Annotated in this window: 52 protein-coding genes and 1 pseudogene (1 of these 53 running past the window's edge); 27 read left to right on the forward strand and 26 right to left on the reverse strand. The window is 55.9% G+C overall.

Annotated features, from left to right (window positions below):
* Positions 1 to 260 precede the first annotated feature (260 nt).
* Positions 261 to 1844, reverse strand: a complete 1584-nt coding sequence (locus ACSVHP_RS08630) for a phosphoethanolamine transferase (RefSeq protein WP_447551658.1) — start codon at positions 1842 to 1844, stop codon at positions 261 to 263.
* A 279-nt stretch (positions 1845 to 2123) separates the two neighbouring features.
* Positions 2124 to 2252, reverse strand: coding sequence for a manganase accumulation protein MntS (mntS, locus tag ACSVHP_RS08635; protein WP_234674222.1), 129 nt, complete (start codon positions 2250 to 2252; stop codon positions 2124 to 2126).
* 183 nt (positions 2253 to 2435) lie between these two features.
* Here mntS and mntR point away from each other — a divergent pair, with 183 nt between their 5' ends.
* From mntR to ACSVHP_RS08680, 9 genes are all read left to right on the forward strand, one after another.
* A complete protein-coding gene (gene mntR / locus ACSVHP_RS08640; protein WP_234674223.1) occupies positions 2436 to 2909 on the forward strand; it encodes a manganese-binding transcriptional regulator MntR in 474 nt (157 codons plus the stop codon).
* Positions 2906 to 4015 carry an anion transporter gene (locus tag ACSVHP_RS08645; RefSeq protein ID WP_234674224.1) on the forward strand — a complete coding sequence of 370 codons (1110 nt, stop codon included), beginning with the start codon at positions 2906 to 2908 and terminating at the stop codon, positions 4013 to 4015. Before mntR ends, ACSVHP_RS08645 begins: the two co-directional genes overlap by 4 nt.
* A gap of 100 nt (positions 4016 to 4115) precedes the next feature.
* Positions 4116 to 5210, forward strand: a complete 1095-nt coding sequence (locus ACSVHP_RS08650; protein WP_234674225.1) for an HlyD family secretion protein — start codon at positions 4116 to 4118, stop codon at positions 5208 to 5210.
* Positions 5207 to 6778 carry a DHA2 family efflux MFS transporter permease subunit gene (locus ACSVHP_RS08655; RefSeq protein WP_447551659.1) on the forward strand — a complete coding sequence of 524 codons (1572 nt, stop codon included), beginning with the start codon at positions 5207 to 5209 and terminating at the stop codon, positions 6776 to 6778. Before ACSVHP_RS08650 ends, ACSVHP_RS08655 begins: the two co-directional genes overlap by 4 nt.
* Complete coding sequence (locus ACSVHP_RS08660; protein ID WP_447551660.1) at positions 6778 to 8301, forward strand: efflux transporter outer membrane subunit; 1524 nt, start codon at positions 6778 to 6780, stop codon at positions 8299 to 8301. Before ACSVHP_RS08655 ends, ACSVHP_RS08660 begins: the two co-directional genes overlap by 1 nt.
* A gap of 106 nt (positions 8302 to 8407) precedes the next feature.
* Positions 8408 to 9445, forward strand: a complete 1038-nt coding sequence (locus ACSVHP_RS08665; protein ID WP_447551661.1) for an aldo/keto reductase — start codon at positions 8408 to 8410, stop codon at positions 9443 to 9445.
* 163 nt (positions 9446 to 9608) lie between these two features.
* Positions 9609 to 10985: a glycoside hydrolase family 1 protein gene (locus tag ACSVHP_RS08670; protein WP_447551662.1), complete on the forward strand. Its 1377-nt coding sequence runs from the start codon at positions 9609 to 9611 to the stop codon at positions 10983 to 10985.
* A gap of 50 nt (positions 10986 to 11035) precedes the next feature.
* A complete protein-coding gene (locus ACSVHP_RS08675; protein ID WP_234674230.1) occupies positions 11036 to 12358 on the forward strand; it encodes a PTS sugar transporter subunit IIC in 1323 nt (440 codons plus the stop codon).
* A 15-nt stretch (positions 12359 to 12373) separates the two neighbouring features.
* Positions 12374 to 13090, forward strand: coding sequence for a GntR family transcriptional regulator (locus ACSVHP_RS08680; protein WP_447551663.1), 717 nt, complete (start codon positions 12374 to 12376; stop codon positions 13088 to 13090).
* On the opposite strand, the gene ACSVHP_RS08685 is transcribed toward ACSVHP_RS08680, so the two are convergent.
* The gene (locus tag ACSVHP_RS08685; protein WP_447551664.1) at positions 13091 to 13900 is read right to left on the reverse strand and encodes a glycosyltransferase; all 810 of its coding nucleotides are present in this window, start codon (positions 13898 to 13900) and stop codon (positions 13091 to 13093) included.
* Positions 13901 to 14143: 243 nt separating this feature from the next.
* On the reverse strand, positions 14144 to 15064 hold the full coding sequence (ldtB, locus tag ACSVHP_RS08690) for a L,D-transpeptidase (protein ID WP_234674231.1): 921 nt from the start codon (positions 15062 to 15064) through the stop codon (positions 14144 to 14146).
* Positions 15065 to 15286: 222 nt separating this feature from the next.
* Between ldtB and ACSVHP_RS08695 the strand changes: the two genes are divergently transcribed.
* Positions 15287 to 16882, forward strand: a complete 1596-nt coding sequence (locus tag ACSVHP_RS08695; protein WP_447551665.1) for an ABC-F family ATPase — start codon at positions 15287 to 15289, stop codon at positions 16880 to 16882.
* 90 nt (positions 16883 to 16972) lie between these two features.
* Here ACSVHP_RS08695 and ACSVHP_RS08700 read toward each other — a convergent pair whose 3' ends face one another.
* Together ACSVHP_RS08700 and ACSVHP_RS08705 are read right to left on the reverse strand one after the other, a co-directional pair.
* Positions 16973 to 19336 (reverse strand): TIM-barrel domain-containing protein, encoded by a 2364-nt coding sequence (locus ACSVHP_RS08700; protein ID WP_447551666.1) that lies wholly within the window; start codon positions 19334 to 19336, stop codon positions 16973 to 16975.
* A gap of 17 nt (positions 19337 to 19353) precedes the next feature.
* Complete coding sequence (locus ACSVHP_RS08705) at positions 19354 to 20655, reverse strand: MFS transporter (RefSeq protein ID WP_234674234.1); 1302 nt, start codon at positions 20653 to 20655, stop codon at positions 19354 to 19356.
* 289 nt (positions 20656 to 20944) lie between these two features.
* Here ACSVHP_RS08705 and ACSVHP_RS08710 point away from each other — a divergent pair, with 289 nt between their 5' ends.
* On the forward strand, positions 20945 to 22018 hold the full coding sequence (locus tag ACSVHP_RS08710) for a LacI family DNA-binding transcriptional regulator (protein ID WP_447551667.1): 1074 nt from the start codon (positions 20945 to 20947) through the stop codon (positions 22016 to 22018).
* On the opposite strand, the gene ACSVHP_RS08715 is transcribed toward ACSVHP_RS08710, so the two are convergent.
* From ACSVHP_RS08715 to ACSVHP_RS08730, 4 genes are all read right to left on the reverse strand, one after another.
* Entirely contained in the window at positions 22015 to 23277 is a 1263-nt protein-coding gene (locus ACSVHP_RS08715; protein ID WP_447551668.1) for a DUF1479 domain-containing protein, read from the reverse strand. The two genes, ACSVHP_RS08710 and ACSVHP_RS08715, sit on opposite strands and share 4 nt — an antisense overlap.
* A gap of 146 nt (positions 23278 to 23423) precedes the next feature.
* Positions 23424 to 24239, reverse strand: a complete 816-nt coding sequence (locus ACSVHP_RS08720) for a Cof-type HAD-IIB family hydrolase (protein ID WP_447551669.1) — start codon at positions 24237 to 24239, stop codon at positions 23424 to 23426.
* A gap of 217 nt (positions 24240 to 24456) precedes the next feature.
* Positions 24457 to 26889: a formate C-acetyltransferase/glycerol dehydratase family glycyl radical enzyme gene (locus tag ACSVHP_RS08725; RefSeq protein ID WP_447551670.1), complete on the reverse strand. Its 2433-nt coding sequence runs from the start codon at positions 26887 to 26889 to the stop codon at positions 24457 to 24459.
* A gap of 4 nt (positions 26890 to 26893) precedes the next feature.
* Positions 26894 to 27793, reverse strand: coding sequence for a glycyl-radical enzyme activating protein (locus tag ACSVHP_RS08730; RefSeq protein WP_417315021.1), 900 nt, complete (start codon positions 27791 to 27793; stop codon positions 26894 to 26896).
* A 127-nt stretch (positions 27794 to 27920) separates the two neighbouring features.
* Here ACSVHP_RS08730 and fsa point away from each other — a divergent pair, with 127 nt between their 5' ends.
* Positions 27921 to 28583, forward strand: coding sequence for a fructose-6-phosphate aldolase (gene fsa / locus ACSVHP_RS08735; protein ID WP_447551671.1), 663 nt, complete (start codon positions 27921 to 27923; stop codon positions 28581 to 28583).
* A gap of 102 nt (positions 28584 to 28685) precedes the next feature.
* Here fsa and moeB read toward each other — a convergent pair whose 3' ends face one another.
* Together moeB and moeA are read right to left on the reverse strand one after the other, a co-directional pair.
* The gene (moeB, locus tag ACSVHP_RS08740) at positions 28686 to 29438 is read right to left on the reverse strand and encodes a molybdopterin-synthase adenylyltransferase MoeB (RefSeq protein WP_447551672.1); all 753 of its coding nucleotides are present in this window, start codon (positions 29436 to 29438) and stop codon (positions 28686 to 28688) included.
* Between the two features lie 2 nt (positions 29439 to 29440).
* The gene (moeA, locus tag ACSVHP_RS08745) at positions 29441 to 30673 is read right to left on the reverse strand and encodes a molybdopterin molybdotransferase MoeA (RefSeq protein WP_447551673.1); all 1233 of its coding nucleotides are present in this window, start codon (positions 30671 to 30673) and stop codon (positions 29441 to 29443) included.
* Between the two features lie 188 nt (positions 30674 to 30861).
* Here moeA and iaaA point away from each other — a divergent pair, with 188 nt between their 5' ends.
* From iaaA to gsiD, 5 genes are read left to right on the forward strand one after another with little or no spacing between them, the layout of a single operon-like run.
* Positions 30862 to 31800 carry a beta-aspartyl-peptidase gene (iaaA, locus tag ACSVHP_RS08750; RefSeq protein WP_447551674.1) on the forward strand — a complete coding sequence of 313 codons (939 nt, stop codon included), beginning with the start codon at positions 30862 to 30864 and terminating at the stop codon, positions 31798 to 31800.
* Positions 31801 to 31811: 11 nt separating this feature from the next.
* Positions 31812 to 33683, forward strand: coding sequence for a glutathione ABC transporter ATP-binding protein GsiA (gene gsiA, locus ACSVHP_RS08755; protein WP_447551675.1), 1872 nt, complete (start codon positions 31812 to 31814; stop codon positions 33681 to 33683).
* A gap of 23 nt (positions 33684 to 33706) precedes the next feature.
* Positions 33707 to 35245: a glutathione ABC transporter substrate-binding protein GsiB gene (gene gsiB / locus ACSVHP_RS08760; protein WP_447551676.1), complete on the forward strand. Its 1539-nt coding sequence runs from the start codon at positions 33707 to 33709 to the stop codon at positions 35243 to 35245.
* A gap of 48 nt (positions 35246 to 35293) precedes the next feature.
* Positions 35294 to 36214 carry a glutathione ABC transporter permease GsiC gene (gsiC, locus tag ACSVHP_RS08765; protein WP_234674246.1) on the forward strand — a complete coding sequence of 307 codons (921 nt, stop codon included), beginning with the start codon at positions 35294 to 35296 and terminating at the stop codon, positions 36212 to 36214.
* 1 nt (position 36215) lies between these two features.
* On the forward strand, positions 36216 to 37127 hold the full coding sequence (gene gsiD / locus ACSVHP_RS08770) for a glutathione ABC transporter permease GsiD (RefSeq protein WP_234674247.1): 912 nt from the start codon (positions 36216 to 36218) through the stop codon (positions 37125 to 37127).
* Between the two features lie 63 nt (positions 37128 to 37190).
* Here gsiD and rimO read toward each other — a convergent pair whose 3' ends face one another.
* Entirely contained in the window at positions 37191 to 38516 is a 1326-nt protein-coding gene (gene rimO / locus ACSVHP_RS08775) for a 30S ribosomal protein S12 methylthiotransferase RimO (protein WP_368541457.1), read from the reverse strand.
* A 216-nt stretch (positions 38517 to 38732) separates the two neighbouring features.
* Between rimO and bssR the strand changes: the two genes are divergently transcribed.
* Together bssR and ACSVHP_RS08785 are read left to right on the forward strand one after the other, a co-directional pair.
* A complete protein-coding gene (bssR, locus tag ACSVHP_RS08780) occupies positions 38733 to 39116 on the forward strand; it encodes a biofilm formation regulator BssR (protein ID WP_234674249.1) in 384 nt (127 codons plus the stop codon).
* Between the two features lie 106 nt (positions 39117 to 39222).
* Complete coding sequence (locus ACSVHP_RS08785; RefSeq protein ID WP_447551677.1) at positions 39223 to 40341, forward strand: PQQ-dependent sugar dehydrogenase; 1119 nt, start codon at positions 39223 to 39225, stop codon at positions 40339 to 40341.
* Here ACSVHP_RS08785 and ACSVHP_RS08790 read toward each other — a convergent pair whose 3' ends face one another.
* Positions 40342 to 40968: a glutathione S-transferase family protein gene (locus ACSVHP_RS08790; RefSeq protein ID WP_447551678.1), complete on the reverse strand. Its 627-nt coding sequence runs from the start codon at positions 40966 to 40968 to the stop codon at positions 40342 to 40344.
* A 257-nt stretch (positions 40969 to 41225) separates the two neighbouring features.
* Between ACSVHP_RS08790 and dacC the strand changes: the two genes are divergently transcribed.
* The gene (gene dacC / locus ACSVHP_RS08795; protein WP_417313644.1) at positions 41226 to 42431 is read left to right on the forward strand and encodes a serine-type D-Ala-D-Ala carboxypeptidase; all 1206 of its coding nucleotides are present in this window, start codon (positions 41226 to 41228) and stop codon (positions 42429 to 42431) included.
* A gap of 67 nt (positions 42432 to 42498) precedes the next feature.
* Here dacC and deoR read toward each other — a convergent pair whose 3' ends face one another.
* The 3 genes from deoR to ACSVHP_RS08810 form a co-directional block, all read right to left on the reverse strand.
* Positions 42499 to 43257, reverse strand: coding sequence for a DNA-binding transcriptional repressor DeoR (deoR, locus tag ACSVHP_RS08800; RefSeq protein ID WP_234674253.1), 759 nt, complete (start codon positions 43255 to 43257; stop codon positions 42499 to 42501).
* 69 nt (positions 43258 to 43326) lie between these two features.
* Positions 43327 to 43935, reverse strand: coding sequence for an undecaprenyl-diphosphate phosphatase (gene ybjG / locus ACSVHP_RS08805; RefSeq protein ID WP_417313642.1), 609 nt, complete (start codon positions 43933 to 43935; stop codon positions 43327 to 43329).
* A 7-nt stretch (positions 43936 to 43942) separates the two neighbouring features.
* Positions 43943 to 44671 (reverse strand): phosphatase PAP2 family protein, encoded by a 729-nt coding sequence (locus tag ACSVHP_RS08810; RefSeq protein WP_447551679.1) that lies wholly within the window; start codon positions 44669 to 44671, stop codon positions 43943 to 43945.
* A gap of 167 nt (positions 44672 to 44838) precedes the next feature.
* On the opposite strand from ACSVHP_RS08810, the gene ACSVHP_RS08815 reads away from it, so the two are divergent.
* Complete coding sequence (locus ACSVHP_RS08815) at positions 44839 to 46071, forward strand: MdfA family multidrug efflux MFS transporter (RefSeq protein WP_447551680.1); 1233 nt, start codon at positions 44839 to 44841, stop codon at positions 46069 to 46071.
* Positions 46072 to 46500: 429 nt separating this feature from the next.
* On the opposite strand, the gene ACSVHP_RS08820 is transcribed toward ACSVHP_RS08815, so the two are convergent.
* Together ACSVHP_RS08820 and ACSVHP_RS08825 are read right to left on the reverse strand one after the other, a co-directional pair.
* Positions 46501 to 47313, reverse strand: coding sequence for a Cof-type HAD-IIB family hydrolase (locus ACSVHP_RS08820; protein ID WP_447551681.1), 813 nt, complete (start codon positions 47311 to 47313; stop codon positions 46501 to 46503).
* Entirely contained in the window at positions 47303 to 48517 is a 1215-nt protein-coding gene (locus tag ACSVHP_RS08825; protein WP_447551682.1) for an MFS transporter, read from the reverse strand. The genes ACSVHP_RS08820 and ACSVHP_RS08825 overlap by 11 nt, the downstream gene beginning before the upstream one ends.
* A gap of 82 nt (positions 48518 to 48599) precedes the next feature.
* On the opposite strand from ACSVHP_RS08825, the gene ACSVHP_RS08830 reads away from it, so the two are divergent.
* Positions 48600 to 49151, forward strand: a complete 552-nt coding sequence (locus ACSVHP_RS08830) for a TetR/AcrR family transcriptional regulator (RefSeq protein WP_447551683.1) — start codon at positions 48600 to 48602, stop codon at positions 49149 to 49151.
* 269 nt (positions 49152 to 49420) lie between these two features.
* On the opposite strand, the gene ACSVHP_RS08835 is transcribed toward ACSVHP_RS08830, so the two are convergent.
* From ACSVHP_RS08835 to ACSVHP_RS08860, 6 genes are all read right to left on the reverse strand, one after another.
* Positions 49421 to 51097: a DUF4041 domain-containing protein gene (locus ACSVHP_RS08835; RefSeq protein WP_447551684.1), complete on the reverse strand. Its 1677-nt coding sequence runs from the start codon at positions 51095 to 51097 to the stop codon at positions 49421 to 49423.
* A 530-nt stretch (positions 51098 to 51627) separates the two neighbouring features.
* Positions 51628 to 51897 (reverse strand): hypothetical protein, encoded by a 270-nt coding sequence (locus tag ACSVHP_RS08840; RefSeq protein WP_447551685.1) that lies wholly within the window; start codon positions 51895 to 51897, stop codon positions 51628 to 51630.
* A gap of 50 nt (positions 51898 to 51947) precedes the next feature.
* Entirely contained in the window at positions 51948 to 52994 is a 1047-nt protein-coding gene (locus ACSVHP_RS08845; protein WP_447551686.1) for a phage integrase, read from the reverse strand.
* Positions 52995 to 53077: 83 nt separating this feature from the next.
* On the reverse strand, positions 53078 to 53713 hold the full coding sequence (locus tag ACSVHP_RS08850) for a HEPN domain-containing protein (protein ID WP_447551687.1): 636 nt from the start codon (positions 53711 to 53713) through the stop codon (positions 53078 to 53080).
* On the reverse strand, positions 53694 to 54848 hold the full coding sequence (locus ACSVHP_RS08855) for a DUF262 domain-containing protein (protein WP_447551688.1): 1155 nt from the start codon (positions 54846 to 54848) through the stop codon (positions 53694 to 53696). The genes ACSVHP_RS08850 and ACSVHP_RS08855 overlap by 20 nt, the downstream gene beginning before the upstream one ends.
* 8 nt (positions 54849 to 54856) lie before the next feature.
* Complete coding sequence (locus ACSVHP_RS08860; protein WP_447551689.1) at positions 54857 to 55510, reverse strand: phage repressor protein CI; 654 nt, start codon at positions 55508 to 55510, stop codon at positions 54857 to 54859.
* Positions 55511 to 55569: 59 nt separating this feature from the next.
* Between ACSVHP_RS08860 and ACSVHP_RS08865 the strand changes: the two genes are divergently transcribed.
* From ACSVHP_RS08865 to ACSVHP_RS08875, 3 genes and pseudogenes are all read left to right on the forward strand, one after another.
* On the forward strand, positions 55570 to 55773 hold the full coding sequence (locus tag ACSVHP_RS08865; protein WP_045355697.1) for a hypothetical protein: 204 nt from the start codon (positions 55570 to 55572) through the stop codon (positions 55771 to 55773).
* 65 nt (positions 55774 to 55838) lie between these two features.
* Positions 55839 to 56348, forward strand: coding sequence for a phage regulatory CII family protein (locus tag ACSVHP_RS08870; RefSeq protein ID WP_447551690.1), 510 nt, complete (start codon positions 55839 to 55841; stop codon positions 56346 to 56348).
* Between the two features lie 7 nt (positions 56349 to 56355).
* Positions 56356 to 56541 (forward strand): annotated as a pseudogene (locus tag ACSVHP_RS08875) (phage filamentation protein Fil family protein); the annotation flags it as partial.
* Between the two features lie 196 nt (positions 56542 to 56737).
* On the opposite strand, the gene ACSVHP_RS08880 reads toward ACSVHP_RS08875, so the two are convergent.
* A complete protein-coding gene (locus ACSVHP_RS08880; protein WP_393947977.1) occupies positions 56738 to 56986 on the reverse strand; it encodes a hypothetical protein in 249 nt (82 codons plus the stop codon).
* 78 nt (positions 56987 to 57064) lie between these two features.
* Here ACSVHP_RS08880 and ACSVHP_RS08885 point away from each other — a divergent pair, with 78 nt between their 5' ends.
* A complete protein-coding gene (locus tag ACSVHP_RS08885) occupies positions 57065 to 57406 on the forward strand; it encodes a DUF5347 domain-containing protein (protein ID WP_447551691.1) in 342 nt (113 codons plus the stop codon).
* Positions 57407 to 57472: 66 nt separating this feature from the next.
* A protein-coding gene (locus ACSVHP_RS08890; RefSeq protein WP_447551692.1) for a DUF2732 family protein crosses the window boundary here: on the forward strand, positions 57473 to 57671 show its 5' portion. Its footprint extends 35 nt past the window's final position; 199 of the gene's 234 nt are visible here — the first part of the coding sequence; it begins with the start codon at positions 57473 to 57475; its stop codon lies beyond the right edge, outside the window.

Below are 57671 nucleotides of genomic sequence, written 5' to 3' on the forward strand. Positions count from 1 at the left end.
AAGGAATAAGCTGAGGGAATCGCGAAGCGACGATTTTCTTGCCGGGAGCCCGGGTCGCCAGGGGGGCGGCGGCGAGCCCCCATGGCACGTTCACAAGTGTTGTGGTGACAGAGAAGCAGAGAACGTAAAGTGAACGTAATGACCACCTGAGCCGTATGTTTCCCCTCACCCTAACCCTCTCCCCAAAGGGGCGAGGGAATGATACCGCGCTCAAATTTTATCTGGGGAGCCCTCACCTCGTGGGTGAGGGCAACAGGCCGCTACTTACTCTTAATATCAAACACATCCGTCCCCAGATGGTTATAGTCCACTTTCTGCAACTTAAAGTTGGTGATATACACCGGCGGTCCCTTCTTGCCTGAGATAAACGGATAATCATTCTTTATCTCTTTGGCCGCGATCCCGGTCCACTGGGAGAAGAACTTCAGGAAGTCATTCGCCGAACGGCGCGCTTTCACGATCCGATGCGTTTTGTCATCGCTCGACAGCACCATAAAGGGCACCTGGAAGTTCTGCTGGAACTTGTCATCGTGCGCCAGATACTGCACCTCTTTCCCGCGCTCTTTAAAGGCTAAACCGTGGTCGGAGAAATAGACCATCGAGAAGCTATCCCCGGTGTTGCGCAGCTGGGTATAAAGCTTGCTCAGCAGATCGTCCGTTTGCGTCATGGTGTAGAGATAGCACGAGGTCTCCTTCGACTGCACAAACTCGGCGTACTTGCCGCCGGTCCTGTCACAAGCCTGCGGGTGCGACCCCATCAGATGCAGCACAATCAGCTGCGGCTGGGTGCGCTGAGTCGCAAAGACCTGGGCGGTCATCTTTAGCAGGGCGTCGTCTTTGGTGTTTTTATCGGCTTCAAAGTCACCGTTTTTGAGAAAATGCTCTTCGTCAGCGCGCTTAGCGATACTGGCGATGGCGGTATCGTACTCGCCAATCTGCCCCTGGTTGGAGAACCACCAGGTCTGGAATCCGGCGCGGTTTGCCAGCGTCACAAAGTTATCCTGATACAGCGGCTTGCCGTCTTCCACGCGGTTTAAGGTCAGGCCGAGGGATTTTTGCGTCGAGCCGCTGGCGGCGATGTAATCGGTAAACAGGGTGCCGTTGACCGAGCTGGCGAACGGGGTGTTGTTCCAGTGGCCGCCAAACGCGCCCAGCGCATCGCGACGCGCGCTTTCGCCAATCACCACCACGTAGGTGTGATACTTCGGCTTAACGGCGAGCACGTTCCAGGTGTCTTTCATGTTCGACAGCTCAGCCATGCGCGTCTGCTCGTCCACCACTTCCTGGTTGTTCACTATTACGTCTTTCACGAAGCGGAATACCGGATAGCCCGTGTCTTTCAGCTTAAACACGCCGCCCCAGGCCAGGTTTTGCACCGGCGCGACAAAAAAGGTCGCCACGCTAAACGCCAGGCACAGGCTTTCGATTTTACCCCAGGCTTTTTTCTCCTCGGGTTTGCGGCGCACGGCAATTACGCCCAGCGCAAAGATGAAAAGCCCGACCACGTAGTTGTACCACGGGAAAATGGTGAGGATCTCCGTGGACTCCTCCATGTTGGTGGAGTGCAGCGCCAGCAGGGTATTGAAGTTCGGCGAGCCGTAGGCCTGGCCAAACGGGAAATAGAACGCCGCGATCAGCGAACACACGCCCACCAGCGTTTTCTGCGCCAGCGGCGCGCTTCGCCACAGCAAATGCAGGATGCAGGTGAAGGCGACGGCATATAGAAGGCTAAACGGATAGCCCAGCGCGAAGTTAATCAGCAGCGATTGCAGAAAGTAGAATCCCGTCCACGGGCTTAAGGCCCGGCTGCGGGTAATAAGTGTTTCTTTCAGGGTTACGTTCATAAATCACTATCATGAAAACGCCATGTGCTCACCCTGGCGTCGAGGGTCAAAGCCTGCCTGACAGTGCGTGGAGAGGGAATGTGGGTCCGCTTCAGCGAGCCGCAAATGGTGCAGGGCTGCAAGAAGATAGAGCGAGCGCGTAATAAGGTCAACAGTTGCTAAAGGTATGTTTTGCGAGGGGGACTGCAAATCCGCAAAAAAGATCGGGAATTAGGCGGCCGGAGGCCATTTAATCGGGGGATTGTGACAAGAAAATGAAGCGGCGTACCGCACGCCGCTTTAGTGGGAAGGTTTGTCGTCCTGGTGCGGTTTGTTGTTAAACATATCGCACAGCATATTCAACAACATCAACCGTACTTTGAAGGGAGAATGGCTAAACACGTTCATACACCTCTTGAATTCGTTCATATGACCTCCTGATTTAAGATCCCTTCGATCCGTGAAGGGTGACTGCATTACATACAGATATAGCACAGGCTATATTACATAGCTACGGCTATTTCGTTAATTTTTTGTGCTTGTAGAGCTATGGTTTACAATGTGCGCTCTTGTCACGAGGCGCTGGAAGCGTCACCCCATTGAGGACACACAATGAACCGTCGCGCAGGTAAGCCAACAATAAAAAAAACGACGCAACTGGTTAATGTTGAAGAGCATGTTGAAGGGTTTCGTCAGGTTCGCGAGGCGCATCGGCGTGAATTAATTGATGACTACGTTGAGCTGATTTCGGATCTGATCCGCGAGGTGGGCGAGGCGCGTCAGGTGGACATGGCCGCGCGGCTGGGCGTTTCTCAGCCAACTGTCGCCAAAATGTTAAAACGTCTGGCGTCCGTCGGCCTGATCGAAATGATCCCCTGGCGCGGCGTATTTTTAACGCCAGAGGGGGAAAAGCTGGCGCACGCGAGCCGCGAACGCCACCAGATAGTCGAAAACTTTTTGTTGGTATTAGGCGTGAGTGAGGACATCGCGCGCCGTGATGCCGAAGGCATGGAACATCACGTCAGCGAAGAAACGCTGGCGAAGTTCCACGAGTTCACCCTGAAATACGGTCCTTCTGCTGAATGAACATTCCCGGCTTGCAGGCGCTGAAACGCGATCGCTTCTTTCATCTTTTACTCATTATCGGCGTTGGGCTAAGCCTGTTTGTGCCGTTCGCGCCGCGCACCTGGCCTGCGGCGATCGACTGGCGCACCATTATTACCCTGAGCGGCCTGATGATGCTCACCAAAGGGGTTGAGCTGAGCGGCTATTTTGATGTGCTGGGGCGCAAAATGGTGCGCCGCTTTGCCACCGAGCGCAGGCTGGCGCTGTTTATGGTTTTCTCCGCCGCCGTGCTCTCCACGTTTCTGACCAACGATGTGGCGCTGTTTATCGTCGTGCCGCTGACCCTGACGCTGCGCCGACTTTGTGAAATCCCGGTCACGCGCCTGATCATCTTTGAAGCGCTGGCGGTGAACGCCGGTTCTCTTCTGACCCCCATCGGCAACCCGCAAAACATCCTTCTGTGGGGGCGCTCCGGGCTGTCGTTCGCGGCCTTCACCTGGCAAATGGCGCCGCTGGCGCTGGTGATGATGCTGTCGCTGCTGGCGGTGTGCTGGTTTGCCTTCCCGGATAAAAAACTGCAATACCACAGCGGCGCCACCGGCCCGGAGTGGCAACCGCGTCTGGTCTGGAGCTGCCTCGCGCTCTACATCGTTTTCCTGACGGCGCTGGAGATGAAGCAGGAGCTCATCGGCGTGGCGCTGGTCGCCTGCGGCTTTTTATTCCTCGCCCGGCGCGTTCTGGTCAGCGTTGACTGGACGCTGCTGCTGGTGTTCATGGCGATGTTTATCGACGTGCATCTGCTTATTCAGCTGCCGGTGCTGCAAAACGTGCTTCACAGCGTCAGCGGCCTGTCGCAGGCGGGACTATGGCTCACGGCGATTGGGCTGTCGCAGTTTATCAGCAACGTGCCGTCCACGATTTTACTCCTCAACTACGTGCCGCCATCGGCGCTGCTGGCCTGGGCGGTCAACGTCGGCGGTTTTGGCCTGCTTCCCGGCTCGCTTGCCAACCTGATAGCCCTGCGAATGGCAAACGATCGCCGCATCTGGTGGCGCTTCCACCTCTGGTCTGTACCGATGCTTGTTTGGGCCGCCGCCGTCGGATTCGGACTATTCCTTCTCATATAGTGCGTTATTTGTCAGTTTATCCTGGCAAATGTATAGCAACGTCCTAGCTTTAGTGAACGGCATAGTGTGATGCCGCTCACTGACAGGACCGTTGCTGAACATGGCTGAAGATCAAAACCCGCCTGCTGACGAGCAGGAACAAAACAATAACGAGCGTAAACGCCCGGGCAAAAAACCGCTCATCATCCTCGGTGTCGTGGTGGTGGTGATGGTTATTGTGGCGCTGGTGTGGTGGTTCTTGACCCGCAATGAAGAGACCACCGACGACGCCTTCACCGATGGCGATGTAGTGACGATAGCCCCCAAAGCGGCGGGTTACGTCACCGAGCTTAAAGTGCGCGATAACCAGCGGGTGAAGAAGGGCGACCTGCTGGTGGTGATCGATCCGCGAGATAACACCGCCCAGCGCGATCAGGCCCAGGCACAGCTTGGGCTGGCGATTGCGCAGCTCCATCAGGCGCAGGCGCAGCTGGCGCTCTCGAAGGTGCAGTATCCCGCCCAGCGCGACGAAGCCAAAGCCCAGGTGCTGAAAGCGCAGGCGGACATGGCGAACGCGCAGGCCGAGTACCGCCGCCAGCGCGGCGTCGATCCGCGCGCCACTACCCAACAGAACATTGACTCTGCCAATGCCCAGCTGCGAAGCGCGCAGGCCGGGCTGGCAAGCGCGCAGGCGCAGCTCGAAGTGGCGGAGCAGGTTCAGCTGCAAATCCGCCAGCAGGAAACGAACGTGGAAGCGCGTGAACGTCAGGTCGATCAGGCCAAAGCGCAGCTGGAAACGGCAAACCTTAATCTCTCCTATACCGAAGTTCGCGCCCCGTTTGACGGCTTTGTCACTAAGCGTAACGTCCAGACGGGCACGCTGGTGCAGGCAGGCACCGCGCTGTTCTCGCTGGTCTCGCCCAACATCTGGGTGGTTGCCAACTTCAAAGAGTCGCAGCTTGAGCGCATGAAGCCCGGCAATAAAGTCACGGTATCGGTCGATGCCTGGCCGGACATGGAGCTGGAAGGCCACATCGACAGCATCCAGCAGGGCAGCGGCTCGCGCTTCTCCGCGTTCCCGTCGGAAAACGCCACCGGTAACTTCGTGAAAATCGTGCAGCGCGTGCCGGTGAAGATTGTCATCGACAAAGGGCTGGATCCGAACAAACCGCTGCCGCTGGGGCTGTCGGTTGAACCGAAGGTCACGCTGGAATGACGGATCACAGCCAGGATAACTGGAAACCGGCCAGCAACCCGTGGGCGGTGGCGATTGTCGTGACGCTGGCGGTGTTCATGGAGATCCTCGACACCACCATCGTCAACGTCGCGCTGCCGCACGTGGCCGGGTCGCTCTCGGCCAGCTATGACGAATCCACCTGGGTGTTAACCAGCTACCTGGTGGCAAACGGCATCGTGCTGCCGATTTCGGCCTTTCTGAGCCGGCTGTTTGGCCGCAAGCAGTTCTTCCTGATCTGCATCGTGATGTTCACCATCTGTTCGTTCCTGTGCGGCATCGCCACCGAGCTGTGGCAGATCATCTTGTTCCGCATCATGCAGGGCTTCTTCGGCGGCGGTTTGCAGCCGACGCAGCAGTCGGTGCTGCTCGATTACTTTAAGCCGGAGGATCGGGGCAAAGCCTTTGGCCTGTCGTCGATCGCGATTATCGTTGCCCCCGTGCTGGGGCCGACACTTGGCGGGTGGATCACCGATAACTACTCCTGGCGCTGGGTGTTCTTTATCAACATTCCGGTGGGGATCGTGACGGTGCTGGCGATTTACCAGCTGCTGGAAGATCCGCCGTGGGAGAGCAAATCGAAAGATAAACTCTCGGTTGACTGGACCGGGATCGGCCTGATCGCGCTGGGGCTGGGCTGCCTTCAGGTGATGCTCGACCGGGGCGAAGACGAAGACTGGTTTAATTCGAACTTTACCCGCACCTTCGCGGTATTAACGCTGATCGGGATTATTGGCGCGATTTACTGGCTGCTGTACGCCAAAAAACCGGTGGTCGATCTGCACTGCATGAAGGACCGAAACTTTGCGGTTTCCAGCCTGCTGATGGCGGGGATGGCAATGATCCTGTACGGCAGCTCGGTGGTGATCCCGCAGCTGGCGCAGCAGGATTTAGGCTATACCGCGACCTGGTCCGGGATGGTGCTCTCGCCCGGCGCGGTGCTGATTGTCCTGACCATCCCGCTGGTGCTGAAGCTGATGCCGGTGGTGCAGACGCGCTGGATCATCGCCTTTGGCTTTACCTGTCTGGCGGTGTCGTTCTTCTGGTCCCGCAACCTGACGCCGGATATCGATTTTGAAACCCTGGTGCTATTCCGCAGCGCCCAGTCGATTGGCCTCGGGTTCCTGTTTGTGCCGCTCACCACCATCGCTTTTATTTCGATCCCGCGAAGGCTGAATGCCGATGCGGCAGCGCTGTTCACCATGTTCCGCAACGTGGCGGGGTCGATTGGGATTTCGCTCTCGACGGCGGCCATTACCGAACGCTCTCAGGCGCATAGCGCGCATCTGGCCTATCACGCCACGCCGTTTAACGAGCAGTTCCAGCAGGCGATACGCGAAAGCGCCCAGGCTATCCAGAACTTCACCACGCAGGTGGGCGATCCCACCGGCATTGCCACCGGGCGCATGTACCAGACCATGATCGAGCAGTCGCGTTTTCTGGCCTACATCGACGTCTTCACCCTGTTGAGCGCGGTGGCCTTTTTACTGATCCCGTTTTGTTTGTTGCTCTCGCCGGTTAAGAGCGAGGGGAGTGCAGGAGCACACTGATGATACACAGACGTTTACACCCTCTGATGATAATGATGCTGCTGGTGGGCTGCGCCGTGGGGCCGGATTACCAGCAGCCTGCGCCGCAAACGCCCACCCAGTGGAACGATAAAGGCGATAGCGCGGTGAAATCGCAAACCACCTCCGCCGCCACTAACCCGCGCTGGTGGAAAACCTTCGGTTCGCCGCAGCTCGACAGCCTGGTAGAGCGCGCCATCGCCGGGAACTTATCCCTGCAACAAACGGTGCTGCGCATCGCCGGGGCGCGTGAACAGATCAACCAGGCGGGCGGGGCGTTTTTCCCGTCGGTGAATGGAAACGTGCAGGCCACGCGCCAGCAGCTTGGGCTGGAAGGGGAGCTGAAATCCCACGGCGTGTATGACCAGCTCGATAACGTCGACCCGGAACTTAAAGGGGCGTTAGGGCCATTGACGCAGCCGATCAATCTGTATCAGGGCAGCTTTGATGCCCAGTGGGAGCTCGACCTGTGGGGCAAGGTGCGCCGTCAGGTGGAGGCCGCCGAAGCCCAGCAGCGAGCGGCCATTGAGCAGCGCAACGACGCGCTGGTGTCCCTTGAGGCCGAAGTGGCGCGCGCGTGGCTCCAGCTGCGCGGTGCCCAGAGCATTATCGCCACCCTGAATACCCAGATTGAGAGCGCGCAGCAGACGCTGGAGCTAACGCAAAGCCGCCAGCGCGGCGGGCTTTCGCCGCAGCTCGACGTCGAAAACGCGCGCGCCCAGCTGGGTAATCTTGAAGCGCAGCTGCCGCAGTATCAGGCGCAGGAGAGACAGGCGATGAACGGGCTGGCGATCCTGCTCGGCAAACCGCCGGGCGCGCTGGACGCCGAGCTACAGTCCGCGCAGCCAATGCCCGCGCTGCCGAATATCGTGCAGACGGGGATCCCTTCTACCCTGGCGCGCCGCCGTCCTGACGTGCGTGAAGCGGAGGCAAATCTCCACGCCGCGACGGCGCAGATCGGTGTGTCGGTGGCGCAGCTGTTCCCGAGCGTTACCCTGTCCGGCCAGTTCGGCCTGCGCAACAGCGATACCAACTGGCTGACCGACTGGAGCAGCCACTTCTACAGCTTTGGCCCGCAGGTCTCTATTCCCATCTTCCAGGGCGGTCGCCTGGTGTCGAGCGTGAAGGTGGCGCGCGCGCAGCAGGGGGCGGCGGTGCTGGACTACCGTCAGACCGTGCTGACCGCGCTCGGGGATGTGGAAAACGCGCTGGTGAGCTATCGCACCGATCAGCAGCGTGAAGCGGGTCTGGCGAAGACCATCGACGCGCTGCAAAACGCCTTCGACCTGGCGAGCGACAGCTACCGGCAGGGGATCGCAACCTTTATCGACGTGCTGGACGCCCAGCGGCAGCTGGCGCAGGCCCAGCAGCAGCGCGCTCAGGCGCAGGTGCAGAGCGCAATCGACCTTGTGGCGCTCTACAAGGCGCTTGGCGGCGGCTGGGAGCCGTATCAGCAGGTGCAGCTTCCGGATTACAGCGTCTTTGGCGACGCCCCGCGCGGATAACATTCAGAGGATTGGGCAAGAAACGGACAGGAACGCCACATTCGCGATAGCTATGGGGCGGGTATAACTGTCGGGTACCCATCTCACGACATGCGAGGAAAGTGTTATGCGTTATCAAAAACTGGGCAATACCGGTCTGTTTGTTTCTGAACTGTGCCTCGGCACCATGACCTTTGGCGGAGAAGGCGGCATGTGGGGCAAAATTGGTCAGCTGCGACAGAGCGAATCCGAGCAGCTGGTAGGCCGCGCGCTCGACGCTGGGATCAACTTTATCGATACGGCGGACGTTTACTCGGAAGGGCGCTCGGAAGAGATCCTGGGGCAGGCGCTGAAAAACCTGAAGGTGCCGCGCGAAAACGTCGTCGTGGCCACTAAAGTGTTCGGCGAAACCGGCACCGCCGGGGTGAACTCGCGCGGCAGCTCGCGCTATCACATCGTCAGCAGCGTGAAGGAGAGCCTGCGCCGTTTGCAGCTCGACCATATCGATCTCTATCAGCTCCACGGGTTTGATCCCGCCACGCCGATTGAAGAAACGCTGTACGCGCTGGATAACCTGGTGCAGCACGGCCACGTGCGCTATATCGGCGTGTCGAACTGGGCGGCCTGGCAAATCATGAAGGCGTTGGGCATGTCCGAGCGGCTCGGGCTGGCGCGTTTTGCCTCGTTACAGGCTTACTACACCATCGCCGGGCGCGATCTGGAGCGCGAGCTGGTGCCGATGATGCAGAGCGAAGGCGTCGGCCTGATGGTCTGGAGCCCGCTGGCGGGCGGCCTGCTCAGCGGAAAATATGGCCGCGACGGGCAGGGCGAGGCGGGCAGCCGCCGTCTGGAATTTGACTTCCCGCCGTTAGAAAAAGAGCGCGCGTTCGACTGCGTGGACGTGATGCGCACGATAGCCGAGAGCAAAGGCGCGTCGGTGGCGCAGATCGCGCTGGCGTGGCTGCTGCATCAAAAAGCGGTGACCAGCGTGATCATCGGCGCTAAGCGCGTGGATCAGCTGGACGACAACATCGCCGCCACCGGTATTCGCCTGAGCGAAGATGAGCTTAAACGGCTGGACGCGGTCAGCGCGCTGCCGCGAGAATATCCGGGCTGGATGCTGGAACGTCAGGGCGAATATCGCCGCAATCAGCTCGCACAGTAATACCCTCTCTTCCCCCGGTAACAATCCGCTTACCGGGGCGACCTCCCCTGGTCATTAATTCAACCCATCTCACAAAAACAGATCCTTTCCTTTGATTGAATTTTCAACTTCGCCTATATGACTAGTCATGAAATTTAAATGACTAGTCATATAGGGAGAGGCCATGAAGCAACAACTGCCAGCCAACTTTTTATGGGGAAACTCCGTTTCCAGTATGCAGACTGAAGGCGCGTGGAACGAGGGCGGAAAAGGGATGTCGGTGTACGACATTCGCGAAGCCGGAGAACATGCCTCAGACTGGAGAGTTGCCACCGACTCGTATCACCGCTACCGGGAAGACTTTGATTTAATGCAGGATCTGGGCATGAACTGCTACCGCTTTCAGATCTCCTGGAGCCGCGTTTGCCCGCTGGGCGACGGCGAATTCAACGAAGAGGGCATCGCCTTCTACGACCGCTTTATCGACGACCTGATTGCCCGCGGTATCGAGCCGATGGTCTGTCTCTACCACTTCGACATGCCGCTGGCGCTGGCGCAGGAGTACAACGGCTTTAACGATCGCCGGGTGATGGACGCCTTTATCCGCTACGGCAAAAAGATGATCGACCGCTTCGGCGATCGCGTGAAGTACTGGTTAACCTTCAACGAGCAGAACATCTTCCACATGCCGGAGGCGTTTCGCATCTCCGGCTACATGAAAGGGGAGAAGACCCTGCGCGAGCTGTATGAGCTTCAGCACCATTCGATGGTGGCGCATATGGCCCTGACGGAATACCTGCACCAGACCAAACCGGGCCAGCTGATGGGCGGGATGCTGGCGCACCAGCTTATCTATCCTGCCACCTGCAAGCCGCGGGATATCTTCTGCGCCCAGCAGTACGACGAATTCCTCAATCAGAACCTGCTGCGCGTCTTCGCCGGACAGGGCTATAGCCCGGCGGTGATGGCGGTGGTGGAGCAGGAGGGCTTCGGCGATATCTACCGTCCGGAAGATTTAGCCCTGCTGGCGCGCACCAAAAATGACTATATGGCGTTTAGCTATTACGCCAGTAAAACGCTGGACAGCGATGCGATCCCGGACGGGACGCCGGTGAACTATTACCTGCTGCACGGTGAGAAAAACAACCCGCACCTGAAGGCGACCGAGTGGAACTGGCAGATCGACCCGCTCGGTTTTCGCACCATCATCACCCGCTATTACAACGACTGGCGTCTGCCGGTCTTCCCGATTGAAAACGGTATCGGGGTGATCGAATCCTGGGACGGGGTCAACCCGATTGAGGACACCTACCGCATCGACTATCACCGGGCGCATATCGAAGCCATGAAGGCGGCGATGTTCGAAGACGGGGCCGAGGTGATCGGCTATCTCGGCTGGGGGCTGATCGACATTCTTAGCTCCCAGGGCGATATGCGTAAGCGCTACGGCGTGGTGTACGTGAACCGTGAAAACCACGATCTGCGTGACCTGAAGCGCGTGCCGAAAAAGAGCTATGCGTGGTTGAAACAGGTAATCCATACCAACGGACGCGAGATGTAAGTTGTACGCTGCCGGGCCGTTTTTGTGACTGATGAATGGGAATATCCGCTATGTCTGAAGCAAAAATTACACCGAATATGCAGTCCTTAGTTGACCGATTTGTTGATTTTTCAGCGCGCCTGGCAAACCAGGTACACCTTCGCTCGCTGCGTGACGCCTTCGCCACGGTGATGCCCATCTTTATCCTCGCCGGATTAGCGGTGCTGGTGAACAACGTGGTCTTTCCGTGGATTTTTCACGGCGACACGCTGGCGCAGTTCAAGGTCTGGGGCGAGGCGATCGTCAACGGCACGCTGAATATCGCCGCGCTGCTGCTGGCCCCGATGATCGCCTGGTCGCTGGCGCGCAACAAAGAGTTCGACAACCCGGTTTCGGCAGTGGTCATCGCCGTCAGCAGCTTCATTATTATGATGCCGATGCGCCTGCAACTTACCCCCGTCGGCAGTGATACCACGGTGAACGTGACGCAGGTGCTGACCTTCACCAACATCGGCTCGACCGGGATTTTCGCGGGCGTGCTGATTGGCCTGCTCTCGACGGAAATTTTTATCGCTATCTCGCGCCTGAAGGTGCTGAAAATCTCGCTGGGGGAAAACGTGCCCCCGGCGGTGAGTCAGTCCTTCACCGCGCTGATACCGACCATCCTCACGCTTTCGCTTTTCGCCGTGCTGGCGGCGGTGCTCTCTGTCGTGCTGCACACGGATCTGATCCATCTCATCACGACCTTTATTCAGCAACCGCTGCGGCTGATAAACACCAGCCTGCCGGGGACGATTTTCATCTATAGCTTCGGGAATTTCCTGTTTACGCTGGGGATCCACCAGTCGGTGGTGAACAGCGTGGTGCTGGAACCTTTCCTGCTGATCAACACTAATGAGAACATGCTGGCCTTTGCCAACGGTCAGCCGATCCCGCATATCATCAACAATATCTTCGTCCCGACCTTCGGCATGGTGGGCGGCACGGGCAGCACCATTTCGCTGCTTATCGCCATCTTTATCTTCTCCCGGCAGCAGTCGGCGAAGCAGGTGGCGCGGCTCTCGCTGGCGCCCGGTTTATTCAATATCAACGAGCCGGTGATTTTTGGCCTGCCGATTGTTTTCAACCTGCCGCTGATGATCCCGTTTGTCCTGTTGCCCGCAATCGGTATTTACTTTGCCTGGCTCTGTACTACGCTCGGATTAATGTCGCGCTGCGTGGTGATGATCCCGTGGACGACGCCGCCCATTCTCAGCGCCTGGCTCGCCACCGCCGGGGACTGGCGGGCGGTGGTGGTGCAGTTGGCAATCATCATATTTGGTGTATTCTTCTACCTGCCTTTCCTCAAGATTGCCGAGCGAGTGGCCTTGAGAAATAGCGGGACAGAACATTAACGAAAGGACAGGACGATGGCGGCGAAGTACATCACCATAGCGCGTGAAATTAAGAAGCGCATTATCAGCCAGCAGTATGCCGCCAATGAACCGCTGCCGGATCAGTTTGCGCTGGCGGCGGAGTTCAATTCCAGCCGCATGACCATCCAGCAGGCGATGCGCCAGCTGATTGTCGAAGGGCTGGTCTACACCCGCCAGGGGCAGGGAACCTTTATTCGCAAAAACTTCCTGCAACTTTCCCAGTGGGATCTGTCCGGCAGCGACTACTTCGGCGCCACCAAAACCTGGGAACATATGGGAACCGTGAGCAGCCAGGTGGTCCATTTCGAACTGCGCTTTCCGACTGAAAAAGAGCAGGCGTCGCTGATGATTAACAGCGATGCGCCGGTGTATGACTTTATCCGCCTGCGGCTGCTCAACGGTGAACCCATGTCGCTGGACTCCACCGTCATGCCGCTCAATCTGGTGCCCGGCCTCAATAAAAGCCATCTCGCCAGCTCGGTGTTTCGCTACGTGCAGGAGACGCTGGGGCTAAAAATTATGGGATCGTACCGCGTCGTGCGCGCGCTAAAACCGAACGCGCTGGATATGCAGCATCTGGTGTGCGAACAAACCGATCCGGTACTGGAGGTAGAGCAGGTGATTTATCTGGAGGATGGCACACCGCTGGAGTATGCCCACTGCCATTATCGGTACGACCACGGGGGGATCGTGATCGTTAATAATGGTTAATCAGGCGCAGGACTCGAAGTAGCTGTCGGTATCTTTAATATAAAGATCGTTCTGGCAAAGATAGGAGATTTGGCCCGGTTTGAACGTAAAGCGAATCTTCTGGAAAAGCGAACGCTTAATTTTGCTGGTATTTGCACGGGACAGGCCGTAGTCATGGATGATTTCATGAACATGACGAATGCTCTGCGCGGAAACATAGACCGGCGTCTTGGTCAACTGGATAAGCTTGCTGATCCAGATATCGTCCGCGCGTGGACAAACCTTAAGAAAGTCCTCATTTGCGTGGAAATATTCCGGGATCATACTTTTTTTCAGCACCACGCCACCCAGTCCGGTGATGATATAGTCCTGCTCGATCACTTTGGGTACGGTAATTAACGGGAAGTTACGATAGGTATCCAGAATATCTTTTTTCTTCTTTACCGTTTTACGCACGCGGGCAGCAACGACATATTCTTGATTATGTCGGTAAAAATCAGCCAGCAGCGTTTCCGCCCAGACTTCGTTATAAATGGCATCATCGTCGGCGTAAATCAGAATATCGTCTTTGGTTGCCACTTGGAGTGCCGGGAATAACTTACGATAAGGGCCTGTATTTTTTACCCATTTAAAGACGAGGTTGGTGCCGGTACGACGGATCTTATCCGCCCACTCTGGCTCCTCAGTGATGCCTTCGTCACTGAGATAAGCATCTCTGGAAACCCAGACAACAATCTGGTCGACTTTAGTACTCTGATTCGCAAGGGACCACACTGTTTGCGAACAGAGATAAAGGCGCGATTTTGTCGTGGTTAAGTTAATACTGATCATCGTAACTAAGCGGGCTCCAGGAAGAATTTACAACCCTACAAAATGCAGAAAAAACTGATTTTATAAGTTGGCGCATCATAGCACTTACATGAAAAGAAGTAACCCCGAAGGTTTAACAGAAAATGGCGGTAATGGGAGATATAGCAATTATTGTCTTCTGGATGTATCAGGAATGTGGCGTAGCGCAAATAAAAAACCCCGACAATGTGCGGGGTTTTTCAGATTATTACCGGGTAGGGCGTTTTAGTTCAAACGCACCGGCATACCGGAACGGTTTTGAATCGCCTGATCCACAACGGTGGTTTCCACGTCAGCCTGAGAGGTGACAGCCTGCACTGCGCTGTTCAGGGTGATTGGCACGATTTCGTTGTTGTTAATCTGGTCTTCGCTGGTGGACAGCGGGTTATGCACTTCGATGTAACGGCTGCCGTCCGGTTCGGAGGTCGCTTTTACTGGCTCATTGATGAACTGTACGCGGGTGCCTACTGGAACATTCTCGAACAGGAACTTGATATCGTCGTTACGCAGACGCACGCAGCCGTGGCTTACGCGCAGGCCGATACCGAAGTTCGCGTTGGTGCCGTGAATGGCATACAGACGGCCAATATACAGCGCGTACAGGCCCATTGGGTTATCCGGGCCAGCAGGAACAACGGCTGGCAGCGGTTCGCCTGCGGCGATGTACTCTGCGTGCATCTTCGCGGTTGGGGTCCAGGTTGGGCCTGCTTTCTTACGCTCAACTTTGGTGGTCCAGTTCAGCGGGGTGTCTTTACCCAGCTGGCCGATACCGATTGGCAGCACGATCACGGTGTTGGTGCCTTTCGGATAGTAGTACAGACGCATTTCGGCGCTGTTGATTACGATACCTTCATGTACGGTATCCGGCAGGATCAGCTGCTGAGGAATGTTGAGCACGGTACCGGCTTTTGGCAGGTACGGGTCAACGCCCGGGTTCGCTTCCAGCATGTTAGACAGGCCGAGCTGGTATTGTGCAGCAAAGTATTCCAGCGGTTGGGTGTTACCTTCCTGGATAGTGACAACCTGATTCTGACCTACCAGACGGCTTCCGTCAGTCGGCAGAGGATAAGTCACCGCAGAGGCGGTTTTGCAAAAACCTACTACGGCAAACGCCGCCGCAAAAAGCGTTGTTAATTTCATGTTCATGTTATGCGAGGTATCTGAGCCACTCTGGCGATTAGTTGATAAGTCTGAATCTGTGATGGGAGCGCATTATATGTGCATTCCCTCCCACAGGGAATTCAGATGTGTACGAAATCACACTTTTTTCAATTTTGTTAAAGTTTAGTGGAAAGCCGCAACACGGGATCTCAATTCGGAATTGTGGCATAATGCCGCGTTTATCACACTTTTCGCAGGAATCTCCCCGTGTTAGTTACCAGCAACGTCACTATGCAGTTTGGCAGTAAGCCGCTGTTCGAAAATATTTCCGTCAAATTTGGCGGCGGCAACCGTTACGGCCTGATTGGTGCCAACGGTAGCGGTAAATCCACTTTTATGAAAATCCTCGGCGGTGACTTAGAGCCGACGCTTGGCAACGTATCGCTCGATCCTAACGAGCGTATCGGTAAGCTGCGTCAGGATCAGTTTGCCTTCGAAGAGTTCACCGTGCTCGACACCGTGATCATGGGGCACGGCGAGCTGTGGGAAGTGAAGCAGGAGCGCGATCGGATTTACGCGCTGGCCGAAATGAGCGAAGAAGACGGCTACAAAGTAGCGGATCTGGAAACGCAGTACGGCGAGATGGACGGTTATTCCGCCGAAGCGCGCGCGGGCGAACTGCTCCTCGGCGTGGGCATTCCGGTTGAACAGCATTACGGCCCGATGAGCGAAGTCGCGCCAGGCTGGAAGCTGCGTGTGCTGCTGGCACAGGCGCTGTTCTCCAACCCTGACATCCTGCTGCTCGATGAACCGACGAACAACCTGGACATCGACACCATTCGCTGGCTGGAGCAGACGCTGAACGATCGCGACAGCACCATGATCATCATCTCGCACGACCGTCACTTCCTGAATATGGTCTGTACCCACATGGCGGATCTGGACTACGGCGAGCTGCGCGTCTACCCGGGCAACTACGACGAATACATGACCGCCGCCACCCAGGCGCGCGAACGTCTGCTGGCCGACAACGCCAAGAAAAAGGCGCAGATTGCCGACCTGCAATCCTTCGTGAGCCGCTTTAGCGCCAACGCCTCTAAATCCCGTCAGGCAACCTCGCGCGCCCGTCAGATTGATAAAATCAAACTCGACGAAGTGAAAGCGTCCAGCCGTCAGAACCCGTTCATCCGCTTTGAGCAGGATAAGAAACTGTTCCGTAACGCGCTGGAAGTCGAAGCCCTTTCCAAAGGCTTTGAAAACGGTCCGCTGTTTAAAAACTTCAACCTGCTGCTGGAAGTGGGCGAGAAGATTGCCATCCTCGGCGCGAACGGCGTGGGTAAATCCACGATGCTGAAAACGCTGGTGGGCGAACTTCAGCCGGACAACGGCACCGTGAAGTGGTCTGAAAACGCGCAGATTGGCTATTACGCGCAGGACCACGAGTATGAGTTCGAAAACGACCTGACCGTGTTCGACTGGATGAGCCAGTGGAAGCAAGAGGGCGACGACGAGCAGGCGGTGCGCAGCATTCTGGGGCGTCTGCTGTTCAGCCAGGACGACATCAAAAAGCCTGCGAAGGTGCTCTCCGGTGGTGAGAAGGGCCGCATGCTGTTCGGCAAGCTGATGATGGAAAAACCAAACATTCTGGTGATGGACGAACCAACCAACCACCTGGATATGGAATCCATCGAATCGCTGAACATGGCGCTGGAGATGTATCAGGGCACCCTGATCTTCGTGTCCCACGACCGTGAATTTGTCAGCTCGCTGGCGACCCGCGTGATCGAAATTACGCCAGAGCGCCTGGTGGACTTCACGGGTAATTATGAAGACTACCTGCGCAGCAAAGGTATCGACGGCTGAAAAAAGCCGGGTGGCGGCTTCGCCTTACCCGGCCTACGTTCTATCCCCTCTCCCCGTGGGAGAGGGTTAGGGTGAGGGCATCAGGCCGCACTACACCACCCACTCTCTCCCCTCAACCCCATTCACCCGCAGCTTACGTTTTTCCCCCGCCGGTAACGACACATTCAGCGCTTTCCACGCCGGACGGTAATCCCCGCGCGCATTCACCGTCAGGTCAATGACCGAACCGCTGCACGCCATCTCCCACGCTACCCACAGCGCGTTGCCGTTCTGGTAGCCCCAGCTTTCACCGTCATCTTCAAACAGCAGGCCGGAAGTTGTCCCTGTGCCTTTCAGCGGGAACAGCTTCAGCTCGCGGGTATCGTCTTTCTCAGCGGAAACGTGCGTAATACGCTCGCTGAGCGGCAGACCCGCCCCGGCGCGCACCAGCAGCGGCAGTTTTTCCAGCGGCGCGTCGCGCACGATCCACTGCCCGCCCGCAAACCACTCGTGGGTATAAAAATCGTACCAGCCGGTTTCGTTATCCGGCAGCCAGAGGCGGCGCTCGCGCTGTCCGGCCTCCACCACGCTTGCCACCAGCAGGTCGCGCCCCAGCAGGAACTCATCGCACTCTTCAAACGTCTGCACGTCGTGCTCGTGATCGAGGAAGGTCGGGCGCAGCATCGGCTCGTCGTCGGCGTGCGCCTGCCAGAGCAGGGTGTAGAGATAGGGCAGCAGACGATAGCGCAGCTCAATCGCACCGCGAATGGCGGGGGTGACGCCCGGATACATCCACGGCTCGTTGACCGTGTGGTCATCGTTCCACGAGTGAATGGTAAAGCGCGGATGCATCACGCCGTTTTGCACCCAGCGCACGAACAGCTCGGCGTCGGGCTTATCGCCGGAGAAACCGCCGACGTCGTGACCCACGTTAAACAGCCCGGACAAACTCATGCCCAGCCCCATGCGGGTGTTATAGCGCAGCGTTTCCCAGCTGGTGCGGTTGTCGCCGCTCCAGGTCTGCACGTAGCGCTGCATCCCGGCGCAGCCGGAACGGGAGATCAGATACGGGCGCTTTTCCGGGGCAAAGCGCTGCTGCGCTTCCAGCGAGGCGCGCATCATCAGCAGCGGCATCACCGGACGGATGTGCTTGATGGCGATCTCTTTGCCGAAGCCGTGACAGCGGGCTTCACCGTCCCACACTTCGAACTCGTTATTGTCGTTCCAGGTGGAGTCAATCCCCATCTCCAGCAGCTGCGTGGTCACGCCGTTCTGCCACCACTGCACGGTCTGCGGGTTGGTAAAGTCGAGATGGGAACCTTCATCGTCCCAGAAGCTTGAACGTTCCGGCGCATCGGTTTCTGAATCCCGGATGAACAGGCCGCGCTCCGCCACCTCGTTATAGCGCGGGTGATCCTGCAACAGGCACGGCTTAATGTTCGCCGCAAGCTTCAGCCCCGCGTCGTGGAACGCCTGGGTCATTACCTTTGGCTGCGGCACTTTGTCGTAGTTCCAGTTGAAGACGTAGCGCTTGCCGTCAATCGAGGTGTAGCCGGAAGAGAGCTGGAACGAGTCGCACGGAATCGCGTGTTCTTCACACAGGCGGATAAAGTTCATCAGCTGATTTTGCGCGTCCGGCGCGTCGGTGTAGTGCATGGTCGAGCCGCTGTAGCCCAGGCTCCATTTTGGCCCGAACAGCGTCTTCCCGGTCAGGCGCACAAAGGCTTTGGTGACGTCCAGCACCCGTTTGCCGGTAAAAATGTAGTAATCGATATCGCCCGCTTCCGCCTGCCAGCGGCGGTAGGCCGTGTGGTAGTTGTCTATCTCGTTGCCCAGATCCAGCCAGCAGCTGCTCAGGTTGTCGTAAAACAGGCCGTAGCTCACGTCGTCGCGGCGGGCGAGGGTGAACGGAATGTGCTTGTACAGCGGATCGGTGCTGGCGGCGTTATACCCCATCGCGTCGAGGTTACGCATTTCGAAGCGCTTACCGTTGCGCTGCAAATCGCCCGCTTTTTCGCCAAGACCATAGAAACGCTCGTCCTTGCGGCGGCTCAGGTAGTGCGCTACCCCGTCGCCGTGGGCGTTCAGCAGATAGGCGCTGGTCGGGCGGTCGTTGACCAGCGGCTGCCACTCGCCCGCGTCGTTGCGGTAGTCCCACTCCAGCCACAGCGGCTGATGCACGGTCACGCGCAGCCGTTCAGTCGCCACGGTGACGGTGTCGTCCTGCTGCGTCAGCGTCCACGCCGGGCAGGTAAAACCGCTTAAATCGTCACGACGGCGACCTTCCCACGGCACGTCTTGTTCCGGGGCGATGCTCCAGGTGCGGTCGAGCGCCAGCTCGCCTTTGCGTTTAATCAGCACGCGGAACAGGTTCTCTTCCAGCACATACAGGCACAGGCGGTGCTGTTTATCGATCATCAGTTCCAGATGGTTCGCCGACTGCGTTTCTACGGTCCAGTTTTTCAGGGTTTTCATATGCAATACATCCACTATCAGGCGCGCGTGGCGCGACGTTCAGCAATAAATGCTACCAGGAAGACAGCGCCAATCAGGTCAAAGAAGCCCATGGCGATAAAGAGCGGGTTAAAGCCGATTTTGTCGGCGGTCACGCCGATTAACAGCGAGAACAGGAAGCTGGCGATCCACGCCGCCGAGCCGCGCATCCCGTTGACGGTGGCCATCTGGCCTTTGTCGAAGGACTCCACCACCAGGGCGCTCAACATGCAGGAAATGATCTGGTGCCCGAAGCCGCCGATGGAGATCAGCACGATGGTGATGTACGGGTCGCGGGTGATGGCGACGATGCCCAGGGAGATCATCAGGAACGCGCCGGTCACCGAGCTTGCCACCACCGAGTTCACGCGGGAGCAGCCGAACAGGCGGGTATACAGGCGGGTAAGATAGCCGCTTGCCACGCTGCCGAGGTCGGCGGCCAGGAACGGCAGCCAGGCGAACATCGCAATTTGCTTCAGATCCATGCCGTGCTCTTTGGCGAGATACAGCGGCACCCAGAAGCTCAGCACCGCCCAGGCCGGTTCCGCCATAAAGGCCGGGATGGCGATACCGTAAAAGCGTTTGTTTTTGGATACGGTTTTCAGCGCGGTCAGGAAGGGCAGCTTCACCGCAGGCGGCTCGTTGTCCTGCTTGATAAACGCCAGCTCGTCTTTGCCCAGGTTCGGGTGCTGTTCGGGGTTATGGTAGAACGCCCACCAGAGGAGCACCCACAGCAGCGCCAGCACGCCGGTGAACATAAACGCACCCTGCCAGCCAAAGGACGCGTGAGCAAAATAGATGATGGGCGGCGCCAGCATCGCGCCCACCGAAAAGCCCACGCCCGCCCAGCCCGCTGCCACAGGGCGTTCTGATTTCGGGAACCATTCGCCGATGGTTTTGGCGTTCGCCGGGGTCGCGGCGGCTTCGGAAGCGCCCATAAAGAAGCGCAGGATGGCGAGATGCAGCCAGCTTCCGGCACCCGCATGGAAAATACACATCAGCGCCCAGAGTCCGGCACAGACCATAAAGCCAATTTTCAGGCCGATAACATCAATCAGCCAGCCGCACAGGGGCTGGAAAATGGTGTAGGCAATCTGGAACGCGCCGACAATCCACGAGTACTGCTCGGTGGTAATGCCCAGGCTCTCTTTCAGCTCTGGCGCGAGAATACCCAGTGAGTTACGGGTGATGTAGTTAACGGTGACGCCCAGTAAAAACAGGACCAGAACATACCAGCGCAGGTTCTTAATGACCCGGCGGGTTTTGCTGGCGGTGACGGTGTTATTGATGTCCTGACTCATTTCTCTCTCCACAAGCGGACGGTAGGGGATAGACGTTTCAAGTGTCACACGCATTTTTATAGGGCTTTGATAGTTATCCATTTTGTCGCGCAAAGTTGCTATACAACTAGTATGGAAGTGGTGTGACAAATCCACCTTAAGGGAGAAAATGGGCAGGCAATAGCGGATTTTGTGCAAGCTTTCTCATAACTGACGTCAATTATTTGTCATCATCGTATTAACCCCGCTTGTGGCAAGAGAGTCACGCGATGAAAAATTTTTCATTTGGCAAACGGAGCCAGATCACAAAATGGATAAAAGGCTAAAAATCGCTGAAATTGCCAGCCGCACGCAGCTTTCAATCAGCACGGTTTCACGGGTGCTGGCGGGCAAGGCGAATACCAGTGAAAAAGCACGCGCGAAGGTGCTGGAGTGCGCGCGGGCGCTGGGCGTGATGGACGGTATGGCGGCGGGCAGGTTGCTGCTCAATAGTCTGGTGGTTTTCGCGCCGCAGCGCGCGTTTGACGAGCGGTCCGACATCTTTTACTACCGTGTGATCCAGAGCCTCAGCAAAGGGCTGGCCGCGCACGACGTTCGGCTGCGCTATTGCGCGCTGGAGGAGAACGACAGCGACGCGCAGCTGTTTCTGACGCGCATGAACGACGCCGATACCCAAGGCGCGATCTTGCTGGGCATCGACGATCCGCACATTCACGATCTGGCCGTGGACGTCGGCAAGCCCTGTCTGCTGATCAACTGCCGCGACAGGCTGATGCGCCTGCCTGCGGTCGCGCCCGATCACCGCGCCATTGGCGAGCGGGCGGCGGAATACCTGTTTGAGATGGGGCATCGTGAGGTGATGAACGTGCTCTGCCTGCGCCGCTATACGATGGAGCTGCGCCTGGCGGGCATTCGCGATGCGTGGCACTCCCACAACCTGAAGTTTACCGATAAACGCGATTTGCTGGTGGTGCCAAGCTTCAGCGCGCGCGAAACGGAGCAGCAGGTCAGCGACTGGCTCAGCCAGCGGCAGGGGAAAGATTTGCCCACCGCGTTTCTGGTCGGCGGCGATTTTATGGCGGCGGGAACCATCAGCGCCTTACAAAAGCAGGGGCTGCGGGTGCCGCAGGACGTGTCGGTGATGAGTATCGACGGCTTTAACCTGGCGGCGATTCAGGACGTGCCGCTGACGGCGGTGCATGTGCCGCGTGATGAACTGGGTACAGAGGCGGTGCATATGCTTCAGCAGCGGCTGATGCGCCCGGATGCGCCAACGGGCACGCTGTTGATTAACGGGACGCTGACGGTGAGGGGGTCGGTCCGGCGGATACGTCAGGGGAAACGACGCACCGCCGTTGAGCGGGAAGGGCTTTACGACAGCTAGGCCATGCCCAGCGCGCGCTTGCCGTGGATGTTCAAATCGTCCAGGGTAAAGCGGTCCTGCCACGTTTTTTCATAGTCTTCGCGCGGGAAATCCCCCGGCGATGCGCCCGTTTCCAGCGCCGCTTTCACCTTTTGCGCGTAGGCGAGGTTTTTCTCACACATCGGCGCGGCAGGGATATACATCACGTTGCCCCAGCCCTGCTGATCCTCTACCGGCGCGACCGAGTGGATCACGTCGCAATGCCACCACACCGAATCACCCGCCTCCAGCGCCGGAATGCTGGTCAGCGCTTCAATCAACAGCGGGTGCCATTTTTCGGAAACCGGCAGCACGCGGCCCGGCGCCACGCCGCAAAGTTCATCTTCCGGCACATCGTCAAGCAGCGGACGCAGCAGGATATAGGCCATTGCCTCCGGGATCGGCACGACGTGCAGCAGCCCCTGCCCGGGGATCATATCCGACAGCGCGGTCCAGCCCTGGAAGGTGCGGAACACCGAGCATTTGGTGGTGTTATCGACGGTGTACTCTTCCACCTCGGTACGATGCGCGGCGTTCCACGGATCGTACTGATCGACGTTACCGTCGAACACGCGGGCGAAGACCTGCTGATAGGCCGGCAGCAGCCAGCGCTCCAGCGCGCCGGAGTCGGTATGCGCTCCGAGGCCCTTCGACGTGGTTCCCGGCGGGCGACGACGAATGCGATCCGGGTAAATCACGCTCACGTCCGGATTAAACCACTGTTTGCCGTTGCTCTCGAATGTCCATAAACGGTTCAGGAACGACTGCACCTGCGCCATCTCTTCGCTCTGACGCGCCTGCATCTGCGCCTGCGACCAGTAGATCGGGTAGATCTCCGGGCGGGAGGCCGTCAGGGTGCCGAAGAAGTTATCCCCCGGCCCTTTGTAGATGTCGTCAAACTTGTTGCGATCGAGGTAGTCAAGCATCGACTGATCCCACGCCAGCGCCTGCTCGCGCGGGAAGTGGCCTTTGATCACGGCGCAGCCCCGGCGTTTGACCGCCTCGCGCTGCGCGTCGGTAATGGTGCCCTTTTTCACATCCTCAAACGGGATGACCGGCCACACGGATTCACCTCTGGTTTTGAGGGCGTTAATCTCCGCCACGCGGGCGGCGATCCTGTCGCTTAACGCGTCGAACACCGCCTGAACGTCGCCGATCTGCGCGCGCAGTTCGCGTTTCATCTGACGGATCGCCGCTTTGTGGTCGGCAGGCAAAATTTCACTGGTAAAGGTCAACGTCATAACCGCCTCGCATCTTTCATTCGAAAGTAAAAGTGTCTACAAGTGATACTTTAAGTTAAAAATAAGTTAATGCAAGTTTAAAAACTTGACGCAATGCACAGGTCGGAAAAAGAGTGAAATGCCGGGACGGCGCCCGGCAGGGAAGATCAGATGTCGAACGGGGAGTGGTTATCGAGCACGGCCTGAATCACGTTTAGCGCGCCCTGATGGTTGTTGTCGTCGGTGCCGTATCGGCTGATTGCCTTAATGCTGTCGGCGGCGTTGCCCATTGCGAAAGAGTAGTTCACCAGCTTGAGCATTTCGGCATCGTTACCGCTGTCGCCAATGGCGACGCACGCCTGCGGCGATACCTTCCAGCGCTTCAGCAGACGGCTAATGCCGTTCGCCTTGTGCAGTCCTGGAATAATCAAATCGACAAAGCCAAAGCCGCTGGTGACGGGCTTCATGATGCCGTCCAGGGAAACGTGGAGCTTGTCGACCAGCTCCGGGATATCGCTATCCGGCAGGTTCAGCGAGAACTTGAACAGCACGTCGTCGATGTCGCGGTAGTCGTCGATACGCTTCAGACGGTGATAGTGTTTTGACATCAGCGCCACGAACTCATCCGGGGCATTTTTGCTGACGTACGCGCTTTCCAGCCCGCAGGCCACGAAGTTCAGCTGTTTATCTTTCAGCAGTTCGCCGATCACGATTTGCGATTCGTGGCGGGTCAATTCGCCGTGGAAAATCTGCTCGCCATGATCGAACACCAGAGCGCCGTTTTCTGCCACGAAGGAAATCTTGTCTTTGAGTTCCGGGAAGAAAGAGATGAGCTGGTAATACTGGTTGCCGCTGGCGACGACGAACTCAATGTCGCGGGCTTTAAGCTGTTCAAACTGTGCCTGGAAGCGGTCACGATCGTACTGCTTGGCATCATCAAGGAAAGTTCCGTCCATATCGGTGACGATAACTTTAACGGTCATACTGTGCTCCTGGGTCACTGCGTATTGAAACATTCTAATAACAAGGTGACGGGGAGCACAAATTTAATTTCATTCGAAAGTAAAAGCAAAACGGCAACCGACGTTGCCGTTTTTAGGGTTTTCTCCCTCTCCTCGCGGGAGAGGGCCGGGGTGAGGGCATCAGCGTGCGCATTTCCCCCTCACCCTAACCCTCTCCCTCAAGGGAGAGGGGACCGAACTACAGCGTATGCTCCGTACGCGCAATAATATCGTCCTGCGCGTCCGGTGACAGGGCGGTGAAGAACGCCGAGTAGCCCGCCACGCGCACCACCAGGTCACGATACTGGTCAGGGTGTTTCTTCGCTTCCAGCAGCGTTTCGCGCGACACGATGTTGTACTGAATATGCCAGCCTTTATGCACCTCGAAGAAGGTACGCAGCAGCACCATCAGCTTCTGGCGATCGCTGTCGTTTTCAAGCGTGGCCGGATTGAGCTTCTGGTTAAGCAGCACGCCGCCCAGAATCGCCTCGGTTGGCAGCTTGCCAACGGAACCGATCACCGCCGTCGGGCCAAGGTGGTCCGTACCGGAAGACGGGCTGGCGCCTTCTGCCAGCGGGGTATAGGCTTTGCGCCCGTCCGGGGTCGCCATGGTCGCGGCACCAAACGGCACGTTGGCGGAAATGGACGACGTACCCGCGTAATAATTGCCGCCAATCGGGCCACGGCCGTAGCGCGGGTTGTGATACTGCTTCAGCTCTTCGATATAGGTTTCGTACGCGCGCGCTAACAGCAGATCCACGCTGTCATCGTCGTTACCGTACTTCGGCGCGCCGTTGATCAGACGCTGGCGCAGCTGTTCGTGAGTCAGCCCTTCGTAATCATCGGCAAGCGCTGCGGCAAGCTGCTGCTGACCCATCGCGCCCTGTTCGAAGACCAGTTTTTTAACCGCCGCCAGGCTGTTGCCCAGGTTAGCGATACCCACCTGCAAGCCAGACACCCAGTCGTACTTCGCGCCGCCCTGCTTGATGCTCTTCGCGCGCTCGATACAGTCGTCAACCAGCGCAGAGCAGAGAATGTCATGCACGTTCTCTTCCAGCATGGTGTCGACGACGTACTCAATCTCGATGGATTTACGGGTGTAGTAGCGGATCTGCGTATCCCACGCGGCCATCACCTCATCGAAGTTGTTGAAGTTACCCGCAGAGAGCGCTTTTTCCTGCGGCAGGAAGACCTTACCGCTGGTGGCATCGCGACCGCCTTCCAGCGCCGCCAGCATTACGCGGGCGAAGTTGATAAAGCTCATGCCGGTGCAGCGATAGCCCCACTTGCCGCCTACCGCGGTTTCGATACAACCGATGGCCGCGTAGTCGTAGGCGTCTTCTTTCTCAATGCCCAGCTTGATGAACTCAGGGATCACGATTTCATCGTTGTTAAAGGCAGGCATACCGAAACCGCAGCGGATCACCTGCACGCAGGCGTCGAGGAAATCGTTGCTCATGCCCGCGTGGTAACGCACGCTCAGGTTTGGCTGGGTGGAGCGCAGGCGACCGCAGGATTCCAGAATCGCGTAGGAGAGCGGGTTGACCGCGTCCATCGCGTCGCCGTTCACCAGCTTCTGACCGCCAATGGTGACGTTCTGATACAGCGGGCTACCGGCAGAGGCTTTCGAGTGCGAGCCGGAGCGAATTTTGTTCACTTCCAGCAGCTTCAGCCAGCAGCTGTGCAGCAGCTCAATCGCGTGTTCACGGTCAAGCGTCTGGCTCAGCTCCACGTCGCGACGGTAGAACGGATAGAGATACTGATCCATACGCGCGAAGGACACGGAGTGGCCGTTGGATTCAATTTGCAGGATCAGCTGGATGAAGTAGCACAGTTGCAGCGCCTGCCAGAAGGTTTTTGGCGGCTCGTGGGCAATCACGTCGCAGTTTTCCGCCATCGCCAGCAGCTCGTCCCGGCGGCTTTCACGGGTTTCGGTAGACGCCATCTCGCGCGCCAGGTCCGCAAAGCGTTTGATGTGCAGGCTTACGGCTTCCAGTACGATATCGATGGCCTTCAGGAACTGGTCGCCGTGCAGATCCTCCAGCACGGTCAGGTTGATGCGCGAGCGGCGCTCGGCCACTTTTGCGCGCATTCCGTCGAGGCCTTTTTCCAGCACCAGCGGGAAGTTCACCGCCAGGTGGGCGTCGCCGGAGGTCATGTTGCCTTCGGCCTTGATAATGCCGGTTTCCAGCAGCCCTTTTTGCTCATCGGTGAACATACCGTAGCAGCGATCCTGCACGGTCTGACCGCGCCACCACGGGCAAACCTCATGCAGAACGCGTTTGTTCTCTTCGCTGACCGCAAAACCTGCGCCAGGACGATCGGCCAGATCGTCGATCTCTTTTTCAATCCACGACACGGTGTATTCCGGGAAGATCGGCGCGGCGCGCACTTCACTTGCCTGGTTACCGATAATCAGCTCATCGTGTTTGATCCAGATGGTGCGCTGGGCCAGATGATGCGCCAGCGCCAGGGCGCGACGCACCGGGATCGGCTTGTCCAGATGCTGCTGATACATTTCGGTGTAGTGCTGGGCGCGTTCGGTACACACCGGCGGCTTCACGATATGCACCAGTGCGTTTTTGTGCGCCTTAATGCGCTCGCTCAGCGTGTTGAGATTCAGTGTCGTCATGGTTTTATCCTCGTAAGGTCGCGGTTAACCCTTTCTGGCAGGCATACTGCGCTGCAAAATCCAGCAGGGCAGGGTTATCCAGCGGTTTATCAGGGGCAGAGTAAGGTTGGCCGAGCAGGGTGTACTTGTTCATGCCCAGCGTGTGATACGGCAGAAAATGGATGTCGCGGACGTTAAGCTCGTCGGCGGCAAAGTTCGTAATGGCGGTAATAGACGCTTCATCAGCGTTAAAGCCCTGGATCAGCGGCACGCGGATGGTGAGCTGTTTTCCGGCGGCGGCAAGGCGCTTAAGATTATCCAGCACCCGTTTTGCCGAGCCGTCTGTCCAGCGTTTGAATACCTCGCCATCCACATGCTTTAGGTCGGCGAGGAACAGATCGATATAAGGTAATGACGGTTCAATGTAGTGCCACGGCACGTGAAGACAGGTTTCAACGGCGGTATGAATGCCGCTTTCGTGGCTCGCTTTAAACAGCGCCTGAGCCAGATCCGGGTTCATAAAAGGCTCGCCGCCGGAGAGGGTGATCCCGCCGCCGCTGCGATCGTAAAAAGGCTTATCGCGCAGCACGGTCGCCATGATCTCGTCGACCTGCTGCTCTTCACCGCAGACGGTTAATGCCTGCGTCGGGCAGCAGTCGGTCAGGGCATCAAGGGTGGTGTCGTCCAGCTTTTCACGGTGAATGACCAGGCCGTTCAGCGCGCGTTCAATCACGCCGGGAACCGCCTGCTGGCACAGATCGCAACCGTCGAGGCACAGACGCGCGTCGAACAGCACGTCCCGGCTACGGGAGCGGCTTTCCGGGTTCTGACACCAGCGACAGCCCAGTGAACAGCCCTTCAGGAACACCACGGTTCGAATACCGGGGCCATCGTGTGTTGAGTAACGCTGTATATTGAAGATCATTTTTTCGCCTCCGACTTGCATATGAAGATTAAATTACTTTCGAATGAAAGTTATCTTGATGCAAGTCAACCCTTAAGCAGGTTTTGTCGTGATAGGGTTAGTGCAGGCTAATTTTGAGGGTTACATCATGGAACTTTATCTCGACACATCCGACGTTGCGGCAGTCAAAAAACTGGCCCGCGTTTTCCCACTGGCTGGCGTCACGACCAACCCAAGCATTGTCGCGGCGGGTAAAAAACCGCTCGACGTTTTACTGCCAGAGCTGCACGACGCGCTGGGCGGTAAGGGCCGTCTGTTTGCGCAGGTGATGGCGACCACCGCAGAAGGGATGGTAGAAGACGCGCGTAAGCTGCGCGCGATTATCAACGATCTGGTGGTAAAAGTGCCGGTAACGGCAGAAGGGCTGGCGGCAATTAAGATGCTGAAAGCTGAGGGGATCCCTACGCTGGGTACGGCGGTTTACGGCGCCGCGCAGGGGATGTTATCCGCGCTGGCCGGAGCGGAGTATGTTGCGCCTTACGTGAACCGCGTGGATGCCCAGGGCGGCGACGGTATTAAGACCGTAACGGAATTGCAGCAGCTGCTAACGCTGCACGCGCCGCAGTCAAAAGTGCTGGCCGCCAGCTTTAAAACGCCGCGTCAGGCGCTGGATTGTCTGCTGGCAGGCTGTGAGTCCATCACGCTGCCGCTGGACGTGGCGCAGCAGTTTATCAGTTCACCCGCAGTCGATGCGGCGATTGTGAAATTTGAGCAGGACTGGCAGGGGGCGTTTGGACGCACGTCTATTTGACGTTATTGCCGGGTGGCGCTGGCGCTTACCCGGCCTACGCTTTTCTTCCTCTCCCTCTCCCTGTGGGAGAGGGCCGGGGTGAGGGCATCAGGCCGCACAAGATTACTGGCTACACACCTCGCACCCCGGATTGCGCATCAGCTTCATCTCGCGGAACTGGCAGGTCATCGCGTCGTACATCACGATTTTCCCGGCGGCGGGCGTACCGTAATGGCTTAACACCTTTATCGCTTCCATCGCCTGCATCGATCCTATCACGCCCACCAGCGGGGCCATGACGCCTGCTTCCACGCAGGTCAGCGCATTCTCACCAAACAGACGGCTTAAGCAGCGGTAGCAGGGTTCGCCCTCGGCGTAGGTAAATACGCTGATTTGCCCTTCCATGCGAATAGCTGCACCGGACACCAGCGGCGTTTTGTGGGCGAAACAGCCCGCGTTAAGCTGATTGCGGATAGCGACGTTATCGGTGCAGTCCAGCACCAGATCGTGATCGGCGATGTGTGCAAACAGGGCGTCGTCATCCAGCAGGGCGTCGATAAGGGTGAACTGAACGTTGGGATTGATGCGCGACAGCGCCGCTTCCGCCGAGACCACCTTTGGCTGGCCGAGAGTCGCATCGCTGTGCAGCGTCTGACGTTGCAGGTTGGAGACCGACACGGTGTCGAAATCGAGCAGCGTCATGCGGCCCACGCCCGCCGCGGCAAGATACTGCGCCGCCGCGCAGCCCAGCCCGCCGAGCCCCACCACCAGCACGCTGGCGGCCTTAAGCGCCTCCTGACCCTCGAAATCAAAACCGCGCAGCACGATCTGGCGGTTGTAGCGCATCATCTCCTGGTCGCTCAGTTCCACCGTCATGATTAGCCTCCGAACAGGTGGTTAAAGGTTTCCACCTCAACCCATTCGCCCGCTTCCACATGACCGCGCTCGCGCTCCAGCACGATAAAGCAGTTACCCTGGCTAAAGGAGCTAAAGATATGCGATCCCTGATGCCCGGTGGTGCTCACCTCCAGCTCGCCGTCGGGGTTACGCGCCAGAATGCCGCGCTGGAAATCAAGACGACCCGGTGATTTTTTCAGGCGCGTCGCCGCACGCACCCGCTGACGCTGCGGCAGCGGGCTGGCGCGGTTGCCCGACAGTTTTGCCAGCAGCGGCTGCACCAGCTGATAGAAGGTCAGCGCTGCCGATACCGGATTACCCGGCAGGCCGCAGAACCAGCTGTTTGCCAGCTTGCCGAAAGCGAAAGGTTTGCCCGGCTTGATAGCCAGCTTCCAGAAGGCGATTTCACCCAGCTCGTCGAGGATGGTTTTGGTGTAATCCGCTTCGCCCACCGACACGCCGCCGGAGCTGATCACCACGTCCGCGGCCTTATCCGCCTCGATAAACGCCGCGCGCAGTTTTTCCGGATCGTCAGGGATAATCCCGAGGTTGATCACCTCGCAGCCAAGCTGCTCCAGCATCAGGTGAACCGCCAGGCGGTTTGTGTCGTAAATCTGCCCGTCTTGCAGCGGCTGGCCCGGCAGCTGTAGCTCATCGCCGGTGGAGAAAAGCGCGACCCGCACTTTGCGGATAACGTCGATCTCAGCAATGCCCAGCGAGGCCAGCACCGGCAGCTCGGCCACCGTCAGCTTTTGCCCGGCGGCGAATACCGTCGCGCCGAGCGTAATGTCTTCACCCGTGCGGCGAATGTTCTGACCCGCTTTCACGCTGGCGGTAAAACGCACGCCCGCGTCGGTCTGCTCGGTCTCTTCCTGCATCACCACGGCATCGCAGCCCGCAGGGACAGGCGCACCGGTCATGATGCGCACGCAGCTTCCCGCAGGCCACTCGCCGCTAAACGGCTGGCCCGCAAAGGCTTTACCCGCCACCGGCAGGGCGTCGCCGTTCTGGAGATCCGCAAGGCGAACCGCGTACCCGTCCATCGCGGAGTTATCGAATCCCGGCACGTTAAGCGGGGAAACGATATCGCGTGCGGCAATGCGCCCGAAACAGCGCACCAGCGGCAGCGTTTCAACGTCATGCAGCGGGGAAATGCGGTCGAGCATCTGCGAAAGTGCCGTGTCGAGCGGCATCAGTCCGGCGGTAAAATCCATGGGGAGCTCCTGCGGAGTATCAACGAAAGGGCACATTATGGCAGAAAAGTGCCGCTAACTGTATTACCCACCAGGCGTAGCCTTTACATCACCGTGGGGTCTTTCTATATTCAAAAATCATCTGAAGAATCATCGACGATAATGATATTTATAGAAAAAGCAGCGAATCTGGCTGATGGTGAAGCGAAATGGTCAATGCGGTTATCGCGATTCATGGTGGCGCCGGGGCAATCACCCGTGCGCAGCTCAGTCCCGAGCAGGAAAAGCGTTATATTGATGCACTTAATGCCGTTGTAGAAACAGGGCAGAGAATGCTGGAAGCGGGCGACAGCGCCCTGGACGTGGTGACCGAGGCGGTGCGCCTTCTCGAAGAGTGCCCGCTGTTTAACGCGGGCATCGGGTCGGTCTTTACCCGCGACGAAACCCACGAGCTGGATGCCTGCGTGATGGACGGCGTGACGCTCAAGGCCGGGGCCGTTGCGGGCGTCAGCCGTTTGCGAAATCCGATTCTGGCGGCGCGCCTGGTGATGGAGCAAAGCCCGCACGTGCTGATGACGGGCGCGGGCGCCGAGCAGTTTGCCGTTGAACACGGCATGGAGCCGGTTTCGCCGGATATGTTCTCAACGCCAGAGCGCTACGAACAGCTGCTGGCGGCACGCTCGGCGGGCGTGGCGCAGCTCGACCACGCCGCGCCGCTCGATGAAACCACGAAAATGGGCACCGTCGGCGCGGTGGCGCTCGATAAAGCGGGCAATCTCGCGGCGGCGACGTCCACCGGCGGCATGACCAACAAGCTGCCAGGACGGGTGGGCGACAGCCCGCTGCCGGGCGCGGGATGCTATGCCAACAACGCCACGGCGGCGGTCTCCTGTACCGGGACCGGCGAGGTGTTTATCCGCACCCTGGCGGCCTACGACATCACCGCCCTGATGGATTACGGCGGCCTGAGCCTGAGCGAGGCCTGCGAGCGCGTGGTGATGAAAAAGCTGCCCGCGCTGGGCGGCGAGGGCGGCTTAATCGCGGTCGATCGCGAGGGCAACGTGGCGCTGCCGTTTAACAGCGAAGGCATGTACCGCGCCTGGGGTTACGCCGGGGATGCGCCCAGCACCGGGATTTATCGTGAATAAGGGGGCCTCAGGTGCCGCACAGTAAAGAGCTGGACAGCCGCGAAGTGCTGGCGGTTGAACGGCTGAATATTGCGTTTCAGGAAGAGCGGCAGTTCATTCCCGCCGTCAACAACCTTTCTTTTTCGCTCAGGCGCGGCGAAACGCTGGCGATCGTGGGCGAATCCGGCTCCGGTAAGTCGGTCACCGCGCTGTCGTTGATGCGCCTGCTTGAACAGACGGGCGGCAGGATCGACTGCGATAAAATGCTGCTGCGCCGCCGCAATCGTCAGGTAATCGATCTCACCGAAATGAGCTCGTCGCAAATGCAGGGGGTGCGCGGCGCGGATATCGCGATGATTTTCCAGGAGCCGATGACCTCCCTCAATCCGGTGTTTCCGGTCGGCGAACAGATTGCGGAATCAATCCGTCTGCATCAGGGGCTGGGCGGCGATGAGGCGCTGGCCGAAGCGAAACGAATGCTTGAGCAGGTGCGTATTCCCGAGGCGCAGTCGATTTTGACGCGCTATCCGCACCAGCTTTCCGGCGGGATGCGCCAGCGCGTGATGATTGCGATGGCGCTCTCGTGCCGCCCGGCGGTGCTGATCGCCGATGAACCCACCACCGCGCTGGACGTGACTATTCAGGCGCAAATCCTGCAACTGATTAAAGTCCTGCAACAGGAAATGGACATGGGGGTGATTTTCATCACCCACGACATGGGCGTGGTGGCGGATATTGCCGACCGGGTGCTGGTAATGCACCAGGGCGTCGCGGTGGAAACGGGCAGCGTGGAGCAGATTTTCCACGCGCCTGTGCACCCTTATACCCGGGCGCTGCTGGCCGCCGTACCTCGTCTGGGCGCGATGAACGGCAGCGCGCTGCCGCGGCGTTTTCCGCTGATGTCGCAGGGTGAAAACGGGCGGCAGGAAGACGAAACGGAGCAGGATACGGTCGTCCCCGGTGAGCCGGTTTTACAGGTGCGCAATCTGGTCACTCGTTTCCCCCTGCGCGGCGGACTGTTTAACCGCGTGAAGCGTGAAGTCCATGCGGTTGAAAACGTCAGCTTCGATCTCTGGCCCGGCGAAACGCTGGCGCTGGTGGGGGAGTCGGGCTGCGGTAAATCGACCACCGGACGCGCGCTGCTGAGGCTGGTGGAGTCGCAGGAGGGGAGCATCATCTTTAACGGTGAACGTATCGACACCCTGCCTGCCAGCAAGCTCCAGCCGCTGCGCCGGGATATTCAGTTTATTTTTCAGGATCCTTACGCCTCTCTCGATCCGCGCCATACCGTGGGCTATTCGATCATGGAGCCGCTGCGGGTGCATAACCTGCTCGACGGCGAGGCGGCCCAGCGGCGCGTGGCCTGGCTGCTGGAGCGCGTGGGGCTGGCGCCCGAACACGCCTGGCGCTATCCGCACGAGTTTTCCGGCGGGCAGCGTCAACGGATCTGCATTGCGCGCGCGCTGGCGCTGAACCCGAAGGTGGTGATCGCCGATGAGTCCGTGTCGGCGCTGGATGTCTCTATCCGCGCGCAAATCATCAATTTATTGCTCGATCTCCAGCGGGAGATGGGCATCGCCTTTTTGTTTATCTCTCACGATATGGCGGTCGTTGAACGAATCAGCCATCGGGTCGCGGTGATGTTGCAGGGGCAGATCGTGGAGATTGGCCCGCGTCAGGCGGTGTTTGAAAATCCGCAGCATCCCTATACCCGTAAGCTGATGGCGGCCGTACCGGTGGCCGATCCTGCACATCGCCGCGCCCAGCGCGTGCTGTTGCAGGATGAGATGCCGGGCAATATTCGCAAGCCGGGTGAATCGCCGGAGCGCGTGGCGCTTCGCGAAGTCAGCCCGGGTCATTTTGTGGCACCGCCGCGTCAGGACAATGCATTCTCGCGGTTATAACGTAAAACAGGCAGGAGTACACAATGGTTAAATATGTTGCCCGGACATGGCTGGTAGCCGCGAGCGTGACGGCCGCCCTGGCCGCCGCTCCCGCGTTCGCTGCCAAAGATGTGGTGGTTGCGGTTGGCTCTAACTTCACGACGCTCGATCCTTACGATGCCAACGACACGCTCTCTCAGGCGGTGGCAAAGTCTTTCTACCAGGGGCTGTTTGGCCTGGACAAAGAGATGAAACTGCACAACGTGCTGGCCGAGAGCTACACGGTGTCGGACGACGGGCTGGTTTACACCATCAAGCTGCGCAGTGGGGTGAAGTTCCAGGACGGCACCGACTTTAACGCCGAGGCGGTGAAGGTGAACCTGGATCGCGCCAGCAATCCTGAAAACAGCCTCAAGCGCTATAACCTGTTCAAAACCATCGCCAGCACCGAGGCGGTAGATCCGTCGACGGTGAAAATCACCCTGAAAGAGCCGTTCTCGGCGTTTATCAATATCCTGGCGCACCCGGCGACGGCGATGATCTCTCCGGCCGCGCTGAAAAAATACGGCAAAGAGATCGGCTTCCACCCGGTGGGGACCGGCCCGTACGAGCTGGACACCTGGAATCAGACCGATTTTGTGAAGGTGAAGAAATTCGCCGGATACTGGCAGAAAGGGCTGCCGAAGCTGGACACCATCACCTGGCGTCCGGTCGTGGATAACAATACCCGCGCGGCGATGCTGCAAACCGGCGAGGCGCAGTTCGCCTTCCCGATCCCTTACGAGCAGGCCGCGCTGCTGGCGAAAAACAGCAAGCTGGAGCTGGTGGCGAGTCCGTCGATCATGCAGCGCTATATCAGCATGAACGTGACGCAAAAGCCGTTCGACAACCCGAAGGTGCGCGAGGCCATCAACTACGCGATTAACCGTCAGGCGCTGGTGAAGGTGGCCTTCGCCGGGTACGCCACCCCGGCCACGGGCGTGCTGCCGCCGTCGATTGCCTATGCCCAGACCTATAAGGCCTGGCCGTACGATCCGGCTAAAGCGCGCGAGCTGCTGAAAGAGGCGGGCTACCCGAACGGCTTTAGCACCACGCTCTGGTCATCGCACAACCACAGTACTGCCCAGAAAGTGTTGCAGTTCACCCAGCAGCAGCTGGCGCAGGTGGGCATTAAAGCGCAGGTCACGGCGATGGATGCCGGGCAGCGTGCGGCAGAGGTCGAGGGCAAAGGGCAGAAAGAGAGCGGGGTGCGGATGTTCTACACCGGCTGGAGCGCCTCGACCGGGGAAGCGGACTGGGCGCTGTCGCCGCTGTTCGCCTCGCAGAACTGGCCGCCAACCCTGTTTAACACCGCGTTCTACAGCAACCCGCAGGTGGATAAAGATCTGGCCGACGCGCTGAAAACCACCAAACCAGACGAGAAAGCGCGCCTGTATAAAGAGGCGCAGGACATCATCTGGAAAGAGTCGCCGTGGGTGCCGCTGGTGGTGGAAAAACTGGTGTCGGCCCATAACAAAGCGCTGACCGGGTTCTACATCATGCCGGATACGGGCTTTAGCTTTGACGACGCGGATCTGAAATAAGAGAACTCACTCCCGCAGGCGCTGGCGTGCGGGATGAGAGGAAAAGGCATGCTGAACTATGTGTTTAAACGCCTGCTGGGGCTTATCCCGACGCTGCTGATTGTGGCGGTGCTGGTGTTTTTGTTTGTCCATATGCTGCCGGGCGATCCGGCGCGACTGATTGCCGGGCCGGAAGCGGACGCGTCGGTGATCGAGCTGGTGCGTAAGCAGCTCGGCCTCGATCAGCCGCTGTATAAGCAGTTCCTGCACTATATCGCTAACGTCCTGCAGGGCGATTTTGGCACCTCGATGGTGTCGCGTCGCCCGGTGTCCGAGGAGATAGCCAGCCGCTTTATGCCGACCTTCTGGCTCACCCTGGCCAGCATGGCCTGGGCGGTACTGTTTGGGCTGGCGGCCGGGATCGTGGCCGCCGTGTGGCGCAACCGCTGGCCGGATAAGCTCGGGATGGCGCTGGCCGTTACCGGGATCTCTTTCCCGGCGTTTGCTCTCGGGATGCTGCTGATGCAGATTTTCTCCGTCGAGCTGGGCTGGCTGCCGACCGTTGGCGCAGACACCTGGAAGCACTACGTGCTGCCGTCGATTACCCTGGGCGCGGCGGTGGCGGCCATCATGGCGCGATTTACCCGCGCGTCGTTTGTTGACGTGCTGAGCGAGGACTATATCCGCACCGCGCGGGCCAAAGGGGTGAGCGAAAAGTGGGTCATTCTCAAGCACGGTTTTCGCAATGCGATGATCCCGGTGGTGACCATGATGGGGCTACAGTTTGGCTTCCTGCTGGGCGGCTCTATCGTGGTGGAAAAGGTGTTTAACTGGCCGGGGCTGGGGCGACTGCTGGTGGACTCCGTGGACATGCGCGATTATCCGGTTATCCAGGCCGAAGTGCTGCTGTTTTCCCTGGAGTTCATTCTTATCAACCTCGTGGTGGACGTGCTCTACGCCGCCATTAATCCGGCTATCAGGTACAAGTAAGATGCGATTGTTAAACTGGCGTCGTCAGGCGGTATTGAACGCAATGCCGGGGTTAAAGCCGGACCATATCAGAACGCCGTGGCTTGAATTCTGGCGGCGTTTTAGCCGTCAGCCGGTCGCGCTGGCGGCGGGGCTGTTTGTGCTGCTGCTGATTGTGGTGGCGGTACTGGCCCCGTGGATAGCCCCTTTCGATGCGGAAAACTACTTCGATTACGACCGTCTGAACGATGGCCCGTCGATGGTCCACTGGTTCGGCGTCGACTCCCTCGGGCGAGATATTTTCAGCCGCGTGCTGGTGGGTACGCGCATCTCGCTGGCCGCCGGGGTCTTTGCGGTGCTGATCGGCGCCGCCATCGGCACGGTGCTCGGCCTGCTCGCCGGGTATTACGAGGGGTGGTGGGATCGCACCATCATGCGCATCTGCGACGTGCTGTTCGCTTTTCCGGGGATCCTGCTGGCGATTGCGGTGGTGGCGATCATGGGCAGCGGCATGGCGAACGTGATTATCGCCGTGGCGGTCTTCTCGATCCCGGCGTTTGCCCGCCTGGTGCGCGGCAATACGCTGGTGCTAAAGCAGCAGACGTTTATCGAGTCGGCGCGCAGCATGGGCGCCAGCGATACCACCATTCTGTTCAGCCACATCCTGCCGGGCACGGTGTCGTCTATCGTGGTCTACTTCACGATGCGCATTGGCGTGTCGATAATCTCAGCGGCAAGCCTGTCTTTTCTTGGCCTGGGCGCACAGCCGCCAACGCCGGAGTGGGGCGCGATGCTCAATGAGGCAAGGGCCGATATGGTGATTGCGCCGCACGTGGCGATCTTCCCGAGCCTGGCGATTTTCCTGACGGTGCTGGCGTTTAACCTGCTGGGCGATGGGCTGCGCGATGCGCTGGATCCGAGGATTAAGGGGTAGGGCAGGGGAATGTGCCGGGTGGCGGCTACGCCTTACCCGGCCTACAAAAGAGGAGCTGGGTTTTTAAACCCGGCTACCCCACAGGTCATACTCGTCGGCGTTTTCCACTTTCACGCGGACAATATCGCCCGGCTTCACCTTCGTTTCACCGTTCAGGTACACCGCGCCGTCGATTTCAGGGGCATCCGCCATGCTGCGGCCAATCGCGCCTTCTTCGTCCACTTCGTCGATAATGACCAGGATTTCACGACCTACTTTTTCCTGCAAACGCTCGGCAGAGATCTGCTGTTGCAGCTGCATAAAGCGGTTCCAGCGCTCTTCTTTGATCTCTTCCGGCACCTGATCCGCCAGCTCGTTGGCGGTCGCGCCTTCTACCGGGCTGTATTTGAAGCAGCCTACGCGATCCAGACGCGCTTCTTTCAGGAAGTCGAGCAGCATCTGGAAATCTTCTTCGGTTTCACCCGGGAAGCCGACAATAAAGGTCGAGCGCAGGGTCAGTTCCGGGCAGATTTCGCGCCACTGCTTGATGCGCGCCAGCTGGCGGTCAACGGAGCCAGGGCGCTTCATCAGCTTCAGAATACGCGGGCTGGCGTGCTGCAACGGAATATCCAGATACGGCAGGATCTTGCCTTCCGCCATCAGCGGGATCACGTCGTCAACGTGCGGGTAAGGGTAGACGTAGTGCAGACGCGTCCAGATGCCCAGTTTAGAGAGCTGCTCGCACAGGCCAACCATGCTGGTTTTCACCGGCTCGCCGTTGTGGAAACCGGAGCGGTGCTTCACGTCGACGCCGTAGGCAGAGGTGTCCTGGGAGATCACCAGCAGCTCTTTCACGCCCGCATCGGCCAGACGTTTGGCTTCCGCCAGCACTTCGCCAATCGGACGGCTGACCAGATCGCCACGCATGGACGGGATAATGCAGAAGGTGCAGCGATGGTTGCAGCCTTCGGAAATCTTCAGGTAGGCGTAGTGACGCGGAGTCAGCTTCACGCCCTGTTCCGGCACCAGGCTCAGGAACGGGTTGTGCTTTGGTTTTGGCACGTAGTGGTGAACGTGTTCCAGCACCTGCTCATAGCTGTGCGGACCGGTGATCTCCAGCACCTTCGGGTGGACTTCACGGATCTGGTCGACCTTCGCGCCCAGGCAGCCGGTGACGATCACTTTACCGTTTTCGGTCAGCGCTTCACCGATGGCTTCCAGAGATTCCTGAACCGCGCTGTCGATAAAGCCGCAGGTGTTGACAATAACCATGTCGGCATTGTCGTAGCTTGGCACCACGTCATAGCCTTCAGTACGAAGTTCGGTCAGGATGCGTTCAGAATCCACCAGGTTTTTTGGGCAGCCCAGGGAAACGAAGCCGATTTTTGGCTGGTGCGTAACATTGCTCATAGGTTAAAAATTCATCAATTATGGAATTATCAGGGCGGGATTTTACAGCGTTCCGCGGGGGATTTATACACTCTTTGCAGGGGCGATGCGTCGGGCAGAAGTTGTAACATTGTAAAGAATGTTAATCAGTTAGGATTTATTGATCTCAACCATCGAATTGTACAAAAAATAACCTTATTATTGATGTGCACAATGGCTGACAGAGGAGGAGATAGCATGTCCGTTGACCGACTGAAACGCGATCTGCTTAACAAGCTGATCAACGCCCGCATCGACCTTGCTGCCTATTTGCAGCTGAGAAAGGCCAAAGGGTATATGTCAGTCAGCGAAAGCGAACATCTGCGTGATAATTTCTTTGAACTGTGCAACTTCATGCGTGAAAAAGCCCCCATCCTGAAAGCGCATTACGCTGAAAGCGAGCGTGTGGCGCTGCGCCAGGCCGCCGGGGCGCTCTCCATCGCCGGAGTCTGTTTAATGACCGGACACCATGACTGTCCGACGTTTATTGCGGTTAACGCAGAGAAGCTCGAACGCTGCCTGACGACGATCTCTCTTTGCATCATCTGTCTGAACGAGCACAACACGCTCGAACAGCACTAGGCCCGGGGGAGGCAACTCCCCCTTCTGATTAAGCTTTTGTAAAAGTGATAACGCGCTTCACCCGAGTGGCTAACCTTTATGCCATATGCTGATAAAGGAGCGCGTTATGCATCGATCCTCGCTGATTTTCCTTCCCGTGCTGTTGTTCCCCGTTTCGCTTCTTGCTGCGCCTCAGGCGGTCAAGGTTGAAGTGCTGCAAAACAAGCTGGATCATCCCTGGTCGCTGGCCTTTTTGCCCGGCAATAACGGGCTGTTAGTCACCCTGCGCGACGGGCAGCTTAAGCACTGGCAGGCCGGGAAAGGGCTGTCTGACCCGATTGTCGGCGTGCCGAAGGTGTGGGCGAACGGTCAGGGCGGGCTGCTGGACGTGGTGCTGGCTCCGGATTTTGAAAAATCGCGCCGCATCTGGCTGAGCTACGCCGAGGCGGGGGACGACGGCAAAGCGGGGACGGCGGTCGGGTACGGTCGTCTGAGCGACGATTTAACGCGTATCGAAGGATTCCAGACGGTCTTCCGCCAGATGCCGAAGCTCTCGACCGGCAACCACTTCGGCGGGCGGCTGGTGTTTGACGGCAAAGGCTATCTGTTTATTGGCCTCGGCGAGAATAACCAGCGTCCGACGGCGCAGGATCTGGATAAGCTCCAGGGGAAAGTGGTGCGTCTGACCGAGGACGGCAAGGTCCCTTCCGACAATCCGTTTATGAATACCGCCGGGGCGCGGCCTGAAATCTGGTCTTACGGCATTCGCAACCCGCAGGGCATGGCGATGAATCCGTGGAGCGATACCCTGTGGCTCAACGAGCACGGCCCGCGCGGCGGGGATGAGATTAACATCCCTGAAAAAGGTAAAAACTACGGCTGGCCGCTGGCGACCCACGGGATTAACTACAGCGGGCTGAAGATCCCGGAGGCGAAGGGCGAGCACCACGAGGGCACCGAAAAACCGCTGTTTGTCTGGAAAGTCTCCCCGGCCGTGAGCGGGATGGCGTTCTATAACAGCGACGTTTATCCCCAGTGGAAAAACAAACTCTTTGTCGGGGCGCTGAAAGAGAAATCGGTCATCGTGATGAGCGTTGACGGCAATAACGTGACCGAAGACGGGCGCATTCTGGAGGACGAAGGGAAGCGTATTCGCGACGTGCGGGTCGGGCCGGACGGGGCGCTTTACGTGCTGACGGATGAATCGGACGGGCAACTGCTGAAAGTCAGCCCGTCCGCAGGGTGATCAGCTGACGGGAGTCATCACCACGTGCTGATACGCCGGGCGCTCGCTAAGCTGCTTGAGCCAGCGTTCAAGGTGAGGGCGCGGCGTCCACTTCAGCCCCAGGTTAGTCAGATTCCAGACGAACGGCGCGACGGCGATATCGCCCACGCCAAAGTTCTCTCCGGAGAACCACGCGTGGGTGGCCAGCTCGTTGTCCATCAGTTCAAACAGCGCTTCGCAGGCGTCCTGCGCGGCGTGAATGGCGGGGTAATCGCGATCGGCTTCCGGCGTGCGGACAAGGCCCATCAGGATGACGCGGTGAGTGGGGGAGAGCGTCTGGTTTGCCCAGTCCATCCATTTTTCACCCTGGGCGCGCGCGGCGGGATTTTCAACCCACAAGCGGCTCTGACCATACTGGGCGGCAAGATAGCGCACGATGGTATTGGATTCCCACAGCGTAATGCCCGTTTCGTCATCACGCAGCAGCGGCACCAGCCCGTTCGGGTTCATCGCCAGATACTCGGCGTCTTTATTCACTCCGTACTGCAAGCCCGCCATAATCTGATGAAAGGGTAAATCCAGCTCTTCCAGCGTCCAGAGGACTTTCTTAACGTTAGTTGAGTTGTTCCTGCCCCATAGCGTAATCATAATACCTCCCGAAATAGTCAAATAACCTGAGATGTGCATCACCGCCCGCAAGGGAACATGGTGAGATAAACCTAACAATTACGCAACAGAAGACAAAAAAAACGCACCGATCAAAGCGTATCCGCCTGTTATTGCATAAACTTTAAAAACTTTACCTTGTTTGGGTTTCTTTAACGGTTCCAGTGCGCTATTACTCACCGCTTCTTGCGGCACGGTGATGTGACGTAATTATTGGAATGGACACTCGGGTGGCATTTATGACGCGAAAAACTTCTTCTCTGCGCAGTCTGGCGGCAGGCTCTGCGCTCCTTTTCCTTTTTGCACCGACACTTTACGCAGCAGAACAGGCGGCTCCTGAAGCCCCGCCCGTTGATGCACGTGCCTGGATATTGATGGACTACGCCAGCGGCAAAGTGCTGGCGGAAGGGAACGCTGACGAGCAGCTCGATCCGGCCAGTTTGACCAAAATTATGACCAGCTACGTTGTCGGCCAGGCGCTGAAAGCGGGCAAGATCAAGCTCGATGACATGGTCACTATCGGCAAAGACGCCTGGGCGACCGGCAACCCGGCCCTGCGCGGCTCCTCGGTAATGTTCCTGAAGCCTGGCGATCAGGTTTCCGTGTCAGATCTCAATAAAGGGGTGATTATCCAGTCCGGTAACGACGCCTGTATCGCGCTGGCGGATTACGTCGCGGGCAGCCAGGACTCCTTTATCGGCCTGATGAACGGCTACGCGCAGAAGCTTGGCCTGACGCGCACCACCTTTAAAACCGTTCACGGTCTGGATGCGCCCGGCCAGTTCAGTACCGCGCGCGACATGGCGCTGTTGGGCAAAGCGCTGATCCACGACGTGCCCGACGAGTACGCCATCCACAAAGAGAAAGAGTTCACTTTCAATAAAATCCGTCAGCCAAACCGTAACCGTCTGCTGTGGAGCAGCAACGTGAACGTCGACGGCATGAAGACCGGCACCACCGCCGGGGCAGGCTATAACCTGGTGGCCTCTGCGACCCAGGGCGATATGCGCCTGATCTCCGTGGTGCTGGGCACCAAAACCGACCGTATTCGCTTTAATGAATCCGAAAAACTGCTGACCTGGGGCTTCCGCTTCTTCGAAACCGTCACCCCGATTAAACCGGATGCCACCTTCATCAGCCAGCGCGTCTGGTTTGGTGATAAGAGCGAGGTTAACCTGGGCGCAGGCGAAGCCGGTTCCGTGACCATTCCGCGCGGCCAGCTGAAAAACCTGAAGGCGAGCTACACCCTGACCGACAAGCAGCTGACCGCACCGCTGAAAAAAGGGCAGGTGGTCGGCACGATTGATTTCCAGCTGAACGGCAAATCTATCGAGCAGCGTCCGCTGATCGTGATGGAAGCGGTGGAAGAGGGCGGCTTCTTCAGCCGGATGTGGGACTTCGTGATGATGAAATTCCACGGGTGGTTTGGCAGCTGGTTTAGCTAAACCTTGATGCGTTTCTCCCTCTCCCTGTGGGAGAGGGCCGGGGTGAGGGCAACAGACCGCACCCCACTCAATACATCAACTTCACCTGCTGCGCCTTCGCATACGCGGCTATCTCATCGTCCGGGCGGCAATCGCTCACGATGGCGTCAAAGCACGACAGCTCACCCATTCTCGCCGAACGCACCTTGCCAAATTTACTGTGATCCACCACCAGAACATGGTACTGCGCCGCGTTCAGCGCCCAGTGCTTCACCGGAAGCTCTTCCAGGTTAAAACAGGTCGCGCCCTGCTGCACATTCACCCCGGCTGCGGAATAAAAGGCGATGTCCGGGCACAGATTGCTGAGCGTGTCCTGAAGGTTAAGCGGCTTGAAGATGGCGTTGCTGGCGTGGAACTCGCCGCCGCAGAGGATCACCCGGCACTCGGGCTTTTCCTGTAAGGCGAGAAAGGTATTCAGTGAATAGCAGACGGCGGTAAAGGGCAGGCTGCTGTCGATGGCTTCGATGATCCACGGGGTCGTTGTCCCGCAGTCGAAAAACAGCGTTTGATGCGGCTGCACCAGCGAGGCGGCAAGGCGCGCGGCTTTGCGCTTCTCTTCCACCAGGCGGGTTTTCTGGTCGCTTATCAGATAGTGGCTGGCGCTACGCGGCTCCAGAACAATATACCCGCCCAGCAGCACGACGGGGGCGCTGTCGCTGTTCAGATCACGACGAATGGTCATCTCAGAAACGCCAAGCAGGGAGGCGGCCTCTTTAAGATGCAGCTTATCGCTGCGCTTCAGCGCCTGGAGCAGCTGAGCTATGCGGTCATCGCGTCGTGTTTCCATAATTCCTCGGGGGATAAAAAAGTTAGCCCCCGCAGGGCGGGGGCTAAAGTGTAACCTGTCAGACCGGGATTAGTCACGCACCCAGCCTTTGCGGATGGGAATGGCAAACAGGACGCGATACAGCTGCGACAGCCCGCGATAGAGCGCCGGACCGAAGAGGCTCCACAGGATCGCCGCGCTCACGCAGCCGATCAGCCCCACCAGGAACCCGCCGACCATATCCAGCGGCCAGTGTACTCCGAGATACACGCGCGACCAGGCGATAGCCAGCGCGGCCACCATCAGCACCGCACCCGACCAGAGGCGATGCCAGAACAGAAACGCCAGCGCAAAGGTGAAAATCACCGTGCCGTGATCGCTCGGGAAGGAGTCATCCGGCGCGTGGTGCAGGAAGTTATAGCCCACACGATCGACAAAAGGACGGTCGTGCGGGAAAGCCAACCCCAGCACGTAGCTTGCCGCCACGCTCACGGCCAGCGCCAGCGCGACCTTAATGATCAGCTGACGCTGGGCATTCACCTGATGGCGCGGTCCCCACAGCCAGAGGATCGCCGCCAGCAGCGGAACGATGCTGATCAGATCTTTGGCAAAAAAGGTGGCGAGATCGATAGCCCACTCCGGCGATGCCGGGGTAGCGTTAATCATATAAAACAGTCCGTAGTTCAAATGCTCTAACATAGTGTCGTCACTCTTTAGCAAACCAGGTGGAAACCAGCCCGTAGGCTGCGACCTGGGAAAACCAAACCCACCACCCGGCCCACAGGTTGTGAGAGAAGAAATGCGCCCCGCGCATGACCTGACCGAAGCCCATCGCCAGGCCTAAAAACCCCCCCAGCGCGACGAAGCTCCACGCCAGGCGAGGGCGCTCGCGCCAGAAGGCAAAAAACAGCCCCATCACCATAAAGCCGCTCGACGCATGGCCGCCGGGGAAACAGCGCCCGGGGCCGCTGTCTGCCGGTGCTGCGCTGAACAGCGGATAAGAGACCGCCTTACCGCCGTACTCCACCAGATCCCACGGGCAGCTGTGATGGCTAATGCTTTTCAGCGCGCCGACAACCAGCGCACCCAGCCCCATCAGCAGCGCGGCGGTCACCAGCCTCGCATTGCGCTTATACGCACCGTACAGCAGCGCGACGGCGGCTATCGCAATGGCGATGTATTTCGCCAGTCGATGATTCAACAGATCCAGCAGGTGATTTTGTTGCAGTGGAAAACGCTGCGCGGCGGCGTCATACCAAAAGCCCGTTATCCATCGGTCTAACGTTTCGTCGCGCGACAGCCAGGTAAACACCGCTGCAAGGACAATCAGCACCAAAAGCTGATAACCATAAAAGCGGGCCGGCAAAGGGTAAAGACGTTTTGTCTTAGATGTCGGTAACTTAGATAATTCTGAACGGCTGGTGGTCTGTGCCATAGTTGAAATCGGTGACGTCAAATAGGCCTATCATAGGGGGCCCAACTTAAGGAAACCTTAAACAACAACACTATGTGCTCTATTTCTGTTTCATCCCGATAATTTGCTATCTCAGGCAGCGGCATTTCATTACACTCATCGCGTTTTTTACATCATAAAGAGATTGCATGTTAAACCGTTCTTCTTCCGGTAATCGTCTGGGTCGTCAGGCGTTACTTTTCCCTCTGTGTCTGGTGCTCTACGAATTCTCGACCTATATCGGCAACGATATGATTCAGCCAGGCATGCTGGCCGTTGTCGAACAGTACAACGCCGGGATTGAGTGGGTGCCGACCTCTATGACCGCCTATCTGGCGGGCGGCATGTTTTTGCAGTGGCTGTTAGGGCCGCTGTCGGATCGCATTGGGCGTCGTCCGGTGATGCTCACGGGCGTGGTGTGGTTTATCGTCACCTGCCTTGCCACGCTGCTGGCGCAAAATATTGAACAATTCACGCTGCTGCGCTTCCTGCAAGGGGTGAGCCTGTGCTTTATCGGCGCAGTGGGTTATGCCGCGATCCAGGAGTCGTTTGAGGAGGCGGTGTGTATCAAAATCACCGCCCTGATGGCGAACGTGGCGCTGATTGCGCCGCTGCTCGGCCCGCTGGTGGGCGCCGCCTGGGTTCACGTCGCGCCGTGGGAAGGGATGTTTGTTCTCTTCGCGCTGCTCGCCGCTGTCTCCTTCTTCGGCCTGCACCGCGCGATGCCGGAAACGGCTACCCGGCTGGGGGAGAAGCTGTCCCTTAAAGAGCTGGGTCGCGATTACAAAGCGGTGCTGAAAAACGTCCGCTTTGTGGCGGGTGCGCTGGCGACCGGTTTTGTCAGCCTGCCACTGCTGGCGTGGATTGCCCAGTCCCCGGTGATTATCATCAGCGGCGAACGGCTCAGCAGCTATGAATACGGCCTGTTGCAGGTGCCGATTTTTGGCGCGCTGATTATCGGTAACCTGGTGCTGGCGCGTCTTACCTCTCGTCGCACCGTGCGGTCGTTGATCGTCATGGGCGGCTGGCCGATTGCCGCAGGGCTGATTGTCGCCGCGGTGGCAACCGTTGCGTCGTCCCACGCCTACCTGTGGATGACCGCCGGGCTGAGTATTTATGCGTTTGGCATTGGCCTGGCGAACGCGGGGCTGGTGCGCCTGACGCTGTTTGCCAGCGAGATGAGTAAGGGTACGGTCTCTGCCGCGATGGGGATGTTGCAGATGCTGATCTTCACCGTGGGTATCGAAGTGAGCAAACACGCCTACGCGCTGGGCGGGAACGGGCTGTTCAGCCTGTTTAACCTCACCAACGGCGTGCTGTGGGTGGGGCTGATGGTGGTGTTCCTGAAGGACAAGCGCGTTGGGAACGCACTGCAACCGTGATTTTTTACTGGGGCAGAGAGATCGCTTGTCATTTTGCTTATTAAGCGATGAAGATTACTTCATAGGAATTAACGGGTTACAGCGACGCCAACGTCCGGCTGAAAATCGCCGAAGCGTTTCCTGTAGGCCGGGGCGAGGCGCAGGGATGCGCCGAGAGGGCGCGCTTTGCAGGGACGCTGCATCGTGCCCGACCCGAAAGCCGGAAGGAATAAGCTGAGGGAATCGCGAAGCGACGATTTTCTTGCCGGGAGCCCGGGGTCGCCAGGGCGATGGCGACTGAGTCGCCCTGGCACGTTCACAAGTATTGTGGTGACAGAGAAGCAAGGAACGTTAGGTGAACGGAATGACCACCAGAGCCGTATGTTCCCCTCACCCTAACCCTCTCCCCGAAGGGGCGAGGGAATTGTTTCGTGCCCATGGGTGACTACATTAATTAAACGGCGCTTCCCGGTTCAATACCATCTCAATCACGTCCAGCACACCTTCTTCGTTATTATGCGGCGCTTCAAAGCGCGCCACGGCTTTGATGTGCGGTCGGGCATTGGCCATCGCAAAGCTAAACCCGGACTGGCGCAGCATTTCGACGTCGTTTCCGCTGTCGCCAAAGGCCACCACTTCGCGATCCTCAATCCCCCAGCGCTCCTGCAAAATCCGCAGCCCGTTGGCTTTGTGTACGCCCGGAATAATCAGGTCGATGCTGCCGTGACCCGTGGTGACGGGCACCATGATATCGCCCAGTTGTTCATGGAGCAGCGCCTGAATGCGCGGGATTTCTGCATCCGACACGTTAAGGCCAAACTTAAAGAAGATATCGTTCAGATTGTCGAAATCATCCACCATCTCAAGGCGATGGTAATAGCGTGCGGCTATGGCTTTGAACGTATCGTCGTATGCCTTGAGCGTGTACGCGCTGCTTTTACCGCAGGCGATAATCTCGATGCCCGGCACCTCGCGTAGCAGGGCGGCGACGGTCACGAAATGCGCTTTGGTCAGCTCACCGTTAAACACGTCTTCTCCGGCGTTGACCACCCAGCCGCCGTTTTCGGCGACGAAGGCTATTTCGTGAGCGATTTCCGGGAAGAAGGAGATCAGCTGGTAATATTGGTTCCCGCTGGCGACCACAAAGCGAATCCCTTGTTCTTTCATGCGCGCGTACTGCGCCAGAAAACGGTCGCGGTTGTAAGTTTTCAGGTCGCTCAGGAAGGTGCCATCCATGTCGACTGCAATCAGTTTAACGCTCATATCCCTTCTCCAGTGTCGTTTGATCTGTTTCTGGTTTTGCCACCGCGCGCGCCACCAGCGCCGCAATAATTACCAGTCCTAATACCACCAGCATCGCGCTGCGCAGCCCGTAGTGCTCGCCCAGGAAGCCAAGCAGCGGCGGGCCGACGAGGAAGGCGAGATAGCCGGTGGTGGCGACAACGCTAACGCGCGTCGGCGCATCCGGGCCGGTATCGCTGGCGGCGGAAATCGTTAACGGGAAGCCGAGCGATGCGCCCAGTCCCCACAGAATGACCGAGACCCCGGCTATCCAGTCGACGTCCACAAAGATAATCATCGCGATGCCGAGGCCGCCCAGCAGGGCGCTGGCGCGAACCACCGCCACGCGGCTGTAGCGGTCGATAAACCAGCCGCCGGTAAAGCGCCCGACGGTCATACCGAGCGTAAACCCGGCGTAAATCAGCGAGCCGGAGGTCGGGCTAAAGCCGTGACCGTCCACCATCAGCAGCGGCAGCCAGTCGTTGGCGGACCCCTCTGCAAATGCCATCGCCAGCACCACCACGCCAATCAGCATAAGCTGCATATCGCGGTAAAACGGCAGCCCTTTTTCAGCGGATTTCTGCTCCTCGCCGGAGTTCTTCCCGGTGCCGTCCGGGATAGCCCTGATGCCCGTGAGAATAGGTAAAATGCAGACCAGCGCTGCCAGTAAAATATGCAGGTTAGCGGCGATACCAAACGCCGTCAGCGCCATCCCCACGCCGGCGCCCGCCAGCGTGCCGAGGCTGTAAAACCCGTGCATCATCGGCAGCACGGTTTTGTTCATCTCGCGCTCGACCGCTGCGCCTTCCACGTTGATCGCCACTTCGGCGGCCCCAAAGCTTCCGCCAAACACCGTTAACCCGAGGGCAAACAGAATCGGGGAGGCAAACCACAAGGCCACGCTCAGCACCATCATTCCCAACACCGCGCAGCACATGGTGGTGCGGATCACCGCCCGCGTGCCAAAGCGTTTGACCAGCCACGCGGAGCAGAGAATGCCGCTCATGGAGCCTATCGACAGGCCAAACAGCACGATGCCCATTTCGGCGGTAGAGACCGACAAAATATCGCGTATAGCGGGCGTGCGCGTGGCCCACGAGGCCATCAGCAGCCCGGGAATAAAGAAGAACATAAAGAGCGCCCACATACGCAGTTGCAGGGCTTTACGGGGGGATGTCAGCGTCATTGGGATAAGCACCAGAAGTACAACAATAGCGACAACACTAGCAACTTTGTGTACATTTGTACACAAACGACGTGAGGATTTTATGAGCAGACCACCGAACGACCCCCATCGCCGGGAGAAGATCCTCCAGGCCACGCTGGACATGATTGCCGAGCATGGTATTCATGCCGTCACGCACCGCAAAATCGCCAGCTGCGCCGGGGTGCCGTTAGGCTCGATGACCTACTATTTCGACGGCAAAGAGCCGCTCCTTGAAGAGGCGTTCACCTGGTTTACGCAGCAGATGTCGCAGCAGTACCGCGACTTTTTCGCAGGCGTGACCGGCCCGGAGATGGCCTGCGACGCCATCACTACGCTGATTCACAGTTCGGAAGTCACCACGCCGCACAATATGGAGCTGATGTATCAGCTGTACGCCTTTATGAACCGCAGCGCGGCGCTAAAAACCGTCATGCAGGACTGGATGAAGATGAGCCAGGACACGCTGGAGCAGTGGTTTGACCCGGTCACCGCCCGCGCGCTGGACGCGTTTATCGAAGGGATGACGCTGCATTTTGTGACAGACAGACAGCCGCTATCGCGCGAGGAGATTCGGGGGATAGTGGGGCGGATTGCGGGCGAGGGTGGCCTTTAGAGGGGGATCGCCCATTGTGGATCTATATCCATAAATGATGGTGGTTTAGTTTCTGAGGTCCAGGATGTGTTTACATTTTTCAGAGGATAGGGTGAAAGAGTATGGGACATACCGCCATGTCTGGTAGTAAAAACGTCTATCTAGCTGATTGTAAATATAAAAATGCACCTTAATTAGTTGGAGGTCCAACCTTTAGGGTGCAATTCTCCGTGACTGCTTCAGTTAAAAATGCAAAAAGTTGTATGTAGATATTGGAAAAGACTTTTATCTTAAGCGACAATCAATTCTTTGTTTTCAACTTTTTGGATTTTTCTTTCATTTTCAATGGCTAACGATTCTCTATACTCTTTAGCAACTGCATGTATAGTCCAGTGTGCACTGATGCTCATATCTTCGATAGTAGATTTAATGTCCTTAATGCCAACATTAAAGAACTCTTTACGTGAATTAACTTTGTTCAGCTGCTTATCATTAAATACTTTGTGCAAGTGTTTTTCTAAGGAGGGGGCATCATCACTATAGATCATTGCATGTACATCAAATGAGAAAGGCACGCTTGCGTCGCTAAGTTCACGGACGCGGTCTAATGGCTCAAGTCGACGAGTCATACCAATTTTATATACATTTTCTCCAAAGGAACCAATGTTGCTAATAATATAAACATGACCTGAGCGAGTTTGTTGTGCCATTGAAATAGCTCGCTGATTTTTAGCTTCGGCTTCATCATACTTGGCTTGTAGCTCAGCTAATTTCTTCTCAAGAGCGAGGCGTTGTTCTTCGCCTGCAAGCATTAATTCTTTTGTTGCCTTATCAATAGCGAGTTGAATAGTCTTCTCTTCTTTTTCAGCTTCTTTTATTGCTTTCTCATATTCTCGGCGTGCTCTCTCTTCTTCTCGTAATTGCTCTTTAATACGTCGCTGCTCTTCTTTTTCTTCAAGCATAATTTCATTTACCGCAACGCCCCATTTGAGTTCGTTAAGCCGTGCCTGGAGATAGATATCGGAGATTTTAGCGGATCTGAATGCAGAACCATTATGGTTTACTAATTGGAAAGCATCTTTAATCTCTTGTGAAAGTTTACCAAAATTATTGTGTTTTATTTTTGAAAGGATACTGTCAACTTTCCCATTAAATGCATCCAAGACAAAGTTGATAGCAGTATTACGCCTGTTCGTTTCAACGTAGTCGCAGGTAGCTGCTTTGCTCATTTTGATCAGAGATTTGGTCAGTTCCCTTGCTTTAAGAAGCTCTTTACCTGCATCGGTAAACTCATAGTTCTCTGCTAGTTCATCCAGAACGCTTCGGTTCGGCACTATCCATTCATCGCCGTAACCATTAATTTTATTTTTCATGGAGTTAACTACTGCCTGATAAGTTTCTGCTAATTCCTTAGCCTCATAGGCTGAACCTGCAATCTCTTTCGCGCGAACTTGTGCATTCTCGATAATTCTCATTGCATTATCATTTGCGTTGGAAACGAGTTCATTAGCTTTAATTTCAGCAGCATCTAAACGCTCTTTTGATTTTAAACGGATATCACGCGCATCTTTAGTTAGTGATTTTGCTTCTTCATTAGCATTGCTTATCGTTAATCGAGCTTGATTGTTGGCTTTTAAAATAGCATCAGATGCTTCAATTTGAGCATCGTTGATTTTCTCCCTGGCTATTGCATCAGCATTTTTTATTTTTATCTCAGCATCTAACACTGCTCTATGTAATTTTTCATATTGCCATAGAGAAGATGCTCTTTCTTCAAGGTCTGAGTAGAGGTTGATATTTTTCGTCAATTCCTCTTGACGTTCAGATAACTGTTTGGAAAGGTCGATGTAACGTTTATTTAGCTCCTCGAGTTCTGCTTTGAAGTGTTTGGTTTTTGTAATAAAATATAAAGCCAGGATTGGTGCTGAAATGGCCAATAATAATATTACAATGAGTAAAAATTCCATTACTTAACCTTTTGTTTTATGGATTTAAACGATTGAGTATATTTTTCGTATATTAGCGTTACAACGTAAAAGACTATACTCTAAGCTATTGGATGTGATGGTTTATCATCCTTGCTGGAGTATTGTATTCAGTCTCATTGGCAGGAACACACTGTTTTGATCAACGAAAGTCTAATTTTGTTTCAGTAATTTGTTCTAAATGGTTTATATGAAATGGCTATTGATGGCGTAAATGTTAATTCAAAATTAAGTCAAAAAAGGAATATATCAAGATATCTTAAACCGTTTCCTGTCCGCTTGTCTGGAAAGGAGAACCCTGTGTCCATCGGTAGCTGTTTGGTTTTGATGGTCGTTAGCCTTAGCTTGCCGACATAGGGATTTAGGGCAACAAAAAACCCATTTATGTAAACGGGTTAGTGAAAACAATGACTTACAATATAATCAATAAGTTAGGTTAGTGGTAAGGTGTGGCGATTATGGGGCAATGCCAACCGCTGCCGCCACTTTGTCGCCACTTGGCTCATAGTTACTTACCTTAAACGCCAAGGGCCACTCTCTTTGAGCTGTTCGACTAATCCATCTTCTTCAAGTTCACGTAACAACGCTACAACCCAATATTGCTGATTCGAGCTAGTAGCCTTCGGTTTTGCTCCCCAATCGAAGCCACAAAGTTTGAATACTTCAGATTGTTTAATTCCTTTGCCATTTTTTTGCCCATCAGGATGCTTTGCCAGAACAGCAAGCGCCAATTCTTTAGCATTAGTACGAAGCTCTAAACCCTGTTTCTGTAACTCATTCATAATCATATTTCCCTCATAATCAAGACCGTCCTGATATTACTCCCCAACTATCAGGTGCGCACGTGAGTCGCGTTAATTGGTAGCTGATCCATGGTTGCCAGGGGATTGAAGCGTAGGGCCGTTTCTAGGTGATCAGGTGCCAGGTGGGCATAGCGCATGGTCATTTTTATGTCGTGATGGCCCAGAATTTTCTGGAGTGCAAGGATGTTCCCGCCGGACATCATAAAGTGTGCTGCAAATGTATGGCGCAGGACGTGGGTAAGCTGTCCGCGTGGAAGTACTATAGAGGTTTTCTCCATCACGGATAAAAACTGGAAGTAGCAGTCAGTAAAGAACTTGAAGCCATCCAGGGCAATGATTTCCTCGTACAGCTCTTTGTTGATTGGAATACTGCGGTTCTTCTTGCCTTTGGTTCTGACAAACGTGATTCGATACTTTGTGACCTGGGAACGTGTGAGGTTCACAGCTTCGCGCCAGCGTGCACCGGTGCTCAGGCAGATTTTAACAACCAGAGCGAGTAGGGAGCTTTGCAGGTTACAGTCGTACAAAAGTTCGGTGATTTGCTCATGTGTGAGCCAGGCCATTTCCTTTTCTGCAATGGTGAACTTGCGCATATTCTCCAGTGGGTTCGGCGCAGTCCATTCGCCCAGCCGAGCCAATTCACTAAAGACTCCACTAAGATAGCTTTGTTCAAGATTGATAGTTACCGGGCTGGCACCTTTCTTCCACTTCTCACTGAAATAGATTTCACCCGTCAGGCGTTTGTCACGGTAATGCGCGAACAATTTCGAGCTGAGATCAGTAGCGAGAGGGTTTCCGAGTGCATCAACCATTAGAACCAACTTGTCGTAAACATGCTCGCCAGCGGTCAGGGATTTGCCGTGCAGTTTGAACCAAAGTTCCACGACGTCTTTCAGAGTGCGACGGTCTACCGATTCACCCAGCCAGGGCTTAGTCTCTGCCTCATCCATTATGTGACGCTCAAAAGCCAATGCTTCACCTTTGGTGGAGAACTGCTTACGGACACGTCGCCCGCTGCGCCCTGCAGGGTAGCATTCACAAATCCATTTCCCAGTGGGGAGTTTTCGTACTGCCATAAAAAAGCCCTCATGTCTGAGGGCTAAATTTAACTGTATGTTTGAACAGTGGTCAATGTATGATTATGACGAAAAAAAATATTTCACAATGCAGTGCTTTGACTATCCGAAGCATTAGCTGCCCCAACTTGCATAGCATCAATCACAACTTGTTGAGTCACCATATTACCATTCACACCTGTTGTAGCAGCGCCAGTAACTGATTGCGCCTCCAATTCCAGAATGGAAGACTCCATCATTTCCATTATAACTATACAATCAATAAAATAATCGTAGACATTTTTAAAGGAAGTTGTTGGGCTTTTTCCATGAGCGAAGTCATTACGTGCAGTATTTAAAGATTTTAACGAGTCCTGCAACCTTTCTTTATCTACATCGCCGTTAACTTTACTTTTGAACTTTTTACTCCACTCTTCATCAAATGACCCAAGTGCTTTACAAATATTATTGTAGTTTGGGTTCATTGAACTATTTCTAAATTTCTCATCAATAAACCTTTGAACTTGTTCACTATGTTCGGTATATCTATGATCACTGATGATAGTTTTAAATGAATATTCAATGGTGCCGCAAGCTTTTATTATTGAATAGCGTGTTAAAAACGGAACGGGATTAGACGTGCCACCTAACAAATCAATAATACCCTCGATACGCTCGAGTTCTTGCAGACAGCTCAATATGCTAGTTTTAGCGGCTGAATTAACGATATTCAAGGCCATAAAGTGACTCCAGTACCATGGAAATTCTGCCGTGTATATTTTCTATTTGCATTGTACCGGAGGTAATATGTCCCCGGAATATTGGATTCTGTAGCAAAGCAAGCCTTCTTTCTTCTAGATCATCAACATTAAAATCTTCGCCAGATTTCAGCGCGATAGAAGTAGCTACATAGATTGCATCAAAAATTGTTGGGTAGAAACGTCGGCGAACTCTAGAGGGATCCGAAGAAATTATATTAAAGAATGCTTCTCCACCTATATTTTCATAGATGAATTCAATAGTATCCTCAAAATCATGCTTTATAAAATCAATTGTGTCCGGATTGTTGTTTATTCTGGAACCCATGAATTCATTAAGTAATTTTTTTAAGGAAATATTTCCGGCTTCATGGTTTTTTATCTTGTTTGAATTAAGTGCGAGACCGCGCAAGATAAATTCCATATCTCTCATGCGGGCGTCTGGCTTGGTGAGACCAAATAATTCTCTCCATTCAAGATTGTTATTTAAGTCAATCAACAATGAGTTCAATGAACCTTGATATACACAATTTCTTATTTCCTGTGCCATCAATGAACGACCACCTGTATTAATTCTCTCGAATATCTGATAAAGGCTTGTATCATCGCTTGATGGACTTGTTTGCTCAAAAATTATTGCGTGAATTGTAGTGGCGCGTATTTTCTTTTTTTCTGAAATAGATAGTTCTGAAAACGCTTTTCCTCTCCATTGCGAATTAATTTTTTTGCTGTCTGAAAGTTTGAAAACTCTCCCATCTTTAGACCATATGCCTGTTACAAAATCGTATACGGTCATAATCCTCTGGAAACCATCTATAATTAGTTTATTTTCATCAGAGGTATTAGCTAGGAAAATACTTGGTACTGGTAGTCCTAAGAGAAGTGAATCAATGAATCGGCTTGCCTCAACTTTATCCCAGACATAATTTCTCTGGAGTTCAGGTTTTTGGAGTTCATTTTCTTCATACATGGTGATTAGCTCTCTAAAGGAAAGATCTGCCCCCCATGAATTTATATTATAGAGATCGTCATTCGAATACGAATCATCCTGTTCTTCGAGAATGACTTCTATATTGTCATCAACGTTTTCATTTTGTAATACATCAATATTAGACATGCATCCCTCTATTTTTTATTGAGTGTCAAAACTACTTTTGAGTGAAATTTTACTTCATTTATATTGCATTCGAAAACAACTTGCTTATTTTTTACTTGAATTTTATTACCTGGGGTTCTAGTAATCATTCGCAAAGTTAAGTCTCCGTCAATATCAATTATCCACTCACCATCTTGGATAGAGTTAAAATCCATTTCACAAACATGAGTAAGACATTCATTAATAACAATTAAGCAAGGCGACTTCGTATCTTTGGATAAAAGTTCTTTATCAAAGACACAAAATCCATTGTCGATTAATTTGCCCTTTTCAAGATGCATTATTGGTATTTTCAGTGAGTGAACTGATTCTTTTTCACCCTTAAACCCTTCTCCAAAGGCAAGCCATTTTAGTGGTGTGTGGGTTTCCATAGCACATTGAAGTACCCAGTCTGCAGGAAAGATGTCACGCATATAACGTGTCGCCATGGTGCTTTTAGATACGCCCAAGTGATCACAGAGTGCTTGGCGCGTAGAAAAGCCATAGGCTTCAACTAAACGCTCGATAACTTTCTTTCCGCCGCTATTGAAATCCAAAAGACCTCCAAAACAATCTAAATTGCATTGAAAGATTCCAAAAGCGATCTTAAAGTTGAACTCGAAGTCTTCTTTTGGAGCCTTCACAACTAATCACGATAAACAACGGCTCGCCACAAGCCGAACTAAAGAAGGAATGTTGCACCATGACCCCAAACATTTCAATCACTCTGAATACACCGCACGTCACAATTGAGCGCTATAGCGAACTTACAGGCCTTCCAGTCGATACGATCAATGACATGTTGGCTGATGGTCGCCTTCCGCGCCATCGTCTCCGTAAAGATAAAAAGCGCGAAAAGGTCATGATTAACATGGCTGCTCTGACTGTAGATGCACTATCGGCTTAAGAAAAGTTTGTTTATCTCTGTCATGTTTAAGGTTCGATTTTGCGATAAGTTCGGAGATGAAAACTATGTTTGATTATAAAGTTTCCAAACAAAAACACTTTGATGAAGCCTGCCGGGCTTTTGCTCTACGTCACAACATGGCGAAGCTGGCCGAACGCGCAGGTATGAATGTTCAAACCTTGCGAAATAAGCTTAACCCTGAACAACCACACCAGCTCACAGCACCAGACATATGGCTACTCACCGATCTCACCGAAGACTCAACGCTAGTTGATGGTTTTCTTGCGCAGATCCATTGCTTGCCATGCGTACCGACCAATGAAGTCGCACGAGAGAAAATTCCTCAGTACGTCCTGAAAGCCACCGCCGAGATCGGCCGCGTCGCTGCAAGTGCAGTTTCAGGTGTTCAACTGAACGCAACCACCCGTCGCCAGGTTGTTGAAAGCGTCAATTCTGTTACCCGTCTGATGGCTTTAACTGCTATTTCGTTGCAGGCGCGTTTACAGGCCAACCCTGCAATGGCAAGTGTCGTCGATACTGTGACGGGTCTTGGCTCTTCTTTTGGGCTGAGCTGAGGTGTTTATGCTGAATAACGAACCTTCATTCGCATCACTGCTCGTTAAGCAAAGCCCGGCCCCGCATTACGGTCACGGCTGGATAACTGGAATGGATGGTAAACGCTGGCATCCATGCCACTCGCAGGATGCCCTGTTGGCTGAGCTGTCCGCAGCAAAAACGGAGGGCAGCAAATGGCGAATTGTTCGATTGGTGTGTTTTATCAGTTTCGTTACAAAGGGGAAAATTACTCAATTCATGAGGATGAGCTGGTCTGCTGCTATCCATCGATTTCGGGAGATGGGAGTTACTTCTTCACGCTGAAGGATGGAACTTTCTTCCGGGGTGAGCAGGTGAAAGAAGTGATGCGAAAAAACACATCACCACTCGAAATTTATCGCCAGTACTCTTAACGATAGCGGTCAATCATCTGCTGGATTTTATGACTGAATTCTTGATGTTTAACAAAGTCGAAACGCAGTTTGTTTAGCTCCTCGCTGAGGATGGTAAAGAATGCTTCCCGATTTGATGAGTCACTTCGGAAGAGACTATGAAGTAGTCCCGAAATCAAGATCTGCTGCGCCGCGAGTTCATCGCGAAGTTCCGCAGTCTCGTTTTCAAGTTGTTCGATACGTTCCTTTTCAATCTGACTCAACATTAGTACATCCCCAAGGCTATCAGTTTTTGCGGGGGAAAGCATACCAGAGAAAAAGGTCGAATGGTTTGGAGTTCGGTGATGGCTATTGAAGGTGATAGTGCGACTGTTCCGCTAAGCGCTGGCCTCCGCCTTAATGGGTTAAACCACATCGCGGAATTAAGGGCGAAAGTGTTTGGCTTAAATATTGATTCAGAACTAGAGCGCTTTATTAGCGATATGCGGGACCAACGGGATATCAATCATGAGCAGAATAAACGCGCACTAGCCGCAATATTCTTTATGGCAAAAATTCCGGCGGAACGTCATAGCGTCAATGTTAGTGAGCTGACGACTGACGAAAAGCGGGAGCTGATTAAAGTAATGAACCATTTTCGTGCAGTGGTGAGCTTATTTCCCAAACGGCTAACCATGCCGAATTAAACCAAACCAGAAATTAATGGCGTAAACCCGCCGGGCATTCTTTTGCCCAAATTCAGGAGAAACACAATGCGAAATATTGAAACCCGAACAACCAACACCGGACCCGATGATGCCGGGCTTCACCTGATGTTGACTGAAGCGCGCATGGAGGAACGCCGGGGCCGCGCTGATGTATTTGCTGCTCATCTTGAAAAACTGGCGGTGCATATCACTCGCGGCAAACTCAGTGGCACCGAAGCGGCAGAGCTGCTGCGTAACGCTGCCG

It is taken from the genome of Enterobacter sp. 186315 (assembly GCF_053290175.1).

Coding starts and splice junctions, on each gene's coding strand:
- ybjG (WP_417313642.1), bottom strand. CDS start 43,935: ATGTTAGAGCATTTGAACTACGGACTGTTTTATATGATTAACGCTACC.
- ACSVHP_RS08835 (WP_447551684.1), bottom strand. CDS start 51,097: ATGGAATTTTTACTCATTGTAATATTATTATTGGCCATTTCAGCACCA.
- ACSVHP_RS08700 (WP_447551666.1), bottom strand. CDS start 19,336: ATGAAAACCCTGAAAAACTGGACCGTAGAAACGCAGTCGGCGAACCAT.
- ACSVHP_RS08845 (WP_447551686.1), bottom strand. CDS start 52,994: ATGGCAGTACGAAAACTCCCCACTGGGAAATGGATTTGTGAATGCTAC.
- mntR (WP_234674223.1), top strand. CDS start 2,436: ATGAACCGTCGCGCAGGTAAGCCAACAATAAAAAAAACGACGCAACTG.
- ACSVHP_RS08715 (WP_447551668.1), bottom strand. CDS start 23,277: ATGACGTTGACCTTTACCAGTGAAATTTTGCCTGCCGACCACAAAGCG.
- ACSVHP_RS08820 (WP_447551681.1), bottom strand. CDS start 47,313: ATGAGCGTTAAACTGATTGCAGTCGACATGGATGGCACCTTCCTGAGC.
- ACSVHP_RS08825 (WP_447551682.1), bottom strand. CDS start 48,517: ATGACGCTGACATCCCCCCGTAAAGCCCTGCAACTGCGTATGTGGGCG.
- ACSVHP_RS08670 (WP_447551662.1), top strand. CDS start 9,609: ATGAAGCAACAACTGCCAGCCAACTTTTTATGGGGAAACTCCGTTTCC.
- ACSVHP_RS08850 (WP_447551687.1), bottom strand. CDS start 53,713: ATGGCCTTGAATATCGTTAATTCAGCCGCTAAAACTAGCATATTGAGC.
- ACSVHP_RS08675 (WP_234674230.1), top strand. CDS start 11,036: ATGTCTGAAGCAAAAATTACACCGAATATGCAGTCCTTAGTTGACCGA.
- ACSVHP_RS08645 (WP_234674224.1), top strand. CDS start 2,906: ATGAACATTCCCGGCTTGCAGGCGCTGAAACGCGATCGCTTCTTTCAT.
- ACSVHP_RS08810 (WP_447551679.1), bottom strand. CDS start 44,671: ATGGCACAGACCACCAGCCGTTCAGAATTATCTAAGTTACCGACATCT.
- ACSVHP_RS08630 (WP_447551658.1), bottom strand. CDS start 1,844: ATGAACGTAACCCTGAAAGAAACACTTATTACCCGCAGCCGGGCCTTA.
- ACSVHP_RS08865 (WP_045355697.1), top strand. CDS start 55,570: ATGACCCCAAACATTTCAATCACTCTGAATACACCGCACGTCACAATT.
- ACSVHP_RS08855 (WP_447551688.1), bottom strand. CDS start 54,848: ATGTCTAATATTGATGTATTACAAAATGAAAACGTTGATGACAATATA.
- ACSVHP_RS08705 (WP_234674234.1), bottom strand. CDS start 20,655: ATGAGTCAGGACATCAATAACACCGTCACCGCCAGCAAAACCCGCCGG.
- mntS (WP_234674222.1), bottom strand. CDS start 2,252: ATGAACGAATTCAAGAGGTGTATGAACGTGTTTAGCCATTCTCCCTTC.
- ACSVHP_RS08725 (WP_447551670.1), bottom strand. CDS start 26,889: ATGACGACACTGAATCTCAACACGCTGAGCGAGCGCATTAAGGCGCAC.
- fsa (WP_447551671.1), top strand. CDS start 27,921: ATGGAACTTTATCTCGACACATCCGACGTTGCGGCAGTCAAAAAACTG.
- iaaA (WP_447551674.1), top strand. CDS start 30,862: ATGGTCAATGCGGTTATCGCGATTCATGGTGGCGCCGGGGCAATCACC.
- ACSVHP_RS08650 (WP_234674225.1), top strand. CDS start 4,116: ATGGCTGAAGATCAAAACCCGCCTGCTGACGAGCAGGAACAAAACAAT.
- ACSVHP_RS08665 (WP_447551661.1), top strand. CDS start 8,408: ATGCGTTATCAAAAACTGGGCAATACCGGTCTGTTTGTTTCTGAACTG.
- rimO (WP_368541457.1), bottom strand. CDS start 38,516: ATGAGCAATGTTACGCACCAGCCAAAAATCGGCTTCGTTTCCCTGGGC.
- ldtB (WP_234674231.1), bottom strand. CDS start 15,064: ATGAACATGAAATTAACAACGCTTTTTGCGGCGGCGTTTGCCGTAGTA.
- ACSVHP_RS08815 (WP_447551680.1), top strand. CDS start 44,839: ATGTTAAACCGTTCTTCTTCCGGTAATCGTCTGGGTCGTCAGGCGTTA.
- ACSVHP_RS08720 (WP_447551669.1), bottom strand. CDS start 24,239: ATGACCGTTAAAGTTATCGTCACCGATATGGACGGAACTTTCCTTGAT.
- deoR (WP_234674253.1), bottom strand. CDS start 43,257: ATGGAAACACGACGCGATGACCGCATAGCTCAGCTGCTCCAGGCGCTG.
- dacC (WP_417313644.1), top strand. CDS start 41,226: ATGACGCGAAAAACTTCTTCTCTGCGCAGTCTGGCGGCAGGCTCTGCG.
- ACSVHP_RS08710 (WP_447551667.1), top strand. CDS start 20,945: ATGGATAAAAGGCTAAAAATCGCTGAAATTGCCAGCCGCACGCAGCTT.
- ACSVHP_RS08885 (WP_447551691.1), top strand. CDS start 57,065: ATGGCTATTGAAGGTGATAGTGCGACTGTTCCGCTAAGCGCTGGCCTC.
- ACSVHP_RS08685 (WP_447551664.1), bottom strand. CDS start 13,900: ATGATCAGTATTAACTTAACCACGACAAAATCGCGCCTTTATCTCTGT.
- gsiB (WP_447551676.1), top strand. CDS start 33,707: ATGGTTAAATATGTTGCCCGGACATGGCTGGTAGCCGCGAGCGTGACG.
- ACSVHP_RS08680 (WP_447551663.1), top strand. CDS start 12,374: ATGGCGGCGAAGTACATCACCATAGCGCGTGAAATTAAGAAGCGCATT.
- ACSVHP_RS08880 (WP_393947977.1), bottom strand. CDS start 56,986: ATGTTGAGTCAGATTGAAAAGGAACGTATCGAACAACTTGAAAACGAG.
- ACSVHP_RS08730 (WP_417315021.1), bottom strand. CDS start 27,793: ATGATCTTCAATATACAGCGTTACTCAACACACGATGGCCCCGGTATT.
- moeB (WP_447551672.1), bottom strand. CDS start 29,438: ATGACGGTGGAACTGAGCGACCAGGAGATGATGCGCTACAACCGCCAG.
- gsiC (WP_234674246.1), top strand. CDS start 35,294: ATGCTGAACTATGTGTTTAAACGCCTGCTGGGGCTTATCCCGACGCTG.
- ACSVHP_RS08870 (WP_447551690.1), top strand. CDS start 55,839: ATGTTTGATTATAAAGTTTCCAAACAAAAACACTTTGATGAAGCCTGC.
- ACSVHP_RS08830 (WP_447551683.1), top strand. CDS start 48,600: ATGAGCAGACCACCGAACGACCCCCATCGCCGGGAGAAGATCCTCCAG.
- bssR (WP_234674249.1), top strand. CDS start 38,733: ATGTCCGTTGACCGACTGAAACGCGATCTGCTTAACAAGCTGATCAAC.
- gsiD (WP_234674247.1), top strand. CDS start 36,216: ATGCGATTGTTAAACTGGCGTCGTCAGGCGGTATTGAACGCAATGCCG.
- ACSVHP_RS08655 (WP_447551659.1), top strand. CDS start 5,207: ATGACGGATCACAGCCAGGATAACTGGAAACCGGCCAGCAACCCGTGG.
- moeA (WP_447551673.1), bottom strand. CDS start 30,673: ATGGATTTTACCGCCGGACTGATGCCGCTCGACACGGCACTTTCGCAG.
- ACSVHP_RS08660 (WP_447551660.1), top strand. CDS start 6,778: ATGATACACAGACGTTTACACCCTCTGATGATAATGATGCTGCTGGTG.
- ACSVHP_RS08840 (WP_447551685.1), bottom strand. CDS start 51,897: ATGAATGAGTTACAGAAACAGGGTTTAGAGCTTCGTACTAATGCTAAA.
- ACSVHP_RS08790 (WP_447551678.1), bottom strand. CDS start 40,968: ATGATTACGCTATGGGGCAGGAACAACTCAACTAACGTTAAGAAAGTC.
- ACSVHP_RS08785 (WP_447551677.1), top strand. CDS start 39,223: ATGCATCGATCCTCGCTGATTTTCCTTCCCGTGCTGTTGTTCCCCGTT.